Here is a 57,671-nt window from a genome sequence, read left to right as displayed (position 1 = left end):
GCCATTCGGCGGCGCTGTTCTGGTACTGCTCGATCAGCTTGACCCATTTTTTCTCGTTCGGCGCGCACAGCGACAGGGCCAGGCCCTTCTTGCTGCCGCGGCCCGTGCGGCCGATGCGGTGGATATGTACTTCCGTGTCTTTCGAGACGTCGACGTTGATCACGGCGCCCAGGTCGGAAATATCGAGCCCGCGCGCGGCGACGTCGGTGGCGACCAGCACGGAGCAGCTGCGGTTGGCGAACAGCACCAGGATTTCATCGCGCTCGCGCTGTTCCAGCTCGCCGTACAGTGCCAGCGCGGAAAAGCCTTGCTGGCGCAATTCTTCAGCCAGTTCGCGGCAATGCACCTTGGTGTTGCAGAAAGCCAGCGTGGATTCCGGCTTGAAGTGTTTCAATAGCTTGCCGACGGCGCTATTGCGTTCGTCGAAGCCGATTTCATAGAAGCGCTGTTCAATCTTGTCGTTGTCGTGCTGCGCCTCGACCGTTACTTCCAGGGGATTGACGAGGAACGATGCCGTGGCACGGCGGATGTCTTCCGGATACGTGGCTGAGAACAGCAAGGTCTGGCGGCGCGCCGGGCAGGCGCTGACGATGCCGGCGATTTCCTCGTAAAAGCCCATGTCCGTCATGCGGTCCGCTTCATCGAGCACCAGCGTTTGTACGTGATTCAGGTTGATGGTGCCGCGGCCCAGATGGTCGCGCATGCGGCCCGGCGTGCCCACCACGATATGGGCGCCGTGTTCCAACGAGGCGATTTGCGGGCGCATCGGCGCGCCGCCCGTCAGGGTCAGGATCTTGATGTTGCCGGCCGCGCGGGCCAGGCGGCGCAGTTCATTGGCCACCTGGTCGGCCAGTTCGCGCGTGGGGCACAGCACCAGGCCTTGCACGGCAAACCAGGCCGGATTGAGCTTGTGCAGGATGCCGATGCCGAAGGCGGCCGTCTTGCCGCTGCCCGTCTTGGCCTGGGCGATCAGGTCGCGGCCATCGAGTACCGCCGGCAGGCTTTGTGCCTGGATGGTGGTCATCTCGTGGTAGCCGAGCGAATCCAGATTGGCCAAAAAGGCGGGCGTCAGCGGCAGGCTGGAAAAAGAAGTGGTGGCGGAGGTGGTGTTCATAGGGGGCGGAGCCGGTAAAAAGCGGGTGGATGGGCACAGTCTACAGGCTTACGCCCTTGTGCGGTGGTGTGGAAGCCGGCGGCAAACGGCCGCCCGCGTGTTGTATTAATTATCGGGCGCCCAGATGGGCAAACCGGTGAGGTCAAGGCCGGCGTCGCGCGTCCATACGGGCAGGCCGGTGGCATCGGTCGGCTCCAGCAATTCGAGCTGCACCTGCTTCAAAGCCAACTTGCGCGCGCGCGCGCGGCGCTGTGGCTCCGGCGCCGGCGCTGGCGCCTCGTGCGCTGGCAGCGGGCCGAAACCGGGCAAGTCGATGGTGGCGTTGTCTTTTTTATCTCTCATTTGATAACCTCTGTCCTTGGCCTGCGACGGCCAAGGGGCGGGCAACATGCTGTCCGCCTATGTCCATACGCTTTAACTTCATCCACAAAACAAAAGCCCGGCTACAGGAGTCGGGCTCATTGTGAATATCACCGGCAGGAAAAGCAGACCTGTGGATTAAAGTGCGGCACGCAGTGTATCACAGGCATGCCGCATTGTGGGAGGCTTAGCGGAAGCTCAAGGCGCCAGTCAAGTCACCCGGTGGCAGCGCGCCGCGCGCCGCGAATGCGTCGTTGCGCACTTTCAGACCTTCGAGCAGCGGCAAGTCGTGCAGGCGCGTGATCAGGCGCAGGATAGACGTGGTGTCGTAGAAACTGTGGTCGACGGCGCCTTTCTTCGCGTAGGGCGAGACGACGATGGCGGGAATGCGCGTGCCCGGCCCCCAGCGATCGCCTTTTGGCGGCGCCACGTGATCCCACCAGCCGCCGTTTTCATCGAACGTGATCACCACGATCATGTCTTTCCACTGCGGCGATTCCTTCAGATGCTGGATGATGTTGGCAACGTGCTGGTCGCCCGACTCGATATCCGAGTAGCCGGCGTGCAGGTTCAGGTTCCCTTGCGGTTTGTAGAAGGTCACGGCGGGCAGCTTGCCCGCCACCGCGGCGGCCAGGAATTTGTTTGAAATCGGGCTGTCGCCCGTGCCGCCATCGCGCAGGTGCTCGGCGCGCGCGGCAGTGCCAGGCGCGAACTGCTTGAAGTAGTTCAGCGGCTGGTGGTGGAACTGGAAGTTCGGCTTGCTGCCGCCGCCCTTCTGATCGAGCGCCGCTTGCCAGCCGCCGCCATACCACGCCCAGCTGACGCCCTTGCGCGACAGCAGGTCGCCGATGGTGTCGTAGGTTTGCGGCGGCAGGGTATTCGCGTCCGCCGGGTCGGCATGCAGCGGATCGCCGTCAAAGGCGGGGCGGACATAGCTGGGCTGGTATGGCGGCGCCATGGTGTTGACGGCGTAGCCGTCCGGCGTGAGGGCGCCGTCGTTCACGTACTTCGGCTTGCCGTCCAGTGCGGAGGCGGGGCATTCGGGCGAGATCGCCAGGCGCACGCCTTGCGGGCCGTCGGACAGCACGGCGATCTTTTTCTTCGCCGCCGTATCAAACGCGTTGAAGTATTCGTTGGCGCGCCCCGTGACGAGGAACTGGTGGTTCATGTAAGAGCCGCCGAAAGCCGCCATGAAGAAGTTGTCGCACAGGGTGTACTGTTCGGCGATCTGCCACAGGTTCAGGTTTTTCGACGTTTCGCCGTAGTGGCCCATCACCAGGCCGCCGCTGTCGGCCCACGCGGCAAAGCCGTCGTTCTTGCCGCCGTTGATCTGCATCTGGTTGTTATAGAAGCGGTGTACCAGGTCGCGCGTGATGATGCTCTCGGGCAGTGGCTTGCCGGCCGCGTCGCTCAGTTTGTAGGGCGCGTTGGGCAGGCCGGAAATCTGCTCTTCCTTGATCAGGTAATCGATGCCGCCGATATTTTGCTGGTTTGGCACCAGGCCGCCCCAGATTTTCGGCAGGGTGGCCAGCGGCTTGCCGTCGCGGTCCAGCTGCTGCACCTGTTCGGCCGTGACGGCGGACAGGGGCGCGCTGGTGCCGGGGAAGTTGGCGAACAGGTTGTTGAAGCTGCGGTTTTCCAGGTAGATCACCACCACGTTCCTGACATGCGCTTTCAGTTTCGCGTCGAGCGAACCCTTGGCGATGGTTTTCTTGGCGGGCGCGGCATCGGCCAGCGCCGGCAGGCTGGCGGCCAGGCCGACTGCGGAAGCGGCCTGAAAAATGCGCCGGCGCGAGGGATTGGCGGGTTGGTCGGCCGGATCGGCTGGCAGGGCGGGGGCGAGGTCCTTCACACATTCTCCTTGGGTGTCTCTATGGGCACGGGCGTTGGCGGCAATGGCCGGCAACGCCCGTGAAGCGGGAAAATTGTATCACCGGCCCTGTGCCGATATGAAACATTCAGCCCAGCCCTGGCGCTAGAACTGATACCGCACGGTCAACGCCACCTTGCGCGCCGGGCCATACATGCCCGAGTACCACCAGTCCGATACGGACGCCGTGTACTGCTTGTCGAACAGGTTGGCCACGTTCACGGTGGCAGACAGCTTGTCGTTGACGTCGTAGCGCGCCATCAGGCTGGCCACCGAATACGCTTTCTGTTTCCAGTGCAGGGTGCTGTTGATCTGCCAGGCGTCGATGTCGGAATACACGCGGCTCTGCCAGTTCATGCCGCCGCCCACCGTCAGGCGATTCAGCTCGCCAGGCAGCCGATAAGTGGTCCACAGCTTCACCAGGTGGCGTGGGAAGGTGGTCAGGATGGCCTTGCCGGCATTGTTTTCCGTCTGGCTGTACGACCACGAGCCCGAGATGTTCCAGCTTGGGGTGAGGGCGCCCGTCGCTTCCAGGTCCACACCCTGGGTTTTGGCGCCCTTGATGGTGCGGTTGGCGGAATTTTGGGTGCCGGGCACGGTGTAGCCCGGGTCCGATTCGGCCAGGTTGCTCTGGCGGATCTGGTACAGCGCGGCAGCCGTGTTCAGACGGCCATCGAGCCAGCCGCTCTTGATGCCCGCTTCAAAGGTCTTGCCCTCGCGCGGCGCCAGCAGCTTGCCGTAGCGGTCTTGTAATGCTTGCGGCTGATAGATGGTGGAATAACTGGCGTAGGCGCTGTGCGTGCCGTCGATGTCGAACACCAGGCCGCCATACGGCGTGAAGACGCGGCTTTCCGAGGCAGGCGACGCGCTATAAAATGGCACGGAAGGCGCGTCCGAGATGTAATTCTCGCTGTAGCGCAGCACCTTCGCGCCGGCGATCAATTTCAGGCGCTCGGAGAGATTGAAGCGCGTGGCGGCATACGCGCTAGCCTGGCGGCGCGTGCTGTCGTAGGTGACGAAGGTATCGCCAAACACGGGTGTGGCCGTGCGATTCCAGCGGTACAGGTTGGCGGGCGTGCGCTGGATGCTCTTGTCGAAGCGGCCATCCGTCGTGCTTTGAAATTCGCTGTAGTCCATGCCCAGCACCAGTTCGTGCTGGCGGCCGAACGCGCTGAAGGGGCCGCGCACATTGATGTCCACGCTGTTGATCTGAAGCTGGTAATCGCGGTAATCGGCGCTCAAGCGCAGGCCATCGCCCGTGGCTTGGTTGGCGAAGCCGTCGCTCACGTTCAGGTAGACGGCGCGCTCTTCCTGCGACGACTGCACGCGGTTGGCCGAGATTTTCAGCTTCCAGTCGTTTGCCAGCGCATGTTCCACGGTGACGAATAGGTCGGTCGAATTGGTGTCGAAGCGATTCGACGTGGCCGCCGGGCTGAAAGAGCGGGGCAGGTCCGTCATGGCGCCGTTGCTGTAGAACAGGGGAAAGCCCAGGTAGGACAGGGATCCGTTCGAGCGCTTGCGCTGGTGCGTGACGCCGGCTGTCAGCCTCGTATCGGCGGACAGGTCCGCCTCGACCACGCCGTAGACCACTTTCTTGTCGCGGCTGTAGCCGTCGACGATGCTGTCGCCTTCCTCGTACACCGTCACCAGGCGGCCGCGCACCGTGCGCGCTTCGTTGAGCGGGCCTGCAACGTCGGCCAGGATGCGCCGTTCATCGTAGGAACCCAGCTCGCCCTCGACGGATGCCTGGAACTGCGGCGTCGGCTTTTTGCGCAGCATATTGATGGCGCCCGAGGCATCGCCTGCGCCCGTCATCAGGCCCGAGGCGCCGCGCAGCACTTCGATGCGGTCATACAGCGCCATGTCGGCCAGGCTTTGCGACGGGATGGCATTGAGGCCCAGGTTTTCCGAATGCGTGCTGACACCATCGAGCTGGTAATTGGTGATCGAATAGCCGCGCGAAGTAAAGCCCGTGCGCTCGCTGCCCAGCGAGAACAGGGTGATGCCCGGCGTTTGCGCCATCACTTGTGCGATGGTGCTCAAGCCCTGGTCCTGCATGCGCTGCTGCGTAATGACGCTGACCGACTGCGGCGTTTCCCGAATCGACAGGCCCAGCGGCGTGGCCGTGGCGATCGGCAGGGTGGAAACATACGCACCCGAGCCTTCCGTCGCATCCTGCCGCGCCTTGACCGACACTTCCGGCATCATCGACAGCGCTTCGCCGCCCGCCGCCGTATTGGCCGGGCGCAGCACATAGCTGCCGTTGGCGCTGCGCTCGACCTTCAGGCCCGTGTCGCGCAGCACGCCGTTCAGGGCCGCCAGCACGTCGTGGCGGCCCGTGAGGCCAGAGGAAGTCTTGCCGCGCGTCTGTTCCGGCGTAAAACTGAGGATGACCCTGGACTGGCTGGCGACCTGGCGCAGCGCCGCTGCCAGGTCGCCGGCCGGCACCTGGAAATCCTGGTTGGCCGCTGGCGCTGCGGCGCTTTCCTGCGCCAGGGCTGGCACCTGGGCGTTCAGGAGCAGGGCCGAACCGATGAAGACGAATTGGAGGGCATGCGCCATGCGCGTGCGCCGTGGGCGCGGCCGGGATCGGGAAGATAAAACTGGAGACATGGTTACCTTGTGGTGTAGTCGTCAAAAAGAACGTTGCCTACACAGGTCACGCGAGAAACCGAAACGGGTACTTTTTATTTGCGGTGGACTCAAAATAAATGCTCAGCGCTGCTGGCGCGCTTCCACCTGCACCCAGTAGCGCGTGCGCAGGCGCACGTCGACGGGCAGGGAGTCGGGCAGCGACAGCAGCACGGCGTCCAGGTCGGCCAGCGGGAAGACGCCGGACAGGCGCAGATTGGCGACAGCGTCGTCGCAGCCCAGCAAGCCGTGGCGGTAGCGGCTCAATTCATTCAGGAAGTCGCGCAGCGGCATGGCGTCGGCCAGCAGCAAGCCCTGGCGCCAGGCCCAGATGTCGGGCGAGACGGCGTGCGCGGGCAGGATTTTTTGCGCCGTCATGCCGCCGCCCTGGCCCGCCTGGATCACGCGGTTGCCGTCGCCATGGCGCGGTGTCAGCCGCACGGCGCCTTCTTCGACGGCAACCAGGGTGCTGCCGTCCGCCTGGCGCACCGAGTAGCGCGTGCCGAGCGCCTGCGCGTGGCCTTGCGCGGTGTCGACGATGAAAGGGCGGTAGGGCAGGCCCGTTTCGCGGGCGGTGGCGATGAAGACTTCGCCCTGCACCAGTTGCAACAGGCGCTGCGTGCCCGTGTAGCGGATGTTCACGGCGCTGCCGCTGTTCAAATGCAAACGGCTGCCGTCGGACAGGATCAGCTCGCGGCGTTCGCCCACGCTGGTGGACAGGTCGGCCAGCGCGGCGCGGGCAAAGTCGGGCGCGTAGGACGAGCGCGCGCCGAACCAGCCCGTGATGCCGATGGTGGAGATCCACGCCAGCAGCTGCAGGCTGTTGCGCCGCGAGATAGAACGCGAGATGGGACTTGGCAGCAGCGCCTTGCGGCTGGCTTGGGCATCGAGTTGCCGCAGGCCGCCGCTGGCGCTTTCGATGTGTTTCCACGCTCGTTCATGGTCGGGGTGCGCCTGGCGCCACGTTTGCCAGGCCGCTTTTTCCGCCGGCGTGGTTGCACCACTCATCAGAGTGGCCAGCCATTCGGCGGCCTGCATGGCGATGGCCAGGTCGATGGGCTGGCCCAGTGCATAGACGGTGGCGGCGCGCATGTCAGGCGGCGGCAAAATCGGGCACGGCAAAAAAGCACAGCAGATTGGCCTTGCTCAGGTATTTTTTGACGCAATGCGTGGTGGTGCCCAGTTCGGCGGCGATCTCGGCGTAGCTCATGCCGTCCAGGTGGGCCAGCAGGAAGGCGGCCCTGGCCTTGGTTGAAAGCTGGTCCAGCGCGCGGTCGATCAGCTGCAGCGATTCAAGCAGGATGGACATCGCTTCCGGCGAGGGCGCGCAGGCTTGCGGCTGGTGCCGCAGGGCGTCGAGGTAGGCCCGTTCGAGCTCTGCGCGCCGGCAGTGATTGGCCAGCAGGCGCTTGGCGATGGTGACCAGGAAGGGGCGTGGCTGCACGATCCCGGCACTGCTGCGCGCAAGGAAAATCTTGATGAAGGTATCTTGTGCCAGGTCGCCCGCCAGCCCCGCATCGTGCAGGCGACGCTTCAGCCAGTGCAGCAACCACGCGTGGTGCTCGGCATACAGGGCCTGGAAGTCGGACGACGGGGAAGGGGCGGACGGCATGCGTACAGGATGGCTTAATCTAAATGAGAATTGTTCTCATGATAGCGCAGCGCTGCGCGCCAGGCAATCAGGAAAACGTGGCGTTGCTGAAATGCGACTGCGCGCCTGGGCCGCGCGCGGCCGTAGCTTTGCGCTGCCGCACGGCAGATGTAAAAGTTTCCTTGGCGCAAGCTTTCATGTGAGAAAATGCGGGTTGTCGATGTGGTGCGGAGCGCAAAATGATGTGGATGGTTGGCGGTGCCCTGGTTCTTTTGGTCGCCAGATTTTTATGGTTGGCCTTTTTTCATCGGGTCAACGCGATGTCGCGCCAGGCAGAATTGATGAACTGGCTCGACATCGGCCGGGTGTCGAATGCCGATGGCGGCAAGGATATTTTGTTGGCGAGAAATGAGCGCGGCGCCCGGATCGACTGGCGCACGGGCGAGGTCTGGCTGATGAATCCCAAGGTGGAGCAGCCGTTTGCTGATTTTCTCGCCGTCGAACGCTGGCTGACTTTGCGCGACATGCCGACGGCGGGCAAGCCGGCGCATGCCGCTCCTGCGCCAGCGGAGCCGGAACCGGAGGCAGCGCCTGAGCCCGGGCCGGCGCGCGAGACCTTGCCGGCTTTCCAGCAAAAGGTCGACGATTGCCTGGCCAAGGCGGAAGGTGGTCAGGAATTGCTGGAAACGAAGCAAGCCTTCGAGGCGGGCAGCGAGCCTTACCTCGAGGCGTCGACTGAACTGAGCAAGACCGCGCTGGAGCTCGATGTCTCGCCGGCGATGGTGGCCACCTTTCATATCAGCGCGTTTGCCGCGCTGGCCGAAACGGCGGGAGCCGACAAGCTGGAAAGAGTGGCGGCCAGCCTGCATGCCGCAGCCAGGCAGATCAGGGCCAGCGTCAGCGCGTAAAAGTATGGGGCAGGCCAGGCCAGGCCAGGCCTGGAATGAAAAAACCGCTGAATCCCTTGCAGGAGGCAGCGGTTTTTATGTATTGGTTGCGGGGACAGGATTTGAACCTGTGACCTTCGGGTTATGAGCCCGACGAGCTGCCAGACTGCTCCACCCCGCAGGCGAATTATAACCGAGTTTGCTGCATTGCGAAAGAGCGGATGCAAATAGAGGGTATTTGGCTTGCAAGATGGTCATTGACATACTGCGACGCAACGGAAAAAGCCGCTGATTCCTTTGCAAGAATCAGCGGCTTTCATATATCTGGTTGCGGGGACAGGATTTGAACCTGTGACCTTCGGGTTATGAGCCCGACGAGCTGCCAGACTGCTCCACCCCGCAGGCGAATTATAGCGGGGTTTGCTGCAATGCGCAATGGCCTTGCATCAGGCCATTAATTTAGTCTGGTATCAGGCTGCGGCCAGGCGCCACAGCGACGTGATTTCCTTCGAACGGGCCGCATGCAGGCTGTCCGTGGCATCCTGCGCGCGCGGGTGCGTGGGTTTCACGTCCAGGCGGTCGATGACTTTCAAGCCCGCTTGCGCTATCCATTCGAGCAATTGCGCGCGCGGCCGCAGGTCCAGATGCTCGGCCAGGTCGGACAGGATCAGCCAGCCTTCGCCGTTTGGTTCCAGATGGTCGGCCAGGCCGGCGAGGAAACCGCGCAGCATGCGGCTGTCCGGATCGTAGACGGCGTACTCGATGGGCGAGCTGGGACGTGCGGGCAGCCACGGCGGATTGCACACGACCAGCGGCGCGCGGCCGGCGGGGAATAAGTCGGCCTGCACCACGTCGACTTTGTCGAGCAAGTCGAGGCGGGCCAGGTTTTCGCGCGCGCAGGACAGGGCGCGCGGGTCCTGGTCGGTGGCGACGATGCGTTCGATGCCGCGCTGCGCCAGCACGGCGGCCAGCACGCCCGTGCCGGTGCCGATGTCGAAGGCCAGGCTGGCGCGCGGGGGCAGCGGCGCGTCAGCCACCAGGCCCACGTATTCGCCGCGGATGGGCGCGAATACGCCGTAATGGGGGTGGATGCGCTGGCCCAGGGCCGGCAGTTCCACGCCCGTGCGGCGCCATTCGTGCGCGCCGATCAGGCCCAGCAGCTCGCGCAGCGAGGCGACGAACGGCTCTTCGCCGCGGCCATACGCTTCATTGCAAGCCAGTTTCACGTCCGGCGCGCGGCGCAGCGGGATCGTGTAGTCGGCATCGAAAGGCAGCAGCAGCATGGCCAGGGTGCGGGCGCGTTGCGACTGGGCCTGGCGGTGCAGATGGAAGGCTTGCGTGGCGGATGGTTCGGGTTGCGCCAGCTTGGAGGCCTTGGCTTTTTTGCTCGGTTTGTCGTTCTTGTGGTCGGCGCGCCGCGCCAGCGCCTGCAGCAGCTGGCGCGCGTTCTGGAAGTCGCCGCGCCACAGCATGGCCGTGCCTTCGCAGGCCAGGCGGTAAGCCTGATCTGCCGTCGTGCGGTCATCGGCGATGACGACGCGCTTGGGCGGCGGCATGCCGCTTTCCGAGCGCCAGCGGGCCGAATGCTCGGCGCCGTTTTCGCTCCAGTGGATCTGCGGATGAACGGTAGGTGAAGAAGTGTCGGACATGGGATTCAATCGATAGAAGGGGGCGCGCGGCATGGTCGCCTGCGCAGGCCGTCTTCCATTATACGTCGCTGGCCGTGCTGTCTGCGGTGTCCGTGCCATAGGCGAGTGCCAGCGCACGGGCGCGCGCCTGCTCTTCCGGCGTGGACTCCGTAGCTTTCTTGCCGGCCTCGGCGGACTCGGCGGCATGGTCAGGCTGCAGCAGCTTGAGCAAACGCAAGCTCAGGTTGCCCGCCAGATCGCCATCCTTGCCGCTGGCGCTGGCGCCGTCGGATTGCTGACTGAATATACTGCTGTGCAATTGCTGGTCGAGCAGCTTGAACAGGTCGTGCAGATTGCCGGCAAAGGCCGTGGCGGGCAACTCTTTGGCGGGCGGCGCGGCGTCATCGGATGGTGGGACTTCCTGCGCATCGTCTTGCGTTTGCGTCAATGCGCCCGCGCTGATGTTCGATTGATATTGCACTTCCACTTCGAAGTCGAAGGTTTGCCCATCGGCCGTGGTGATCTTGCCCTTGCCGATGAAATGCGCGTTTTCATCGAGACTGAAGGCGGCCGCGCGGCGGCTGCCGCCAGCGCCCGAGACGCTGGCGCTACCGCTGCTGAAGCTGGAGCCGGCCTGCAGGCCGACCGAATCGAAAGTGATGCTGGCACCGTCGCCAAACAGCTGGCGCGTCATGCTGGAAAGGAAATCCTGCGCCACGTCGATGGTGGCGTTGCCCAGCGCGTCCGTGCGCTGTTCCAGCCCCTTGGCCGACAGGTCCAGGCCATTTTTCGACAAGGCCACCACGTCTTGTGCGGTGCGCTGCATCAAGGACGAAGCGGCCAGGCCGGCCGTGCCAACGCCCGCTTTTTGCGGCGCTTGCCCTGCCAGGGGTGTGGCGGCAGGCTGGCGCGAGCCGGGGCCGAGGGGAGGAGCGAGGGCGGGAAGCTGGGACATGGTCGGTTCAAATGGGGAAGATATGCGAATTAACGGCAATATCTCCCCGTACTTTAACCATTAGTGGTGGTGCGACCAGCTACCGTCAGCCGATGCCAGGTAGGACTTGACGGCATCGGCCTGGCCCGTGGCGTGGCGCTTGAGTTCGCCGCATGCGCAAATGCCCTGGTAGGGCTGGATATGCGAGCAGGCGGAGACTTTTTGCAGGTAGACCTGCATGGATTTGTGACATTTTACGCACTTGAAGGTGAGGCTGCGGGCGGCTTTCATGGGTTTCCTTGAACTGTTGCGGGGCGTAGGCGGTGCTTGCGCGAAGGCGGCGATTTTAACGCACTCCGGCCATCGTTACACGTTGTTGCATCTGCGCCACGCGCAGGTCAACTGAATCCGCGCCATGACGTTGAACGTATATAGGAGGTCGTCTGACCGCCATTGAAGAGGTAGCACCATGGACAAGCATGACAAGGAAAAGCCTGTACAGCCCGCCAAGGAACTGGTCAGGAAGTGGTTGAAAGCGGAGCTGGAACAGCGCCGGCCGCCGCCCGACCCCGAGCAGATCCGCCGCGAACTGGGCTGGGATTTGCTCCGGCTGGGCCGCGAACCTGTGCCACGCTAGCGCACCGTCACCACGCTCTTGCCGCCGGACCCCGGCTGCACGAGGATGCGGGTGGCGATGCGTTCCGTCATTTCCTGCACATGCGAGATGACGCCCACCTTGCGGCCCATCGCTTGCAAGCCGTCGAGCGCATCCATGGCCACGCGCAGGGTTTCCGTGTCCAGGCTGCCGAAGCCCTCGTCGATGAACAGCGATTCCACGCGCACCCGGTTCGAGGACAGCGAGGCCAGGCCCAACGCCAGGGCCAGCGAGACGAGGAACGATTCGCCACCCGACAGCGAGTGCACGGAACGCAGCTCGCCGCCCATGTCCTGGTCGCGCACCATCAAGCCCAGCGATGGATTGTTTGGGTTATCGATGCGTTCCAGCTGATAGCGGCGCGCCAGGTGGGCCAGATGCGCGTTGGCATAGCCAAGCAGCACTTCCAGCGTGAATTGCTGCGCATAGTTGCGAAATTTCTTGCCGTCGGCCGAGCCGATCAATTCATTCAGGCTGGCCCAGCGCCGCTCGATGACGGCTTGCGCCTCGATTTGCGCCAGCATCGATTGCGCGCTGTGGCGCCTGGCGTCGTCCTGCGCGATAGCCAGGCGTAAGCGCGTCGCTTCCTGGTTGGCCGCCAGGCGTTCCGCGCCAAGCGCGTCGAGCGCGCCTTGCAGCGCGGCCACGTCCGTTTCCAGTGCTTCCGGTGGCTGCTCCAGGTGGTCCGCATGCTGTTGCCGGCGCTCGGCCAGCACGGAGAGCGCCGCCGTATGGCCGTCGGCGATCACTTGCAGGGCATCGCGTTCGGCGCGCATGGCTTCCGGCGCGATGGCCAGATGCGCGCGCAAGCCGGGCATGTCGGCGGGCGCATGGGCCGGATGGGCCAGCTGGAAGCGGCGCAGCCAGTCCTCCAGCGCTGCCGCCGCCGCGTTGTCTTGCTGGCGCAAGGTATCCAGGCGCAGGGCCGTTTGCGCGCACGCTTCATCGAGGCGCGCGCGCGCCTGGCTGGCCGACTGCGCCGCCGTTTGCTGCTGCGCCAGCTGATCTTTGGCACGCGCGATGGCGCCGGCCAGCGCACCTTCCACTTCGGCCACGGGCTGGCCATCCCACAGCGCCGCGCGCTGCGCTTGCAGCGCCTTCAACTGCGCATCCAGGGTGGCGTATGCCGCATGCGCTTCCAGTGCCAGCTGCTGTGTCGTGTGCGCGGCAGCATTGGCTGTGTCCAGTTGCGCGGCCAGGGTCGCCAGCGCGTGGAGGCGGCTGTCCTGCTCTGCCTGCTGCTTCAGCCATTGCCGGCTTTCCGTTTCGCGCGCCGCGCGGAAGGCGGCAGGGCCGGCGCGCCAGCCATCTTTCCAGTCTTCGGCGCCATCCGTGTCGGCAAAGGCGGCATCGAGCTGCGCCAGCAAGCCATCGAGGGCGCTGCGCGACGTCTCTGCCTTGTCCTTGCTGGCCGTCTGCTGCGCCTGCAACTGCGCCAGCCGTGTTTGCGTCTCGGCGACGGCGGCCGTCAGGCGCGCGTGTTCGGCGCCGGCCAGTTCGTGCGCCGCCTGCGCCTGCTCGCGGCGCGCGCTGGCCTGGCGCAACGCCGCCTCCTGCTGCGCCAGCGCCTGCAAGCCGGCCACATTGGCTGTCAATTGTTGCGTGAACCAGTCCGCGCGCCGGGATTCTGGCGGCAGTTGCAAGATGGCGCCATGCGGCTGCCACTGCGCCTCCAGGGTGGCGATGGCGGGCGGCAGGGCCGCCAGTTCGGCTTCTATTTGTGCCTGTTCGCGCGCATAGCCAGCCAGCGCCGCCCTGTGCGTGGCCAGCTGGTCCAGATTGCTGCGCGCCTGCGTGCGGCAAGCCAGCACTTCATCCTGCAAGCTGGCCAGCATTGCGTGCAAGGCGTTGTCGGCTTGGCCAGCGTGGCCAGCGTGGCCAGCGTGGATATACGGGTGCTCGAGCGCGCCGCAGACGGGGCAGGGCTGCGCGTCCTGCAAGGTCGCGCGCAGCTGTTCGACGCTGGCCGCGCATGCCGCTTCGGCACCCTTCAAGGATTTTTCCGCCTGCGCCAAGCTCGCTTCCAGCAGCGCCGTCCGGGCGGCTTGCGCCGCCAGCGCCGTGTTTTCCGTCTGCACTGCCTGGGCCAGTTGCGCGGCCCGGGTTTGTCCGCGCGCCAGCTCCTGTTGCTTGCGCGCCAGCTCCGTCCATGTCTTTTCCGCCGCATTCAACTGGCGCGCATGCTCTTCCAGCTGGCCGCGCTGTTGCTGCAACAGCTGTCCATCGATGGCTTGCACGGCCCCAGCCGCTGCGCGCCGCTCGGCATCGCGCGCGGCCAGCGCCGATGCGGCAGCGGCCAGCGCGGTGTGCTCTTCACGCATAGAATCGCTGGCGTGGCGCACCAGTTGCGCCGATGTGGCCACCTTGGCGTCGGCCGCATCGGCTTGCGCAGCGGCCTGGCCGGCCTGGGCGAACAACTGGTCCGACAATTGCCATGACGTGGCCAGCGCCTGCCAGTGTTGGCGCGATGCCAGCCACAGGCGGCCCGTGTCCTGTTCCGCCTGCATGGCGTGCTGGCGCTGCTGCAGTGCCTGCAGCGCGTTGCGGGCCGACTCGTTGGCCTGGTCGGCGCCTTGCGCGGCTTGCCTTGCCTGGCCATGCGCGGGCAGTTGCGCCAGGATGCCGGCATCGAGCGCCTTGGCTTGATCGAGCAGGGGCGCCGCATCGCGCTGCGCCGCCTCCCTAGCATGCAAGGCGGCTGTCGCCAGCAGCAATGCCTGCGCCAGTTGCGCTTCGGCGGTGACGGCGTACGCCGCCTGCACGCGCGACGCTTCCAGCGCGGCGCCGGTGCTGGCGATGTCGCCCGCCAGGCGCGTCACGTCGTCGATGAGGGGTCGCGCCGGTTGCAGCAATTCCCACTGCGCCAGCGCCGTGCGGCGTTCTTCCGCGGCGGCGCGCTCAAAGACCGCGCTACCCAGCGCCTCTTGCGCGGCAGTCACCTGGGTTTGCAGCTTGTGCGTCTCCTGGTGCCAGCGCTGCTGCAGTTCCAGCACGGCCTTGCGCAAGTCGAGGTGTTGCAGCGTGGTCTCGGCCGCACTGCACAGCGCCTCGGTCTCGGTGCGTTCTTGCGGCGACAAGGGGCGCTGGTCGGCCAGTTTTTCGCCCAGGCGTTCGAGCGCCTGTTTTTCCTTTTTCGCCCGCTCGAAGGCGCGCACGGAAATATCGGTATAGATGCTGCTGCCCGTCAGGGTTTCCAGCAATTCGCCCCGTTCATTGTCTTCCGTCTTGAGGAAGGTGGAGAATTCGTTTTGCGCCAGCAGCACGGCGCGCGTAAACTGGTCGAAGGACAGACCGATGCGTTTTTCGATCTCGTCCTTGACTTCCGTCTTGGTGCCGCCGATGGGTTGCAGCGCGGGCAACTGATGCAAGCTCATGGCGGTCGCTTGCAGCGCCCCTTCGGCCCGCGTGCGCGAGCGGCGCACGCTCCAGCGCGCGCGGTAGCTTGCGCCGTCGTTGCCGACGAAATCGACTTGCGCGTAACCGTCCGGCGTGCCGCGGCGCAGCAGTGTGCGCGTATCCTGGGCATTGACCGTTTCCTTGCCCACGTCGGGCAGGGCGCTGCCCCGGCCCAGCACCTTCAGCAGGCGCGGCGTGGCGTCGTACAGGGCCAGGCAGAGCGCGTCGAGCAGAGTGCTCTTGCCCGCGCCCGTAGGGCCGCTGATGGCGAACAGGCCGGAAGACGCCAGCGGCTCTTGCTGGAAGTCGACTTCAAATTCGCCGGCCAGCGAAGCCAGGTTCTTACCGCTGATTTTCAGGATTTTCATGGATTTTCCGGTACAGTCAGGCGCCGGGCAGCAGCAGTTCGGCCAGGGCCGAGAGGAGTTCGGGCGGCGCGGGCCGGCCGTATTTCTGCAGGTACAGGCGGCGCAAGATGTCGTCCGGCTGCAGCTGGCCTAATTGATCGAGCGTCATGTTCTCGGGCGCACTGCTGCGCGCGGCGCTCGATGTTTCGATCTTCGCCAGGCGCACGCGCTTGCCGTCGAGCGCCGTTTCGATGCGCGTGCGCAGGCCCGGTTCCGGCGCATCGAGGCGCACGCGCACTTCCAGGAAGGGCTGCGCTTCCGTGGGCGCATCGGGCACGTCGAGGGCGGCCAGCTGCGCCAGCACCTCGTCTATCGGTGCCGGCGTTGCCGGTACGCGCAGCAGGGGAACGGCGCGCGGCACTTCGATGGCGCGTACTTCGCGTAACTGCTCGCCGTCGATATCGAGGCACAGCACCTGGTGGCGGTAGTTCACTTCGGCGAAGGACAGGGGAATCGGGCTGCCGCAGTAGCGGATATGTTCCTGGCCGCCCACGGCCTGCGCCTTGTGCAGGTGGCCCAGCGCCGCATACGCGATGGATGCGTCGAAGATCCCCGATGGCAGCATCTCGGTGCCGCCGATGACGATGCGGCGTTCGGAATCGTTCGACATTTCGCCGCCCACCATGTGGCAATGGCCCATGGCAAGGATGGCTTGCCCGGGCTGGCGGCGCGCCAGCGCCAGGTCCGCCAGTTGGCGGTACAACAGGGCGATGCCGCCCAGGTAGGCATCCTGGGTATCGCCAGCCGGCAGCTTCGGCACGTCGCCGGGGCGCAGGAAAGGCACGGCCAGGCACCAGGCCTGCACCTGGCCATCGGCGCCCGACAAGGGCAGCAGCAAGCGTTCCAGGTCGATCTCGCCATCCTCATCGCGCAGCAAATGGCCGATGACGTGCGTGCCATGCGCGGCCAGCAAGGGGCCGGGCGCTTCGAGCCGTCCGGCCGAATCGTGGTTGCCGGCGACGACGAGCAGTTGCAGTGCGGGCAGGCGCGCGCGCGCCTGCTGCAGGAACACGTACAACTGCTTTTGCGAGGCGGCCGACGGGTTGGCGTTGTCGAACACGTCGCCCGCCACCAGCAGCACGTCGACGTGTTCGGTCACGAGCGTGTCGAGCAGCCAGTCGAGGAAGCGCTGGTGTTCGTAGCCCCTTTCAAAATTGTGCAGGGTCTGGCCCAGATGCCAGTCGGAAGTGTGCAGCAGGCGCATGGTGTGGCAAGGGTAGGGAAGACAGGCGCCAATATAGCAGGTATGGCGCCAGGCGCCAGCGGCTGGATCAAAGCACTGCGGCACCCGCGCGATAAGTGTTCCTGCCATCCTGCTTGGCCTGGTACAGCAGCACGTCGGCGCGCTGCAGCAGCACGGCGGGGGAAATATCTTCGTCGCGGTAGAAGGCCAGGCCGATGCTGGCGGAAATGCGCACGGTGATGCCATCGAGTTCGAACGGCTGCTGCATGAAGGCGACGATCTTTTCCGCCAGCAGTGCCGCGTCGTCGGGCCTGCTGATCTGTTCCATGATGATGGTGAATTCGTCGCCGCCCAGGCGGGCGATGATGTCGGTGACGCGCATGGTCTGCGTCAGACGCTGGGCGAAGGCGCGCAGCAGGGCGTCGCCGGTGCCGTGGCCATGCGTGTCGTTGACAGGCTTGAAACGGTCGATATCCATGTACATGACGGCCATCAGGTGCTGTTGCTGGCGGCTCGCGTGCATGGCGTCGCTGAGTTTTTGCTGGAAGCCGGCGCGGTTCGACAAGCCGGTCAGCGCATCGACCTGGGCCAGTTTCAGCAAGCGCTGTTTTTCGCGCTTTTGCACGGTGATATCCTGGCGCATCACGTGAAAACCCGCCACCTGAAGCTTGTCTTCGCCGAGCTGCGGAATGTAGATCACTTCCATGCAGCGCTCGATGCCGTCCTTGTCATCTTCTTCCTCGAAGCTCAGGGTTTCGCCCGCCAGCACGCGTTCGATATATGGCGCCACCGTGCGGTAGCGCGCCTCGCCCACCGTATCGCGCACGCTGCTGCCCAGCGCCTGCCGGCCCGTCAGGCCGAATTCGCGCTCATAGGCGATATTCAGGAAGCGGTAGACCTGGTCGGCGTCGATATACGCGATCATGGCCGGCAAGGTGTCGGCAATGGTGCGCAGGCGCGCTTCGCTTTCCAGCAGCGCCACTTCCGATTCGCGCAAGGTGGTGATGTCGTCCAGGCTGCCCACGTAGCCTTCGATCTGGCCGTCGATGAGGATGGGAGCGATCTTCACGGAGACCCAGACCAGCCTGCCGTCGCGTTGCAGGCAGCGCAAGGTGGACTGGAACGGCGTGTGGCTGCGCATGAGCTGTTCCAGCGCTACATGCATCAGCGGATAGTCGTCTGGGTGCACGGCGCTGGTCCAGCCGGCGCCCAGGGCGGCGGCGCGCGGCAGGCCCGTAATCGATTCGAAGGTGCGGTTGACGTAGGTGCAGCGGCGCTGGCGGTCCAGGCGCACCAGGCCGAGTGGCGAGGCATCGTTGACAGCGGCCAGCTCGGCCTGTTTCTGGCGCAGTTCCAGCTCCTGCTGGCGGCGCTGCGAGATATCTTCGGCGATGCACAGGATATGTTCGATCTGCTGGCGCTCGTCGAACACGGGCACGGAGACGGCGCGCAGGTAGCGCAGGCTGCCATCTTGCAGTCGCAACGGTTTTTCCATATGGTCGACGACGCCGCGCTCGGCCAGGATGGCGCGGTCGTCTTCGGCATCGTGCAGGCCGAAGTCGGGTGGGAAGGCCTGGCAATCGGTCTTGCCGATGACGTCGGCGGCCAGGTGGCCGGTAATATCCTCGGCCGCCTTGTTCCACACTTCCATCTGGCCGAAATTCTCCGGGCGTGCGCTTTTCACGTAGACCAGCACGGGCAAATGGTCGATCAGCGACTGCAGGAAGCTGCGGTTATCCTGCAGCGCCAGTTCGTCGTGCTTGCGCGCGCTGATGTCGCGCGAGGTGACGGCCACGCCGTCGGTGATGGGCACCACCTGGTGGCGCAGCCAGCGTGTGCCGCCCGAGGCCAGCGTCAGCTCGAATTCATCTTCCAGCGGCTGGCCCGTTTCCATCACCCGCACGAAGCGCTTGAAAAAACGCTCGCCGCGCAGCAGCGGCACCCGCGGCAGCACACGCTGGCCCAGCAGTTCGGAGCGTGGCTTGCCCAACATGTCGGCGGCCCGCTCGTTGACGTCGGCGAAAATGAAATCTTCCACCGGCTTGTCCGGCGCGGGGCGCCAAGCCTTCAGCAGCAGCACAGCGTCGAGGCTGCCCTGATGCGCTGCGCGCAGCAAGGCTTGCGTTTCCTTGGCCTGGCGGATGCTGCGGCGCAGGCGTGCGCTCTGGCGCGTCAGCAGAGTCGTAAAGCCGGCAATGAGCACGCTGGCAGCGAGCAGCGTGCCGATATACACCAGGCGGCGGTGTTCGAAGCGCGTCAGGGCGACGGCACGGCTCACGCCCACCACGGCCAGCAGCGGGTAGCGCGGCAGCTCGCGGTAGCTGTAGATGCGTGACGTCGCGTCGATGGGCGGTTCGATCAGCAGTTCTTCGGCGGCATGCTGGGGCGGTCCGGGCATGCGGAAGTCGATGCGGTCGCTGAGGATCAATTGCTCGCCGATGCGCCCGACCGTCAGGCCGCTGTCGCGTGCCACCAGCATCAGGGCGCCATGCTCATCGAGATCCAGGCGGTCGTAATCGTCGATAAAATAAGTGGGGTCGACGAGGATAATGATGGCGCCGGCGAAGCGGCCCTGTCCATCGTTCAGGCGGCGCGCCAGGCGGATGGTCCAGTGCTTGCTGTCTGCGTCGAGCATCGGCGTGTCGACCAGGGCCGTGTCGGATGAATTGGCGGCCAGCGCCCTGAAAAATGCCTGCTTGGCCAGATTTTCCGGCAAATACGCGTTGGCGCTGTCGATCACATTGCCCTGCGCGTCGGCCAGCGCGATCGGCAGTGCCAGCTTCGATGGCAGCACGCTGTCGAGCAGGCCCTGGCGGCGCGTGAATTCATTCAGGCGCAGGCCGCCGCTTGACTCCTCGTATTTGAGCTTGAACAACTGGGTGGCATGGTCGGTCTGGCGCAGGGTGAAACTGGTATGGTCGGCCAGGGTGCGCGCCAGCGACTGGCTGACGGCCACGGCATCGCGCACGGCGCTGGCGCGCTCCTGGCCCACCTGGTAAAAGACGGCCGCCCACAGCGCCAGCAGCAATATGAGCGCAAACAGGGGCACCAAGCTGAGTCGGTACAGGCGGCGGGCAAGGCGTTGCAGGGGTCTCGTTATCGCTATCACGGGCGCTTGCAGGCTATATTCATGGAAAAGGGGAGGGGCGGCGTGGCGCGCATGATAGCCGAAATCGGCTGCCTTGCGCGTAACCCTGTTGCCGCCGCTTCCATCGTCTGTTCGCGGTCTGTCGCTAGGCTTATTTTGCGTTAAATCAAGTATCTGTGGTGCCGCGCACGCTAAAAAAAGCACGCCGGCGGCGACACTGGCTGGCGGCGTGGCAGAAAAAGTACAATTGTGCCCCCATCCTCATTAAAATGAGTGCTTCTACCGCCCATATCGAAAGTTGTCATGCAGAGTAAAAAGCCCGACGCGGCAAGACTGGACAAGATCGTGGCCGAAGCGCGCCGCGCCGCCGACCAGCGCGAGAGCGGCTACCGCGAGCGCTCGCTGAAGATGTATCCGTGGGTGTGCGGCCGCTGCACGCGCGAATTTACGCGTGCCAATGTGCAGCAGCTGACGGTGCACCACCGCGACCATAACCATGACAACAATCCGCCGGACGGCAGCAACTGGGAATTGCTGTGCCTGTATTGCCACGACAATGAGCACTCGCGCTACCTGGAAGCGGACCGTGGCGCCGGCCTGCTGTCGGCCGAGGTGGCGCCCGCCACGCACAATCCGTTCGCCGCGCTGGCCGGCCTGATCAAAAAGAAGGACTGAGCGGGCCACCGGCGCCCACTCCATGCGCATCCTGCTGACCCAAGACGATCCGCGGCAAGAAGCCGGGGCGGGCTTTGAGGCGCACCGTGCCCGCATTCAAGGTGACGCGCTGGTTCAACTGGTAGCTGCTGCCTAGGTGCAACATGGTGTAACCGTGGTCGTCGCCCAGGGCGGCCTTGGCGGCGCGCGTGGCGGCCGAGGTGCCCGGATCGCGGAAGCGCTCGCTGCGGTACTCGGCGCTCAGCCAGCCGTTCCACTCGCGCGAGATTTCAGCTCGACGCCGCCCTTGACGGCCCAGCTTGGCGCTGCGTTCCACACGCCCTGCACGGTCTGGGTGCCGAGCTGGCCGGTAGGTCTGGCGGCCCGCGTCCGCGTCGTCGGCTGCGGTGTCGTGCACCTGGGTTGCGTGCAGTTGCCGGGCAAGCCGATAGCGATAAAACGTACAAGTGTCACGCGGAATGCGGTATCTTTCAGCTATGCACAGCCCAGACAAGCACATTCTTCCCGACCTCCCCCCTTTATCGCTGGCTGCCGCGCGCGCCTTGCACCTGGCTGCGCAAGGTTTGCTGCAGGCGCGCCGCAGGAAGGCTGTGAAGGCCGACGTGCTGGCCGCCGTGCGCCAGATGGGCGTGCTGCAAATCGACACCATCCATGTGGTGGCGCGCAGCCCTTATCTGGTGCTGTGGAGCCGGCTGGGCGATTATCCGCAGCCGTGGCTGGAGCAATTGCTGGCCGAGGGTGCGCTATTCGAATACTGGGCGCATGAAGCCTGCTTCGTGCCCATCGAGGATTACGGCTTGTACCGCCACCGCATGCTGGACCCGGCGGCCATGGGCTGGAAATACTCGGTAAAGTGGATGGCCGAGCAGGGCGATGCCGTGGCCGCCGTGCTGGAGCACATCCGCGCCAACGGCGCCGCGCGCTCGGCGGACTTTGAGCGCACGGATGGCCAGGCAGGAGGCTGGTGGAGCTGGAAGCCGGAAAAACGCTCGTTGGAAGTGCTGTTTACGTCGGGGGTGCTGATGATCGCCAAACGCCACAATTTTCAGCGCTATTACGATCTGGCCGAAAGAGTGCTGCCGGGCTGGCACGATGGCTTGCTGTCGCCAGAAGAGCAGGTGCGCCGGCGCCTGCTGCTGGCCAGCGTGAAGGCGCTAGGCCTGGCGCGGGCCAGCTGGATCAGCGATTATTTCCGCACCAAACAATCGCGCGCCAGCCTGGCGCACGATTTGCAGGCGCTGGTGGACGAGGGCGTGTTGCTGCGCTGCTCGGTGGTTGGCTGGGATGATGCCGTGTATGTGCATGCCGAGCATGGCGAATTGATGCGCGCGGCGGCGGCCGGCAAACTGTCGCCCACCTTGACGACGATATTGTCGCCATTCGACCCCGTCGTCTGGGACCGGCGCCGGGCCCTGGAATTGTTCGGCTTTGACTACCGGCTCGAATGCTACACGCCAGCCGAAAAACGCCGGTATGGTTACTTCACTCTGCCGATTTTGCGGCGCGGCGCGCTGGTGGGGCGCCTGGACGCCAAGGCGCACCGCGCGCAGGGGCGCTTCGAGATCAAGTCGCTGGTGCTGGAAGACGGCGTGCGCCTCAGCCCCCGTCTGGTGCAAGACGTGGCCGGCGCCGTGCAGCGCCTGGCGCTCTGGCATGCGTGCCCGGATATTGCTATTGCGCAAGCGCAGCCCGCGCTATTTGGCACGCAGCTGGCCGAAGCCCTGCAGGATGGCCGCGACGCGGTAAGGCGGGTCGCATGATGCTGCCACCAGCCCCGCCCGCGCTGCTCGACGCCGACGGCCAGCCCCGTTTTGGCCGCTACACGGGGCAATTGAATGCATTCGACTGGGCTGCGCTGGCGCCGCCGCACGCGCGCGGCGCCCTTTGGCGCTTGTTCCACCACAAGCGCTGGCATTATGTGGCCCTGTCCACGCCCACCCTGTTCTGCGGCGTGGCCATCGTTGACCTGGGCTGGACCAGCACGGCGTTCGCGTATGCCTTCGACCGCCACAAGGGCAAGATCGTGGCGAGCTTTTCGCAGGATGGCATTCCCGGCCTGTGCGCGTCGGTGGCGCCGCATGCTGCTGCCAGCAGCCGTTTCCGTTTCCTCTCGCAAGTGATCTCCATCGAGGCGCAGCCGCAGCAGCGCTACCGTCTGCAGCTCGATTGCGGTCATTTCGGCATCGATGCGGAATTCGGCCCGCCCGTGGCGCCCACCCTGCTGGCCGTGGGGCCCGTGGGCGAGGGCGGCAGCGTGCATGCGACACAAAAGTCGGGCGGCTTGCCCTTGTGGGGCACGGTGCGCTGCGGCGCCAAGGGCTACAGCCTCGATGACGGCGTGGCCAGTTTCGACTATTCGAACGGCTTGCTGGCGCGCGAGACGGAATGGCGCTGGGCTTCGGCGCACAGCCTGGACCTGGGTTTCAATCTGCAGGCCGGCTATTTTGGCGCGCATGAAAACGCGCTGTGGCTCGACGGCCAGGTGTATCCGCTGGGTCGTGCGCATTTCGACTTCAATCCCGATAACCCGCTGGCGCCATGGCATGTGTGGACGGATGATGATCTGCTGGACCTGCATTTCAAGCCCGAGGGCGCGCGGCGCGAGGATAAAAACCTGTGGGTCGCCGCCAGCCGCTACATCCAGCCCATCGGCACTTTCAGCGGCTGGGTGCGTACCAGCGCGGAAGCTCCCAAGCGCATCGTGGCACAGCTGGCGGGCGTGACGGAAAGCCACCGCTCGCGCTGGTAGGCGCGCACGGATTTTTTGCGAAACGCGCGACAAGGTCAAGTTTTTTTGGCAGCGCATCCTATACACTGGCGCAGCCACTCCGGCAATCCCGCTCCGGCAATCCATGAGGCCAGAACATGAGTATCCGTAATCTCGACAAGCTGTTCAAGCCGGCCTCGGTGGCCCTGATCGGCGCCACGGCGCGCGAGCACAAGCTGGGCGCCATCGCGCTGGCCAACCTGATGGGCGGCGGCTACCAGGGCAAAATCTGGCCTGTCAATCCCAAGTACGACCAGCTGATGGGTTTGAAATGCTACCGCAAGTTGGCGCAACTGCCGAAAGCGCCGGACCTGGCCATCATCTGCACGCCGCCCGCCACCATCACGGCCCTGATCCGCGAACTGGGCGCGCTGGGCACGCGCGCCGCCATCGTCATGACGTCCGGCCTCGACCCCGTGCGCGAGCAGTCGCTGCGCCTGGCCATGCTGAAGGCAGCCAAGCCGCATCTGCTGCGCATCCTGGGGCCCAACAGCATGGGCTTGCTGGTGCCGAAACTGGGGCTGAACGCCAGCTTCGCCCACCTGGGCGCGACCAGCGGCAAGATCGCTTTCGTGTCGCAATCGGGCGCGCTGGTGTCGGGCGTGCTCGATTGGGCCAATGCGCACGGCGTGGGCTTTTCCAAGTTCATTTCGCTCGGTGGCAGCTATGACATCGATTTCGGCGACTTGCTCGACTACCTGGCCGGCGACATCGACACGGCCGCCATCTTGCTGTACATGGAAGACATTCAGGCGGCGCGCAAATTCATGTCGGCGGCGCGGGCGGCCGCGCGCAGCAAGCCGGTCATCGTCTTGAAGGCGGGGCGCGCGCCAGAAGGCGCGGCCGTGGCGGCCTGGCATACGGGCGCGCTGGCCGGTTCCGACGCCGTGTATGACGCGGCCATCCGCCGCGCCGGCATGCTGCGCGTGTATTCGGCCGAGGAACTCTTCGACGCCGTGGAAACCCTCACGCATATCCGCGCCCAGCGCGGCGAGCGCCTGGCGATTTTATGCAATGGCGGGGGACTGGGCGTGATGGCCACCGATGCGCTGGTGGGCAGCGGCGGCAAGCTGGCCGATTTATCGCCCGATACCGTGATCGCCCTGGAAAAGGCCCTGCCACGGGGCTGGTCGCACGACAATCCTGTGGGCTTGCCCGGCGACGCGCCCGTGCAGCGCTATGTCGACGCCATCAAGCCGCTGCTCGACGAGCCGCAGGCGGACGCCTTGCTGCTCCTGCACGCGCCTACGGCCATGGTCTCGTCGATCGACATCGCCGAAGCTGTCACGCCGCTGATCAAGGCCACTTCGCGCACGGTGCTGTCTTGCCTGTTGGGCGGCACCACCGTGGCGCCCGCGCGCCAGGTCTTCAACCAGGCCGGCATTCCCACCTACGACACGCCGGAAAAAGCCGTGCATGGTTTCATGCAGATCGTGCAGTACCGGCGCAATCAGGAAACCCTGATGCAGGTGCCGGCGCAGCTGCCCATGTCGGCCACGCCGCGCCGCGCGCGCGTGCGCGAAATCGTCGCCGCCGCGCTGGCCGCCGGCCAGACGGTGCTGGGCGAATGCCGCTCGAAGGAAATCCTGGCCGCCTACGGCATCCCGGTGGCGATTACGCGCATGGCGGCCGACGTGGAAGAGGCGCTGGCCGTGGCGACGGACATCGGCTACCCGGTGGCGCTGAAAATCCATTCGCCCGACATTGCCCACAAATCCGACGTGGGCGGCGTGGCGCTCGACCTCGACACGCCCGACATCCTGCGCACGGCCGCTGCCGCCATGCTCAAGCGCGTACGCCGCATGCGCCCCGATGCGCTGATCGACGGCTTCACGGTGCAGCAGATGGCGCGCCGGCCGCAATCGCATGAATTGATCGTCGGCGTCACCACGGACGCCGCGTTTGGTCCCGTCATCCTGGTGGGGCAGGGCGGCATCGCCGTGGAAGTGACAGCCGACCATTCCATCGGCCTGCCGCCGCTGAACATGGTGCTGGCGCGCGATATGCTGGCGCGCACGCGCGTGTCGAAACTGCTGGCCGGCTACCGCAACCAGCCGCCGGCCGACATCGACGCCATCTGCTACACCTTGATCCAGGTGGCCGAACTGGTGGCCGATATCGGCGAACTGGCCGAGCTCGACATCAACCCGCTGGTGGCCGACGCCGACGGCGTGATCGCCCTCGACGCGCGCATCCGTTTGCAGCCGGGCCAGAAGAGCGACCGCCTGGCCATCCGCCCGTATCCGCAGGAGCTGGAAGAACAGGTGACGTGGATGGGCCAGTCCATCCTGCTGCGCCCCATACGCCCCGAGGACGCGCCGCAGCACATGGATCTTTTCCACGCGCTGGACCCGGACGACGTGCGCCTGCGCTTCTTCACTTCCATGCGCGAGCTGCCCGTGTCCCAGCTGGCGCGCCTGACGCAGATCGATTACGACCGTGCCATGGCCTTCATCGCCACGCACACGGGCCCGGACGGCAAGCCGGAGACCCTGGGCGTGGTGCGCGCCGTGGCCGATCCGGACAATATCCACGCCGATTTCGCCATCGCCGTGCGTTCGGCCCTGAAAGGCAAGGGCCTGGGCCATATCCTGTTTGAAAAGCTGGTCGACTACTTCCGCAGCCGCGGCACGGAAGCGCTGGTGGGCGAGGCGATGGCGCGCAACAAGGGCATGCAGCGGCTGGTGAAAAGTTTTGGCGGAGAAGTCTCGCCGTCGGAAGAGCCGGGCGTGGTCAACCTGCATATCGGGCTGCGCGCGCCCTGAAAGAAGCCGCTGCGGGTTTGTGCAAGATCAAACCCGCCCCTGTCGCTAGTCTTTACACTTTCACTTCCAGGATGAGACATTCAGCGCGTTTTTGGGAGTGAGTACATGCTTACGGCAACATATATATTGGTTTCCCTGTCGGTGGAACAGGCAAGTATCCGCATGAGTTTGTTGGCATTTCAAAAATACATGCAGATGCAACTGCGCCAGCAAAGCAGGCTGAGCCTGGCGCAATTGCAGTACACGGGCGACTGGCTGAACCGGCTGTACCAGGGGGGCTACTGGCGCAAGGTGGAGATGTATCTGATTCCCGCCATTCGCCAGGCGACGCCGCATGCCGATGGTTTGCTCAACGGTCTGCTCAATGAGCTCAACGGCTTGAACCACGCGGCGCTGGAAAGCATCAATGTGGTGCAGCAGCGCGCAGGTGCCGCCCTCGACAGCTCCGAGCAGCAGGCCGAGCAGCTGTGCGCGGCTATCGACACCTTTTGCGCGGCCTTGTTGCAGCGCCTGGAAAAAGAAGAGCGCGAACTGTTCGCGCTGGCGCGCAAGGTCATCGTGGGCGAAGCGTGGTTTGCCATCGCCTACCAGTTCCTCGCCCATGATGCGCGCGCGCAGGAAGCGCGCCGCGGCAAGGCGCAGGTGCTGCCCTTTGTTTTGCCAGTGCCTTTGCCGGCACCGGATACGCCCGACGGTGCCGCTGAAACCACGGGCATCGCCGGCACCGCCGCCACGGACGCCGTGCCTGCCGTGTCACAGCCGCAGCGCGCGCAGGCTTGAACGGATAGCGAGCGCACACCCCCGTCCGCCCGTTTGCGTCGGCTCCACGCCCTTGATTTTGCGCTGGCGCCAGCTTGGGAGATATGAGCTTGTTAAATATTTAATGTTTATCATTTAGCAACTTGTACAGACCTGTTCGATGCAATACCCGTGGCTTTGTTATGATGGTGGTTTTGATCCACGCGAAACCCGTCATGTTCGAATTTCTTTTCAAGCGTTCTGCCAGCAAGCCTTCCACACCAGACCCTGTCGTGGCAGAACAGGCTGCCGCCTCGGCGCAGAGCGCATCGCGCCGCGCCGAACAGGTTGCGCGTGCCCATGCCGTGGCGGGCGACGAAGCCGCCGCCTTTGAATTCATTGTGTCCAGCGAATTTGCCGATGCCCGTCTGATCGCGGCCGAACACGTCCATGCCTTGCCGCTGCTGGAAAAACTCCACCAGGCCATGCGTAACACGGACCGCCGCGTCGCCAAGCTGATGCAGGGCCGCATCGACCTGATCCGCCACCAAGCGGCGGAAACCCAGCGCGCCCAGGCCAGCATCGATACCGCCCAGCGCCTGTTGAACGATGACAAGCTGAGCCCGAATCAGGTAGCTGAGCTGGACCGCCAATGGCAAGTCATCAAGGCCACGCCCGAACTGGCGACCGCCTTTAGCGCCGCGCGTGCCGCGCTGGCAGCCCGCCTGGAAGCGCAAGTGGTGTTGCAGCGCGCCGTGATCGACGCCGTCGCCGCCGCGCGCGCGCTGGCGAGCAACGGCCAGTCCGCCGGAGAACTGGCGCAAGCGCTGGCCCGCCTGGATGCGGAACATGTGCAGCATGCGCAATCGCCCGAACGCGCTTCGCTGCCGAAACATCTGCAGAGCGATTTTGCGCAGGCGCGCGAGCAGGCGCAGTCCGCCTTGCAAGCCTTGCAGCAGCACCAGGCCGTGTTCGACGTGCGCCAGGCAGCGCTGGCCGAATGGCAGGCGCAGGATGCCGCCACACTCGACGCGGATACCTTGAAGCGCGCTTGGCAAGCCCTGCCGCGTCTGCCCGAATCGCCGCTGTCCGACAGCCTGCAGCAGCAATTTGCAGGCGTGCTGGCCAGCGCCCCGGCGCCGGTCGTCACTGCCGCGGCCGTGGCTACGCCAGCGCATGCCGAAGCGGCGCCGCGCAAGCCGCGCCAGGAGCTCGCTCCCGTGGCGAAAGAGGCGACCGAGCAGTTCTTCAAGGTGCTCGACGCCATGGAAGCGGCGTTGCAGGATGGCTTATTGCACGTCGCTTCCGAGCATGACAAGACTTTGCGCGATAGCAAACACGGTCGCCTGACACCTGTGCAAGCGGATCGCCTGGCCCATGTGCGCGGGCAATTCAAGCAACTGGCCGACTGGGCGCGCTGGGGCGGCAACGTGTCGCGCGAGGAACTGGTCAAGGCGGGCGAGGATTTGCGGGCACAGCAACTGCCAATGGCCGAGCTGGCCAAGAAAGTGGGCAGCCTGCGCGAGCGCTGGAAGTCGCTCGATACCTTGTCCGGCCCCGCGCCCAAGTCCCTGTGGGAGCGTTTCGATGCCGCCTGCAGCCTGGCGTATGCGCCGGCGGCCCAGCATTTCAAGCAACTGGCCGAAGAGCGCCACGGCAATGCGGCCAAGGCCCAGGAATTGATCGCGGAAACGGCAGCCCTGGCGGCCGAAGAGAGTACCGACTGGAAACATGTCGCGTCAAGCTCGCAGCGCCTGCGCCAGGCGTGGACGCGCCTGGGCACCATCGACCGCAAGGAAAAGAAACGCCTGGATACGGAATTCGGCACCGCGCTGGACGCCCTGTCGAAGCCGCTGGACACGCAGCGCCAGATCGAGACGGCGCGGCGCGAACAATTGATCGTCGAAGTAGGCTTGCTCAAGCCGTCCGAGCGCAACACCGTCGACATGCTGAAAGCCTTGCAAGACAAATGGCAGGAGCTGGCGAAAGCCTTGCCGCTGGAACGCCGCGCGGAACAGGCGCTGTGGCAGCGCTTCCGCGCCGCCTGCGACGATATCTTTGCCAAGCGTAAGGAAACGGCCCATGCGGCCGACCACGAGCGCCGCGAACACCTGCATGCGCGCGAGGCGCTGTGCGCCGCGCTGGAAACGGCCGTCGTGCCCGAGGGCGACGACAAGACCCGCAGCGCCTTTATCAATCACTTGCTGCGCGACACGCGTGCCGCCTGGAACGCCACCGGCCCCGTGCCGCGCGCCAGTGAAGCAAAGATCGAGCAGCGCTACCAGGCGGCTGTTGCTGGCGTGCAAGCGCAAGCGGACGCCATCGCCGAGCGCGCCGGTGCGGCCCAAGCCAACGCCCTGCGCGACAAGTTGCGCCTGGTGCAATCGCTGGAAGCCGCACTGGCTGATGGCGACGCCGGTGCGGATGCGGCAGCGTGGAGTGAGCGCTGGAGCGCCTTGCCGCCGCTCGACACACAGTATGAACGCAGCTTGCAGCAGCGCTTTACCGCCGCCCAGGCCGCACTGGGCGAGGGCGGCACCGCCTACGTGCAGCAATTGCAGGCCAACCAGGAGCGCTTGCGCGATGAGGTGTTGCGTCTGGAAATCGTTGCCGGCGTCGACAGTGGTGCCGAATTTGCCCGCGACCGCCTGAAAATGCAGGTGGAAGTGTTGCAATCGTCGCTCAAATCAGGCCAGAAGCCGCTCACGCAAGTATCGCAGCTGATGCAGTTGTGCGCGATAGCCGCCGCCACCGATGCGCGCACTGCCAGCCGCATCGAAACCTTGCTGCGGCGCATCGGAGGCGACGCCAAATGAGCACTTGCGTCCGCGTCCAGCAAGCTGATTTTGACCTCAGTCAAGAAATTGCACAATTGCGTGCAGGCAATCCCAAGGTAGGCGCCGTCGTTGGCTTCGTCGGCACGGTGCGCGACATGAACGAGGGGCTGGACGTGGCGGCCATGGAGCTCGAGCACTATCCGGGCATGACGGAAAAGTCCATCGAGGCCATCGTCGAGCAGGCGCGGGGCCGCTGGCCCCTGTCCGGCGCGCTGGTGATCCACCGCGTGGGGCCATTGCTGCCGCAGGAGCAGATCGTGCTGGTGGCGGTCTCGTCCGCCCATCGGGGCGAGGCCTTTGCCGCCTGCGAGTTCATCATCGATTACCTGAAGACGGAAGCGCCGTTCTGGAAGAAGGAAGATACGCCGGAAGGCGCGCGCTGGGTCGATGCGCGCGACAGCGACGAGACGGCGCTGGACAAATGGACGGCAAAAGCAAGCGCCATTTGAATCGTGTCTGCCGCGCACGCTAGCATTTGCCCAAGTGCAGCGGTTTTCTGCTTTGTGTATGCTTGAAAAGTACTGCCTCACCCCAATTTGATTAGCAACTAATTAACCGGGAGCGCTTTTCATGCGACAAGACAAACTCACTACCAAATTACAGGAAGCCCTGGCCGATGCGCAAAGCTTAGCCGTGGGCAACGACAACCCCTATATCGAACCAGTCCACCTGCTGACGGCCCTGTTGAACCAGGACGACGGCGGCGCCCGTTCGCTCTTGCAGCGGGCCGGCGTCAACGTGGGCGGCCTGTCCAAGGCCCTGGGCGCCTCGATCGAACGCTTGCCGAAAGTGTCGGGCACGGGCGGCGACGTGCAGGTCAGCCGCGAATTCGTGGCCCTGCTGAACCTGGCCGACAAGGAATCGCAAAAGGCGGGCGACCAGTTCGTGTCCAGCGAAATGGTCTTGTTGGCCATGACGGACGACAAGTCCGACTGCGGCAAGCTGGCGCGCGAAAACGGCCTGACCCGCAAGGCCCTGGAAGCGGCCATCGACGCCGTGCGCGGCGGCAACAAGGTCGATTCGCAAGAGGCCGAAGGCCAGCGCGAAGCACTGAAAAAATACACGCTGGACCTGACGGAACGGGCGCGCAAGGGTAAGCTCGACCCTGTGATCGGGCGCGACGATGAAATCCGCCGCACCATCCAGATCTTGCAGCGCCGCAGCAAGAACAACCCCGTGCTGATCGGCGAACCGGGCGTGGGCAAGACGGCTATCGTCGAAGGCTTGGCGCAGCGCATCGTCAATGGCGAAGTGCCGGAGTCCTTGAAAGGCAAGCGCGTACTGTCGCTGGACATGGCCGCCTTGCTGGCCGGCGCGAAATTCCGCGGTGAATTCGAGGAGCGCCTGAAATCCGTGCTGAAGGAACTGGCCATGGATGAAGGGCAAACCATCGTCTTCATCGACGAGATGCACACCATGGTGGGCGCGGGCAAGGCCGAAGGCGCAATGGATGCCGGCAATATGCTGAAACCGGCGCTGGCGCGCGGCGAGCTCCATTGCGTGGGCGCCACCACCCTTGACGAGTACCGCAAGTACATCGAAAAGGATGCCGCGCTGGAACGCCGCTTCCAGAAAGTCCTGGTCGACGAGCCGACCGTGGAGGCGACCATCGCCATCCTGCGCGGTTTGCAGGATAAATACGCGCTGCACCACAAGGTGGAAATCACGGACGCGGCCATCATCGCCGCTGCCGAGTTGTCGCACCGCTACATCACGGACCGCTTCCTGCCCGACAAGGCGATCGACTTGATCGATGAAGCGGCGGCGAAGATCAAGATCGAGATCGATTCGAAGCCGGAAGTGATGGACAAACTGGAACGCCGTTTGATCCAGCTGAAGATTGAGCGCGAAGCCGTCAAGAAGGAAAAAGACGAAGCGTCCTTGCGCCGCCTGGGCTTGATCGAGGAAGAGATCGTCAAGCTGCAGCGTGAATATAACGACTTCGAGGAAATCCTGAAGGCGGAAAAAGCCGTAGTGCAGGGCAGTACGCACATCAAGGAAGAGATCGAGCAAGTCAAGCTGCAGATGGAGCAGGCCACGCGCGAGAGCAACTGGCAGAAAGTATCGGAATTGCAATACGGCAAGCTGCCGCAGCTGGAAGCCCAGCTCAAGCAGGCTGACAGCGGCATACCGAAACGCGATCCCGACCAGCCGAAATTGCTGCGCACGGAAGTGGGCGCCGAGGAAATCGCCGAAGTGGTGTCGCGCGCGACGGGCATACCCGTGTCGCGCATGATGCAAGGCGAACGCGACAAGCTGCTGCACATCGAAGAGAAGCTGCATGAGCGCGTCGTGGGCCAGGATGAAGCGATCACGGCCGTGGCTGACGCCATTCGCCGCTCGCGCGCCGGCTTGAGCGATCCGAACCGTCCTTATGGTTCTTTCATGTTCCTGGGACCGACGGGCGTGGGCAAGACGGAGCTGAGCAAGGCGCTGGCGACTTTCCTGTTCGATACGGAAGAATCGATGATCCGCATCGACATGAGCGAGTTCATGGAGAAGCATTCCGTGGCCCGATTGATTGGCGCGCCGCCCGGCTATGTGGGTTACGACGAGGGCGGCTACTTGACGGAAGCCGTGCGCCGCAAGCCGTACAGCGTGATCCTGCTCGACGAAGTGGAAAAGGCGCATGCCGACGTCTTCAACGTGCTGCTGCAAGTGCTCGACGATGGACGCATGACGGATGGCCAGGGCCGCACGGTGGACTTCAAGAATACTGTCATCATCATGACCTCGAACCTGGGTTCGCATAAGATCCAGGCCATGGAAAGCGATGATCCCGGTGTCGTGAAGCTGGCCGTGATGGCCGAGGTACGCTCGCACTTCCGTCCCGAATTCGTCAACCGCATCGATGAAATCGTCGTGTTCCACGGACTCGACGAGAAAAACATCGGCGCGATCGCGAAGATCCAGCTGAAGATCCTCGAAGAACGCCTGGCGCGCATGGACATGCAGCTGAGCTTGACGGACGCGGCCTTGCAGCAAATCGCCGAAGCGGGCTACGACCCGGTGTATGGCGCCCGTCCTTTGAAACGGGCAATCCAGCAGCAGATCGAAAATCCGCTGTCGAAGCTGATCCTGGAAGGCAAGTTTGGCCCGAAAGACGAGATCCGCATCGACGCCCGGAACGGCAACCTCGTATTCACGGGCGCGCAGGTGGGGCTGGATAAGGTGTAATGTTGGCAGGTCAATCCCTGCTGGATTGGAAGCTACCCCATTGGGGTAGCTTCCCCCGTCGGGTCTGACCCCAGTTTTTCGGCATGTGCAGTGAGGAGGATTTACAACGCCTAGCAAAACCGTAGCGAGCGGCAGTGAGTTGTGGCAGAGAAGCGCAACCGTACTTTAGTACGGTGAGCATCGCAGGCCGCAAATCGCGACGCGCAGTAGGTTTTGATAGGCGTCCTTAGGCAGGGCGGTATCAGGCTGGACCTGATGCCGCCCTTCTTGCTATCATCGTCACTATTTTCTGATTCTTCTGGAGGCGGTACGATGGCAAACACATGGCAAGCAGGGCGGCGCATTGGAGTGGGATTGACCTTGGCGGCGGCCATGTTGGCCTTGCCTGCCCAGGCTCAGGCTCAGGAAGAAAAAGTACTGAATATCTATAACTGGTCGGACTATATCGGCGACGATACGATCAAGAATTTTGAGAAGGAAACGGGCATCAAGGTACGCTACGACGTTTTCGACAATAACGAAATCCTCAATGCGAAACTGGTGGCGGGCAAGTCCGGCTACGATATCGTCGTGCCGACGGCCCAGTGGGCGCGCCTGCAGATCGACGCGGGCCTGCTGCGCAAACTCGACAAGAGCAAGCTGACGAATCTGGGCAACCTGGACCCCAACCTGCAAGCCAAGCTGGCGAAGATCGACCCGAACAACGATTACCTGGTCGACTGGCTGTGGGGCTACACGACGGTCGGCATCAACGTCAACAAGGTCAAGGCTGCGCTGGGCGCCATGCCCATGCCCGACAATGCCTGGGACCTGGTCTTCGACCCGAAATATGCAGCGAAGCTGAAGTCGTGCGGCGTGTCTTTCCTCGACTCGCCGTCGGAAGTGCTGCCGGCCGCCCTGCAATATCTGGGCAAGCCCGCGTACTCGAAAACGGCCGGCGACTACCAGGAAGCGGGCAAGGTGCTGCAAGCCATCCGCCCCTACGTGACCCTGTTCAGCTCGTCAGGCTACATCAATGACATGGCCAACGGTGCCGTCTGCGTCGCGCTGGGTTGGTCGGGCGACATCAATATCGCGCGCCAGCGCGCCATCGACGCGAAAAACGGCAATGTGATCCAGGTGTTGGTGCCGAAGACGGCCGCCCTGATGTTCGACACCATGGCTATCCCCGCCGACGCGCCGCACCCGAACAATGCGCACCTGTTCATCAACTATATCCTGCGTCCGCAAGTGCATGCCAGCCTGAGCAACAAGGTCTTCTACGCGAATCCGAATCCGGCCAGCATCAAGTATGTACGCAAGGACATTGGCGAGAACAAGGCCATTTTCCTGTCGGATGCCGACAAGCAGCGCATGGCCGCGCCGGAAGCGACCACGGCCGATATCCGTCGATTGATGACGCGTATCTATACGAAGTTCAAAACGGGAGTGTAAGCCTGGAGTGTAAAAACAACGATGGCGCGAGAGACGGGCTTGGTAGCCGTCGCTGGCGCCATGCGATATTGCCGAGGTGAACACTACTCGTGGTAGCGGTCCATCAGCTTATGGTGACTGCCGCGCATTTCTTCGATCAGTTCAAAGGCGACGAAGCCGATGATGGCGGCGAAGATGGCGATGAAGAGAAAAACGAGGAAGGTTAACATGGTCTTTCAGCCGCCGTTGGACGGCTGTCCGCTGGGTTGCTCAATGTGCCAGAGCAGCGCTCCGACACGTAGTTGATGCAATTAAACTCTAGCAGATCGGCCGCGCTTTACAAGGCTGTCGAGTTGTAATTTCTACTAGTATTTGTCCCTGCGCACTTTTTTGCGCATTTCCCTTATTTCACTACCCTTATTTCACCACAAGGTCATGCGCCATCACGGCTTTCAAATAGACGCTGATCGGGTCGCCCGGTTCGCGTTGCGAGAACCTGTCCATTCTTGCGCTGGCCTTGCGCATTTCCCTGCTTGACTACCGTTATTTCACCACCAGGTCATGCGCCATCACGGCCTTTAAATAGACGCTGATCGGGTCGCCTAATTCTCGCTGCGAAAACCACCACGCGCTGGCCTTGCGCATTTCCCATTCCTGCTCCTCGCCCGTCAGCAGCAGGGCCGCCGCCTGTCCCAGCGTGGGCTGGTGGCCGACGATGAGCACGGTTTCCTTGCCGCCGGGCCAGTTGGCCGCCTTCAGGACGTCTTCCGCCTCGGCGCCAGGCGCCAGTTCCGGCATCAGCTTGAACTTGCGCCCCAGCGCTTCCGCCGTTTGCAAGGTGCGCAGGGCGGGGCTGACGAGGATGCGGCAATTTTCCGGTAGTTGCGAAGCCAGCCATTCGCCCATGCGGCGCGCCTGTTTCTGGCCTTTGACGGTCAGGGCGCGTTCGAGGTCGGGCAGGCCCGGCTCCGCTTCTGCGTGTCGCCACAAGATGAGATCCATGCTGTACTCCTGTGTGTAGAATTGCCTAATCGCCGACCTCCGCGCCCGGCGTGCCCAGTGCGTGCATCAAATACTGCTGGGCGCTGAACGGCGTTTGCTTGCCGCGCGGCTTGCGGCGCGCGTAGTGGCCTGTCGGCTCCAGTTCCCATGCATTCGTATTATCCTTCAAATACGGATTCAGGCCCTCGGCGATCACGCGCCGCTTCAACGCCCGGTCCAGCACGGGGAAGGCCACTTCTACGCGGCGGAACAGGTTGCGGCTCATCCAGTCGGCGCTGGCCAGGTAGACATCGTGTGCCAGGTCGTTGCGGAAGTAATAAATGCGACTGTGCTCAAGGAAACGGCCGATCACGGAGCGCACCTTGATGTTTTCCGACAGACCAGGCACGCCCGGCTTCAGGGTGCAGGCGCCGCGCACGATCAGGTCGATCTTCACGCCATCGGTCGAGGCCGCATACAGGGCGCGGATCACGGATTCATCGACCAGCGCGTTGACTTTAACGATGATGCGCCCGCGCCGGCCCGAGCGGGCGATCTTCGCCTCGTTGCGGATGGCCTTGATGATTTCGCTTTGCAGGCCGAACGGCGCCAGCCACAGGTGGTTCAGGTTGTGCGGTTTGGTCAGGCTGGTCAGGTGGATGAAGACTTCGTTCACTTCCACGGCCAGGTCCTGGTTCGCCGTCAGCAGGCCGAAGTCGGTGTACAGCTTGGTGGTGGTGGGGTGATAGTTGCCGGTGCCCAAGTGGGCATAGAAGCGCAGCGCGCCTTCTTCGCGGCGGATGACGAGCGCCACCTTGGCATGGGTTTTCAGGCCCACCACTCCGTACACGACTTGCGCGCCGGCCTGCTCCAGCTTGTCGGCCCAGTTGATATTGGCTTCCTCGTCAAAGCGTGCCATCAATTCCACGATGACGGTCACTTCCTTGCCCAACTTCGCCGCCGTAATGAGTGACTCCATCAAGTCCGAGTTCATGCCTGTGCGGTAGATTGTCTGCTTGATGGCGACGACGGACGGATCGTAGGCGGCGCTGCGCACGAAGTCGATCACCGTCTGGAACGACTGGTAGGGGTGGTGCAGCAGGATGTCGTGCTTGTTGAGCGCGGCAAAGATGTCGTTGCCGATGGCTTTATGCGCGAGGCCGGGGAAGAAGGGGGGGAAGCGCAGCTCGGGCTGCTTGACGTGGTCGATCATTTCCGACAGGCGCACCAGGTTCACGGGGCCGTTGACGCGGTACAGCCGGCTTTGATCGAGGCTGAACTGGTCGAGCAGGAACTGTGACAGTTCTGGCGGGCAATTGCGCGCCACTTCCAGGCGCACAGAGGTGCCGAATTGGCGCCCCACCAGTTCGCCCTTCAAGGCCTGGCGCAAGTTCTTGACTTCGTCTTCATCGACCCACAGGTCGCTGTCGCGCGTGACCCGGAACTGCGAGTAGGCAATCACCTCGCGCCCGGCGAACAAGTCCGAGATGTGTGCATGGATGACGGACGACAATAAGCAAAAGGACACGCCATCGCCGGATATCTCATCCGGCAACTTGATGACACGCGGCAAGACGCGGGGCGCCTTGACGATGGCGATCGCCGTGCCGCGCCCGAACGCATCCTTGCCGCTCAGCGAAACGATGAAATTGAGGCTTTTATTGACCACTTGCGGGAACGGGTGGGCCGGATCGAGGCCGATGGGCGTGAGCAGGGGGCGTACTTCGCGGTCGAAATATTGCTTGACCCAGGCGCGCTGAGCCTCGTTGCGGTCGCTGTCGCGCAGCAAATGCACGCCCGCTTCGCGCAGGGCTGGCAAGACGTCGCTATTTAATATCTCGTACTGGCGTTCCACCAGCGCATGGCATTCCTTGCCGATGCGCTCCAGGTTGGCCGCCAGGGCAGGGTGGCCCGCCAGCGAACCGCCGATGCTGCCGGCCGCTAGCAGGCTGGCCACGCGCACCTCGAAGAACTCATCCATGTTGCTGCTGACGATGCACAGGTAGCGCAGGCGCTCGAGCAGCGGAATGTTCGGGTCTTCCGCCTGGGCCATCACGCGCCGGTTGAAAGTCAGTTGCGACAGTTCGCGGTCCAGCAGGATGCCCGATTTGGTCACTTCCATGTGCATTTCAGGTTTCATATTCTTTTGTCTTTGCAGATAGTTAATTCTAGCCGTATTTCATCATGTATGACGCGTTGTGAGTGTAATCATGAAATATGACGTAAGCGTGACATAAGCTGTCATAAAGCGTCGCCGGTCCTGTCATTTTTCGCGCCGAAAAGGGCATTCCTCGGGGCGTAGTCAATTATTTCATGAATTTTTAGCTATGTCATAAAGCTGTCATATTCGCTTGTTAGACTGCGCAGCATTCAACCGGGACTTTGAGCCCTAACAACCCTGAGGACTTGATATGCAAATGAAGCAAATGTTCAAATTTATCGTCGTGGGTGCTTCGGCAGCGATGGCATTTTCTTCCGCTTCCGTCATGGCGGCAGATATGACAGGTGCTGGTGCTACCTTCCCGTACCCGATCTACGCCAAATGGGCCGAGACGTACAAAGCCAACACCGGCAACGGCCTGAACTACCAGTCCGTCGGTTCCGGCGCTGGCATCAAGCAAATCAAGGCCAAGACTGTTGAATTCGGCGCCTCGGACATGCCTTTGAAGGCAGAAGAGCTGGAAGAAGCGGGCCTGATGCAGTTCCCTGCCATCATGGGCGGCGTGGTCACCATCGTCAACCTGGACGGCGTGACCCCAGGCCAGTTGAAAATGACGGGTAAAGTCGTTGGCGACATCTACCTGGGCAAGATCACCAAGTGGAGCGCGCCTGAGATCGCCGCACTGAACAGTGGCGTCAAGCTGCCAGACACGGAAATCACCGTGGTGCATCGCGCCGACGGTTCGGGCACGTCCTTCCTGTTCACCGACTTCCTGTCGAAAACCAACCCGGAATTCAAATCGAAAATCGGTGCTGGCTCGGCTGTGAAATGGGCCGTGGGCGTGGGCGGCAAGGGTAACGAAGGCGTCGCCGCCAACGTACAGCGCATCAAGGGTTCGATCGGCTACGTCGAGTGGGCTTACGCCAAGAAAAACAAGATGTCGCATACCCAGCTGCAAAACAAGGACGGCAACTTCCTGCAGCCTGACGACGAAAATTTCAAGGCAGCAGCCGCTTCGGCACCTTGGACGCAAACCCCAGGCTTCGGCGTGGTCCTGACCGACCAGGCTGGCAAGAACAGCTGGCCTATCACCGGCGTGTCGTTCATCCTGATGCACAAAGTCCAGGCTGACGCAGGCAAGGCAAAAGAAGTCCTGAAATTCTTCGACTGGGCCTACAAAAACGGTGGCGCCGCTGCCGTTGAACTGGACTACGTGCCGATGCCGGCATCGGTCGTGAAACTGGTGCAAGAGTCGTGGAAAGCCAATTTGAAAGACGCATCGGGCAAAGCAATTTACTAATCCGATAGTCTGAATACTTAAGTACTGATCCTTGTCCCTCCGCCAGCAGCACGGCGGGGCAGGGAGTTAGCCAGGACCGCCCGCCAGCCCTTGCAGGCGGTCCCGGCTAAAAAAGCAAGATAAAACAAGAGTTCAAAACAGCAATACCGGCAGTACCACCCACATCTGGCACAATATGAGCGCACAATCTACCTCCTCCACGATCCCCATGCCAGGCGGCACCATGACCGATTCCATCAGTCACGCGCAAATGCTTTCCACCATGCGCAAGCAGCGCTTCCAGGATTTCATGTTCCACAAGGTGACGATGCTGTTCGCCCTGTCGGTGCTGATCGTCCTGGTCGGCATCATCATTTCGCTGATCATGGAATCGATACCGGCCTTCAAGACCTTCGGCCTGCATTTCATCGTGTCGGCCGAGTGGGACCCCGTCAATGACCAGTACGGCGCCCTGATCCCCATCATCGGTACCCTGGTGACGTCGGTGATTGCCCTGCTGATCGCCTTTCCCGTCAGCTTCGGCATCGCCCTGTTCCTCACGGAGATCTGCCCGGCATGGCTGCGCCGCCCGCTGGGCACGGCTGTCGAGTTGCTCGCCGGCGTGCCATCGATCATCTACGGTATCTGGGGCCTGTTCGTGTTTGCGCCCCTGTTTGCCGACCACGTCCAGCCCATCCTGAAAGCCACCCTGGGCAACGTGCCGGTCATCGGCCAGCTGTTCAGCGGCCCCATGATGGGTATCGGCTTGCTGACGGCCGGCCTGGTGCTGGCCATCATGATCATCCCCTTCATCGCTTCGGTGATGCGCGACGTGTTTGAAATCGTCCCCGCCGTGCTGAAGGAATCGGCCTACGGCCTGGGCTGCACGCGCTGGGAAGTGGTGCGCAAGATTGTCTTGCCTTACACTAAGACCGGCGTCGTCGGCGGCGTCATGCTTGGCCTGGGCCGCGCGCTGGGCGAAACCATGGCCGTCACCTTCGTCATCGGCAACGCGAATAAACTGTCGTGGTCGTTGTTTGCCGCCGGTAACAGCATCACCTCCTTGCTGGCGAATGAATTTGGCGAAGCGCAATCCGAGTTGCATGTGGCATCGCTGTTCTCGCTGGCCTTGATCCTGTTTGTCATCACCTTTATCGTCTTATCCGCCGCCAAGCTGATGCTGGCTGGCATGTCCCGCAAGGAAGGCACGAAATGAGCCAGCTCAGCCAAGTTAGCCCCCACGACGCTCCGGCCAAGCCGGCCATGAACCCCGTCTACCGCAAGCGCCTGTTGATGCACCGCATCGGCATCGCCCTGTCGGTGGCCGCCATGGCCCTGGGCCTGGCCGTGCTGGTATGGATACTCTTCACCCTGATTATCAAGGGTTTCGGCGCCTTGTCCGTCGACCTGTTCACGCAAACGACGCCGGCCCCCGGCAGCGAAGGCGGCGGCCTGATCAATGCCATCGTCGGCAGCGCCCTGATGGTGGGCCTGGCTACTGTCGTCAGCACCCCGATCGGCATCCTGGCCGGCATCTACCTGGCCGAATACGGCGAAGAAAACAAGCTGGCGCAAGTGACGCGCTTTGTCACCGACATCATGCTGTCGGCGCCATCGATCGTCATCGGCCTGTTCGTGTATGCGCTGTACGTGGCCCACGTCAAGCACTTCTCCGGTTACGCCGGCGCCATCGCCCTGTCGCTGATCGCCGTGCCGGTAGTGGTGCGCACGACGGACAATATGCTGCGCCTTGTACCGAACAGCCTGCTCGAAGCCGCCTTTGCCCTGGGTGCGCCGCGCTGGAAGGTCGCCACCCTGGTGCGCTTGCGCGCCGTCAAGGCCGGTGTCATCACCGGTGTTCTGCTGGCATTGGCCCGCATCGCCGGCGAAACGGCGCCGCTGCTGTTCACGGCCCTGAATAATCAGTTCCAAAGCTTTAACATGAATGCGCCGATGGCCAACTTGCCGTCCGTCATCGCATCGTTTGCGATGAGCCCGTACGACAACTGGCGCTCGCTGGCCTGGGGTGGCGCACTGCTGATCACTTTCAGCGTGCTGGCCTTAAACATCCTGTCGCGCACCGTGTTCAGCCAAAAAGTCCCTAATTAAACAGATATCGAGCGAAGCGAACCCACATGAATACGCAAATGAATCCAGCCCAAGACTTGGCACCAAAGAAAAAAACCATCGAGATTTCGGGCCTGAACTTTTTTTACGGCAAAACGCAAAGCTTGCATAACGTCAACCTGGACATCCACGAGAAGAAGGTCACTGCCTTCATCGGCCCGTCCGGTTGCGGCAAATCAACGCTGCTGCGTACCCTGAACCGCATGTATGACCTGTACCCGGGCCAGCGCGCGGAAGGCTCGATCTTGTACCGCGGCCGCAACGTGCTCGACGCCGACCAGGACGTCAACATGCTGCGCGCCAAGGTTGGCATGGTGTTCCAGAAGCCGACGCCGTTCCCCATGTCCGTCTATGACAATATCGCCTTCGGCGTGCGCCTGTATGAAGACATGTCGAAAGGCGAGATGGACGAGCGCGTGGAATGGGCCTTGAAAAAGGCCGCGCTGTGGGGCGAAGTCAAGGATAAACTCTCGAAGAGCGGTCTGTCGCTGTCGGGTGGCCAGCAGCAGCGTTTGTGCATCGCGCGCGGCGTGGCCGTGAAGCCGGACGTCTTGCTGCTCGATGAGCCGACCTCGGCGCTGGATCCGATTTCGACCTCGAAAGTGGAAGAGCTGATCAGCGAACTGAAACAGGATTACACGATTGCCATCGTGACGCACAATATGCAACAGGCGGCGCGCTGCTCCGACTACACGGCGTACATGTATCTGGGCGAGTTGGTGGAATTCGGCGAAACGGACCAGATATTCATGAATCCGGCCCGCAAGGAAACGCAGGATTACATCACGGGCCGCTTCGGCTGATCCGTCGCGCACCGCTATATACAAGACAACTGAATACGGAGAGACAGCATGATAGGCGAACATTCATCCAAGCAATACGACAACGAACTCGAAGCGATCCGCTCGAAAGTGCTCCTGATGGGCGGCATCGTTGAAACCCAGTTCCTCGACGCGATGACGTGCTTTCGCATCGGCAACCCGGAACGCGCCGACCGCGTGATGCGCGAAGACGACGTCGTCAACCAGCTGGAAGTGTCGCTGGACGATGCCTGCAGCCATTTGATCGTGCGCCGCCAGCCGGCCGCCAACGATTTGCGCACCATCATGGCCACCATCAAGGTGATTACCGACCTCGAGCGCGTAGGCGACGAGGCGACCAAAATCGCCCGCGTGGCGAAGAGTCTGCACAAGCGGGGCAACGGCGTCGTCAACCATTACGAGATGGTGCGCGGCATTGCCAACACGGCCACCGACATGCTGCACGACGCGCTCGACGCGTTTGCCCGCAACGATGGCAAGCAAGCCTTACAATTAATTGCACAAGATGCCATCATCGACCATGAGTTTCGGTCTATCATGCGCAACTTGATCACCTTTATGATGGAAGACCCGCGCACGATTTCGGCGGCGCTCGACACCCTGTGGGTGGCCAAGGCCATCGAACGGATCGGCGACCATGCGAAAAATATCGCCGAATACGTGATTTACGTGGTTGAAGGCAAGGACATCCGCCACACCAAGGTGGCTGCTCCCGCCATTTCCGAGGAGCTCCCTGAGTAAGCTTTATGGCATCTGATAAAACCACGGTACTGATTGTTGAAGATGAGCCGGCCATCGTTGAACTGGTGACCTATTCGCTGCGCGAATCCGGCTGGAATTGCTGTTCTGTACAAAACGTTGCCGATGCCTGGGAATTCATCCAGCACCGCACGCCGCACCTGATCCTGTTGGACTGGATGCTGCCGGACCAGACGGGCTTGCGCCTGCTGTCGCGCATCCGCGCCGACCGCAATTTCGCCGCCATCCCCGTCATCATGCTCACCGCCAAGAGCATGGAAGAAGACAAGCTGGCCGGCCTGAACAGCGGGGCCGACGATTACGTCACCAAGCCGTTCTCGCCGCGCGAGCTGCTGGCGCGCGCCAAAGCGCTATTGCGACGCAAGAGTCCGGAACACGCGCAGGCGCCCATGCGCGCCGGCAACGTGGCCTTGGACCCCGTCAGCTGCACCGTGATGATGGATGAACAGAAGATCGATATCGGCCATGCCGAATACAAGCTGCTGAAATTCCTGCTGGCCCATCCGGAGCGCGTGTTTTCGCGCAGCCAACTGCTCGACAAGGTGTGGGGCGACCATGTGGTGATCGAGGAACGCACGGTCGATGTCCACGTATTGCGCTTGCGCAAAGCCTTGAAAGAGGCGGAAAGCCTGATCAAGACGGTGCGCAGCGTCGGCTACATGTTGTCTGAAAAATAAAGCCTGTCTCTTATGAATCCGAAATTGCTGTTCTGGGTACCGGCCGCCTTGCGCATGGTGCTGGCGCTGCTGGGCGTAGCCGTCGTTTGGTATCTGTTTGGCGCCACGTATGCGCTGGGTATCGCCTTCGTGCTGATGGCCATGATGGTGTTCGTGCAGCTGTCGTACCTGTTCCAGCTGAGTAACTGGCTGGACAATCCGCAAAGCGCCAAGCTGCCCGACGGCTGGGGCGCCTGGACCAGCATCTTCGCGCGCCTGTACCGCATGCGCCGCGACGACGAGAAAAACCAGGCCGAGCTGACGGAATGGCTGGCGCGTTTCCGCCAGGCCATGCATTTGCTGCCCGACGGCGTCGTCATCATGGACGATGTGCTGTTCCTCGAATGGTGCAACCCGGCCGCCGAGAAACATCTGGGCCTCACGCACGAGCGTGACAAGGGCATGCGCGTCACCAACCTGATCCGCAGCCCCGAGTTCATGGATTACATCATCCTGGGCCGCTACGACCAGCCGTTGACGATCACCTTCCGCAACCGCAAGCTGATCGTGCAGATCATCCCGTTTGAAAACCGCCGCCAGATCCTGGTCACGCATGACGTGACGGAGACGGAACGCATCGAAATGATGCGCCGCGACTTCATCGCCAACGCATCGCACGAACTGCGCACGCCGCTGACGGTCATCGTGGGTTTCCTGGAAATCGCTTCTGCCGAGCTGGACCTGGATGCCGCCACGCGCGCCGCCCACCTCAAGCTGATGACGGAGCAGGGCCACCGCATGCAGCATTTGATCGAAGACATGCTGACCCTGTCGCGCCTGGAATCGGTCGACTATCCGCTGCGTCCCGAGCCGGTGGATGTCAAACAGCTCATGCAGCAAGTCTTGCGCGACGCCAAGGGTTTGTCGGCCGGCAAGCATGAAGTGAGCATGGAATGCAAGGGCCCCGATGTGCTGGGCAGCTATGACGAGCTGTACAGCGCCTTCGGCAACCTGGCCTCGAACGCCGTGCGCTATACCCCGGCCGGCGGCACCATCACCCTGCGCTGGCAGGATGGCCCGGCCGGACCGCAATTCATTGCGCAAGATACGGGCATCGGCATCAGCCCCGAGCATATCTCGCGCCTGACCGAGCGTTTCTACCGCGTCGACAAGAGCCGTTCGCGCGAAACCCAGGGTACGGGCCTGGGCCTGGCCATCGTCAAGCATGTGCTGCTGCGCCACGGTGGGACTTTGGCCATCCAGTCCGTGGCCGACAAGGGCAGCAGCTTCATCGTCAGCATGCCGAAGTCCGTCGTCACGCCGCTGCAGGGCGAACTGCTGGTCAAGTAGTCCGGGGGAGGGTAGGCCTCTCCCTGTTTCCTCGGCGACTGGTGCAATGTTGGCATAAGTCGTTACAATCAGGTCATGACTTTAATCAACACTTCTTTTCGCCACGCCGGCGCGCAGCAACTGGCCCAGTCGCTGCAGGCTGCGCGCCAGGATACCCTGTCCCTATTCGACTGTTATGTCACTGCCGGCCTGGACGTGGTGGCGGGCCTGCCCCGTCATCCGCGCTTCAATCCGCCCTTATGGCAATTGGCGCATATTGCCTGGTTCGCCGAGTGGTACATCCTGCGCGAAGCCGCTTCCAGCCATCCGGCCGACGCCATTTACAATTCCCTGCTGACGCGCGGCGACGACTTGTTCGACGCCAACATGGTCGAGCACCGCGCGCGCTGGAAGCTGGAATTGCCCAGTCCGGGCGCCGTGAAGACGTATTGCCACGAAGTGCTAGACAGGGTCTTGGATAAACTGTCGCGCGAAGCCAATGTCGACAGCGCCCTGGCGCCATACCGGCTAGCGCTGGCGCATGAGGATTTGTGCGGCGAGGAAATGCTGGCCGGCTTGCAATGGCTGGGCCTGGAAGCCCCGGAGTCCCTGGCTGCCAGTCCCGTCTTGTCGGCAGGGGCGGGGGAGATCGCTTTTCCTGGCGCTAGCATCGAACTGGGCTCGCCGCGCGGGGCCGGATTTGCCTTCGACAATGAATCTCCACCCCATAGCTGCTACGTGCCGCCGTTCCGCATGGACGCCGTACCCGTCTCCAACGCCCAGTTTGCCGATTTTGTCGCCGATGGCGGCTACCAGAACCGCCAGTTCTGGAGCGCGGCCGGCAGCGCCTGGCTGATGCAGCAGGAGCGCTCGTCGCCCCTGTACTGGCTGCGCGAAGCGACGCAGTGGCGCACCATGCGTTTCGGCCAGCGCACGACCTTGCCGCTGAATGAAGCCGTGCGCCACATCAATCTGTATGAAGCGCAAGCGTACTGCGCCTGGGCGGGGCGGCGTCTGGCGACCGAAGCGGAATGGGAGTATGCTGCGCTGTCCGGCCATCCGCGCTTTCACTGGGGCCAGGTGTGGGAGTGGACGGCGACGCCGTTCGAGCCGTATGCGGGCTTTGTGCCGGATGCCTGGCGCGAGTATTCAGCGCCGTATTTCATGCAGCACCAGGTGCTGCGCGGCGCCGCCTTCGCCACGCCGCCGCGCCTGCATTCGGCCCGCATGCGCACTTTCCATGCGCCCGAGCGCGGCGACATCTTTGCCGGCCTGCGCACCTGCGCCTGGTAAGTCCGAGACAGCCAGCAGCTACCCATTTCAGGAATTCTTTTGAGTACAGATAACGCCCCGCAGTTCATTCCCAAACGCATCACGCCCACGCCGGAGCAGGTGGCCATCCAGACGGCGCAAAAGAAAGTGGTGCTGATCGACGCCAATGCCGGCGCGGCCAAGACGACGACCCTGGCCCTGCGCCTGGCCGAGGCGCTGCACCGGGGCCGCGCGCCCGAGCGCATGCTGGCCCTCGTGTTTACCGAGGCGGCGCGCGTGGCCCTGCGCCAGCGTCTGCTGGAAGTGGGGGTGCCGCTGGGCGTCGTCAAGCGCCTCGTCATCGACACCTTTGACGCTTTTGCCGCCAAGGTGCTGCTGCAGCTGGAAAACATGCAGGTGGCGTTCATGCGCAGCGATGAAGAGTTGCGTCCCGTGGCCTGGGAAGCACTGGAGGTGGTCTCCGAGAAGTACGCTGACCGTTATCCGTTGGAAATCAATACGACGAACGGGGCGATAGCCGAATTTCTGAAACTGCAATTGCGCACCAAGGCGCGCCTGGATTTTCAAAATCCTGATTTCGAGAGCAATTCGCTGGACGATAACCTGGAAATGCTGGGCATGTCGCGCACGCATTATCTGTGGCTGCGCGAATACGAGGGTTTGCGCGGCGCCGACACGGGCGATATCCAGTTCCGCGCGCCATTCGACGCCACCTACGACCTGGTGCGCATGCTCGATGGCGACGAGCCGCTGCGCCAGCAATTGCCGGCCTTCCAGATCATCGTGGCCGATGAATTGCACGATTTGAATGAGGCGTCGTTCCGCCTGCTGACCATGCTGATACGCCGCGGCAACGCGTTTTTCTGCGGCGCCGGCGACAAGGATCAAGTCATCTATACGTGGTCGGGCGCCGACCATCGCTTCCTGCGCCAGCGCTTCGAGCAGGAATTCCCCACCTTGCAGCGCTTGCCGTTGACGGCATCCTACCGCTACGGCCCGCAACTGGCGCAAGCCGTGGGCGTGCTGAAAAACAAGGCCAGCGTGTCGGCCCTGTCGCGTGCCACCCACATCGAAGTGCTCGAGTATGACCATGCGCAGCCGCAAGCGTGCAGCGCCCAGCTGATCGCCGCGCTTGAACACGCGCATGCGGGCACGACGGCCATTCTGCTGCGCGACCGCGACCAGGCCATCCGCGTGGAAACGGCGCTATTCCAGAGCGGCATCGCGTATGGCCTGGTGGACATGAACAGCTATCTGCTGAGCCTGGAAGTGCTGATGCTGCGCGGCATGGTGGCCATCGCCCGCAAGGATTTGCATGCGATCAAGAGCGGCCCGCGCCGCGGCGAGATCCTCGAAGCGCTGGTGGCGTTTGCGGAAATCCCGTTTACGCGCGGTGAGCTCCAGCAAGCCAAGGCCGACGTGGCCAATTACCCGGACTTGCTGGAAGGCTTTTTGACGAACCAGCTGGCCAAGTCGCACAACCGGGACAAGGCGGCGCTGACCTTGGCCGCCGTCGATTACCTGCGCGCGCTGCCCGCCGACGCTTTGGCGGGCGATGCCTTGCAGCATATCTTTGGCCTGATGCAGCTGGAACAGACGGCGCGCCGCATCTATGTCGACCCGGCCCAGGCGCGGGTCGTGGCCCGTTCCCTGCACGGCTTCATTGCCGTGTGCAGCGAAGCGGGCGTGGCGCTCGGTGGCTTTGCCGGCTGGCTGGGCGAGATGGAAGAAGCTGTGACGGTCTCGACCGGCAAGGCCAGGCTGGTGATCGCTTGCATCGACCAGATCAAGGGCCTCGAGTACAACCACGTGATTTTGCCCTACCTGGCCGTCGACGAATTCCCGCGCAGCAAGACTGACCCGCTGGAAGAAGAAAACCGCTTCTATGTGGCCGCCACGCGCGCGCGCGACAGGCTGACCTTGCTGACGCCGCAAGACCCCGCCTATCGGAGCCGCTACATCGCCGCCTTGCAGCTCAAACAGAAGATTGTTGCGCCCAAGGCATAGATCTTTTGCCGTGTGGCTGCTTTTTGCGCAAGATGAAAGCGGGCATACTGGGCTGGTGTGATTGATAGCAATCTAACCAGACAGGGAGTGACGGCATGAAAGTATTCTTGACAGGCGCGGCAGGTTTCATCGGCAGTTCCATCGCGGCGGGCCTCGTGCGCGCCGGCCATCAGGTGACGGGTCTGGTGCGCAAACCGGAACAGGTGGCCGAGCTGGCCAAGGTCGGCGTGTTGGGCGTGCAGGGCGATTTGAACGACCGCGCATTGCTCATCGAGCAGGCGAAGGCGGCCGACGCGGTCATCAATGCGGCCAGCAGCGACCACCGGGGCGCCGTGGAAGCCATCCTGGAAGCGCTGGCCGGCACCAACAAAGTGTTCCTGCATACCAGCGGCTCGTCCATCGTGGGCGACGCCTCGGGCGGCGAGGGCACGGAACAGATTTATGACGAAGACAAGTTGCCGGCGCCCACGGCCGACAAGGCCGCCAGGGTCGCCATCGATGAGCTGGTGCTGGCCAGCGCCGCGCAAGGAGTCCGTGCCAGCGTACTGTGCAACACCTTGATCTACGGCCATGGCGCTTTGCCGCGCGACAGCGTGCAATTGCCCCGTTTGCTCAAGCAGGCGCGCAAAAGCGGCATCGTGCGCCACGTGGGGCCGGGCCGCAACATCTGGTCCAACGTGCATATCGACGATGTCGTCAGCCTGTATTTGCTGGCACTGGAAAACTCGCCCGCCGGCACCTTTTATTTTGTCGAGTCAGGCGAAGCGGCCTTCCGCGACATGACGGTTGCCATCGCCAAGGCACTGGACCTGGGTCCCGCGCAGGATTGGCCGCTGCCCGAAGCGATTGCCGAATGGGGCTACGAGATGGCTTCCTACGGCCTCGGCTCCAACAGCCGGGTGCGCGGCGCGCGGGCGCGCAAGCTGGGCTGGCAGCCGCAGGGTCCATCCGTGCTGGCATGGATCGAGAACGACATGCTCAAGCCACCACACGCCATCGCCGTTTGATGCAGCTCAGCAAAGCCGCATCTGTGTGCGCTAGCGAACGGTGCAATGTGACGATCAGGAGTATGATGACTTTGCTTGGTTGAGACGCACTGCCGTGAAGTTGGCGGCATGTTCGATCTTCCAGCAGGTCAGCCGGTCGCCTCAAGGATCGGCACCAGATTTCCGCTGCCGGCGCGTTGGCTCATTGGCGCCATGCGGCTGTGCACTGCAACTCCAGGTCGCGGTGCGTACTGCGAACCCCTTCAAGGCCGGCCCTAGCCGGTCTTTTTTTGCCTGTCGTTTCTGCCGTTGCGCCATTCACCGCTGCCTGCCCGCCATTCGCCGAAGCGGTGTTTTCGCGCGCCCGAAATCCGCGTATCTTTACGATCAACCAACTCAAAGGGGTGACCGTGAAACCTGAACCAGCTTATTGCCGCCGTACCCAGCTGCTGTGGGGCGTGCTGCTGATCGCCATCGGCGCCGTCATCCTGCTGGACCGGCTCGATGTGATCTATCTCCACGATTACTATGCACTATGGCATTATTGGCCGCTGATACTGGTCGTCTTTGGCCTCAACAAGTTGCTCACGCCCATGTCCGCGAAGCAGGTACTGAGCGGCCTGTGGCTGATCTTTTTTGCCGCCTGGTGGTATGTGTCGTACGAAGAACTGTGGAACTTGAATTTCTACAATAGTTGGCCGGCCTTGCTGATCGCCTGGGGCGTGGGCCTTGTGCTGGAACCGCTGCTAAACAAACATTTTATTGCCTATCGGGAGTCCGAGCATGAAAAATAAATCGCCGCTGCACTCGCCATCGCAGATCGTGCTGGGCGTCATCGTCATCGGCCTGGGGCTGTTGTTCCTGCTCGATAATCTCGGCTTCATCAATGTGCGCTACACCTTCCGCTTCTGGCCCACCATCCTCATCATTTTCGGCTTGCTGAAAATATCGCAAAGCCATACACGCTCCGGCTACGTGCTGGGCGGCGTGATGGTCTTGCTGGGCCTGAGCTGGACCCTGAAAGCCATGGGCTTGTTGTATATCAACTGGAGCATGCTGTGGCCGCTGCTCATCATTGCCGTCGGCGTGGCCGTGGTGTCGAAATCCCTGCCAGGCGGGCAGCGGCGGCAGCGCCGCCGGCACTTTGCCGCACCGCCGGATGGTAGTGCGGCGCCTGACTCATTCGGCCAGGCCAGGAATGGCGCCGTGTCGTTGGACAAGGCGGCCACCGATGCGACGGCAGCACCCGGCGCCGGCGGGCAGGCAGACGATGACAGCATCATCGAAGTGACGGCCATCCTGGGCGGCTATGTGCGGCGCGTGTCGTCGCAGCGCTTCAGGGGCGGCGATATCAATGTCATCATGGCCGGCTGCGAAATCGACTTGCGCCAGGCGTCGATCGAAGGCGAAGCCGTGCTCAACGTGTTTGCCCTGTGCGGCGGCGTCACCATCAAGATTCCGCCCGACTGGAGCGTGGTGCTGCAGGGCACGCCCATCTTGGGCGGCTTTGAAGAAAAAACCATCGTGCCGCCGAACCAGAACAAGCGTTTGTACGTGACGGGCTACGCCATCATGGGCGGCCTGGAAATCCGCAACTAGGCGCCATGTCCGGGCCTTTGTCGAAGCGGCGCGGCGCCGTGGTGGTGTTCCTGGTATGCATCGCGCTGGGCCTGGCCCTGGCCTGCATCCTGGCCAGGGTGGCCCACGCGCCCTGGCTTAATGCGATCCTGCTGGTGGTGCCCGCCACGCTCGTGTATGCAATCGGTTCGGGATTTTCTGCATTTTATCTGTGCCGCGCCTATCCCTTGCACGCCCGCCATCCGCTCGCCATCGCCGGCGTGATGGGTGTGGCGGCCCTGTTTGCGGGCTTGTTGTGGGCGACCCTGCTGCAATTTTTGAACAGCGTCAGCCTGTTGCTGGAGCTGCGCTGGCTGGGCGTGAACCTGACGCAGTCGCTGCTGGCCCTGTTCTTCGGCCTGGGCGTGCTGCTGTATTGCCTGGCTGCCGCCGTGCATTATCTGTTGCTGGAATTCGTGCGCGCCAGGATGGCCGAACAGCGCGGCCTGGAAGCGCAGCTGATGGCGCAGGAAGCGCAATTGCGCATGCTGCGCACGCAGATCGATCCGCATTTCCTGTTCAATAGCTTGAACTCCATCAGCGCCCTGACGTCCATCGATGCGGCGGGCGCGCGCCAGATGACGGTGCAGCTGGCCAGTTTCTTTCGCCAGAGCCTGAGCCTGGAAGCGCACAAGCACATCACCGTGGAGCAGGAACTGGTGCTGATCCGCCACTTTCTCGCCATCGAGCAGGTGCGTTTCGGCGCGCGCCTGCAAGTGGCGGTAGCCATCGACGACGCCGCGCTGGCGTGTTTGCTGCCGCCCATGCTGATACAGCCGCTGGTGGAAAATGCCGTCAAGCACGGTATCTGCGGCTTGACAGAGGGGGGGCTGATCGCCATCGAGGCCAGGCGCGCAGGCAGCCTGTTGCAGATTGCCGTGCGCAATCCGGTGGATGCGGATCAAAGGTCGGAGCGCGGCAATGGCGTGGGCCTGGAAAATGTGCGTCAGCGCCTGGCCGGCGCCTATGGGCACGAAGCCAGCGTGCACTGGGGCCGGCGCGACGGCCATTTCGAGGTGATGATTTCCATGCCGGCGCAGACCGGCGACACGGAGGAAGCATGATGCAGGCAAGAATGCGGGTGGCCATCGTCGATGATGAATTGCTGGCACGCAGCGTGCTGCGCGAATACCTGGCGCGCCATGATGATATCGATATCGTCGCCGAGTGCGCCAACGGTTTCGAGGCCGTCAAGGCCATCGCGGACCTGGCGCCGGAACTGGTCTTCCTCGATATCCAGATGCCGCGCCTGGACGGTTTTGAAGTGGCGGAGCTGATCGGCGCGAAGACGCGTTTGATCTTTGTCACGGCCTACGACGAGTATGCCTTGAAAGCGTTTGAATGCCATGCCCTGGATTATCTGCTGAAGCCGTTCAGCGAACAGCGTTTCGACCAGGCGCTAGCCCACGCGCGCGCCAACCGCAGCACACCCGAGACTGTGCTAACGGTGGCGCGCGAGGCGGCCACGCGCACCGCGCACCTGGACCGCGTGCTGATACGCGATGGCGCCAAGGTCCACGTGATCGCCAGTGCCAGGATCGATTACATCGAGGCGCAGGACGATTACATCAGCATCCGTTCCGAGGGCAAGTCCTACCTGAAAAGCCAGACGCTGGCGGAGTTGGAAGCCCAGCTCGATCCTGCCAAGTTCCTGCGCGTGCACCGGTCGTATCTGCTCAATATCGACGGCATCCGCCGCATCGAGGCAGCCACCAAAGACAGTCACGTGGCCATCTTGCGCGATGACACGAGGATACCCGTCAGCAAGGCGGGTTACCAGAAGCTGAAATTACTGGTTGGCTAGCTGGCCAGCTGCACATCCCACCAGGTGGGCAATAGCTGGCGGATCTCCGGCCGGGAAAAACGGTCGTCGATCAGGTACACGACGCCTTTGTCCGACTGCGTGCGTATCACACGGCCGGCGGCCTGCACTACCTTTTGCATGCCCGGATACAAATACGTGTAGTCGTAGCCGGCGCCGAAGATGTCGCCCATGCGCTGGCGGATCTGCTCGTTGACGGGATTGATCTGCGGCAAACCGAGGGTGGCGATGAAGGCGCCGATCAGGCGCGCGCCCGGCAAGTCGATGCCTTCGCCAAACGCCCCACCCAGCACGGCAAAGCCGATGCCGCGCGTGTCCAGGCCGAAGCGGCCCAGAAATTGCGCACGGGCAGTATCGTCCATGCGGCGTGGCTGCTGCCAGATGGGTACGTCGGGATAATGCTGGGCAAACAGGGTGGCCGTCTTTTCCATGTAGTCAAAACTGCTGAAAAAGGCCAGGTAGTTACCCGGCGTTTCTGCGTACTGGCGCGCCATCAGTTGGGCGATGGGCAGCAGCGAGGCGGCGCGGTGCTGGTAGCGCGTGGAAATGGTATCGGCCACGCGCACGGATAGCTGCTCCGCCTGGAATGGCGATTCCACGTCGACCCAGGCCGTGTCGGCCGGCATGCCCAGTGTATCGCTGTAGTAATTCCACGGACTCAGGGTGGCGGAAAACAGGGCCGTGCTGTGGCTGGCCGCGAAGCGTTCCTTGAGGAAGGGCGCGGGCACGATGTTGCGGATGCACACGGTGGAGCCGGTTTCTGTTTTGCTGACGTCGAATAGCGAATGCTCGCCAAAGCTCTCTGCCAGGCGGTTGATCAGCAGCACGTCGAAATAAAAGCGCTGCAAATCCTCGTCCAGCGCCGCCGCGTGCTCGGCCAGGTAATCGCCGATAGCCGTCGCCACCCCTTGCAGGGCGCCAAAGAATTTGTCCGGCAAGGCTGGATGCACGTGATAGTCGCCATCCTGTTCCTTGAGCAAGGCCGTCCACTGGCGCGAGAGGCGGTCCAGCGGCTTTTTCAGCCCCTCGGGCGCAAACTTGCGCAGCATTTTCAGCTTGATCTGCTCCAGCTCGGCCGAATACATGCTGCGCGCGCGCGACACCATATTGTGCGCTTCGTCGACCAGCACGTTGACTTTCCAGTCGTGGGCCAGGGTCATGCCGTACAGCATGGCGCTGAGGTCGAAGTAATAATTGTAGTCGCCGATGACGACATCGCTCCAGCGCGCCAGCTCCATGCCCAGGTAGTACGGGCAGATACCCTGCTGCAAGGCGATGGCACGCACGGCTTCCTTATCCAAAATCAAGCCGCTGGTCAGCGCCACCTCGCGCGCCAGCGGCAAGCGGTCGTAAAAACCCTTGGCCAGCGGACACGATTCACCGTGACAGGCTTTGTCGGGATGTTCGCAGGCGCTGCTCTTGGCGCTCAGTTCCAGCACGCGCAAGGGCAGCAGGGGGGCGCTGTCTTTCAGGATGGCGCAGGCGTCGAGCGCCATCTGGCGGCCCGGCACCTTGGCGGCCAGGAAAAACAGTTTATCCAGGCCATGCGCGGCCGTGGCTTTCAACATGGGAAACAAGCTGCCCACCGTCTTGCCGATGCCTGTGGGCGCCTGCGCCAGCAAGCCGCAACCGCGGCTGCTGGCCTTGTACATGGCCTCTGCTAATTGGCGCTGGCCCGGGCGGAAGTCGGCATGGGGAAAGGCCATGGCCGTCAGCTGCGCGTCGCGGCTGGCCCGGTGCGCCATTTCCTGCTCGGCCCAGTCGAGGAACAGCGCGCAATGCTGTTCGAAAAAAATGCGCAGCGCCTCGGCCGTGCATTCCTCATGCATGAGCGTTTCCTTCTGGCTGGCAATATCGAAATACACGAGTGCCACGCGCAGCATGGGCAAGTTCAGTTGCTGGCACAGCAGATGGCCGTAGATGCGCGCCTGCGCCCAGTGCAGCTGGCGGTGGTTGGCGGGCATGGCGTCCAGTTCGCCCCGGTACGTCTTGATTTCTTCCAACTGGCGGCGTGCCGGGTCGTAGCCATCGGCGCGGCCCCGCACATGCAGAGGGCCGAAGTCGCCGCTTAAGCTGATTTCGCGCTGGTAATCGTCGTCGCGCCGGCTAGTGACGGTAGCGTGGCCGGCCATGCCTTCCTGCGCCGTGGGCGAGGGGGTAAAGCGCAAGTCCAGGTCGCCCACCTTGGCGGTGAATTCGCACAGGGCGCGCACGGCGATCGTGTAACTTTTGCGGTTCATGCGAGCACCTGCCATTGCAGGTAGCACACGCTGACGGGCATGGCGTGCTCGGCGCAATACGCGATCCAGCGCAGCTGGTTGTCTTGCAGGCGGTCACCCGGACCCTTGACTTCGATCATGCGGTAGCGCTGTTCTGCCGGCCAGAACTGGATCAGGTCGGGCAAGCCGCTACGGTTGCTTTTGATGTCGAGCAAGATGCGCTCGAACGCCTTTTTCAGGTGGGCAGCCGGGATGCAAGCCAGGGCCAGGTCCAGCAAGCCGCCGTTCAGTACCTCCCAGCTGACGAAAGGCGAGACGATGCCGTGCTTGGCGGCTTGCGTGGCGCGGATGGCGGCTTGATAGCTGCCGTCGTCCAGTTGCGCCAGGCAGCTGGCAAAGTCCAGGCTGCGGCGCTGGTAAAAATCGGCGCTGTGCAAGTCGGCCGGGCCACGGTGGAATGGGTGGAAGAAGGCGCCCGGCATGGCCTTGAAGATGGCAGGCCAGCACAGCAGGCCGAACAGCGAGTTGATCAGGGTGTTTTCCACGTAATACACGGGCGCGTCGTCCTGCATCAGGTGTTGCTGCACCACCCCTTCCACATAGCACGCTTGCGCCGGATACGGCAACAGCAAGTCGATGCGCTCCACGGCGGCGACCGCGCTGGCCGCCTGTTTTGCGTGGCCCAGCTTGCGCCGCAAACGGGGCGCCATGCGCAGCAGCAATTGCTGTTCCGCTTCGCTTTCCGGCGCGGCCAGGGCGATCATCAGGCGTTCGTAGGCCGCTTGCGGCTGTTCATCTTTTTCCAGCACGCGGATGGCGCGGCCCCGGGCGCCCGGATAGCGGCAATCGGCGTAGGCGCGGTAGGCGGCCGGCCAGTCCTGGCATTTCTCCAGGTGCTGGGCGATCTGGAAGCGGAGTTTTTCTCGCCGGCTGGCCAGCCAGGTATTGTCCTGGGATAAGGGTAGCGCCGCCAGTTCTAGCAGCACTTCGTCGGCCGGCGCGCTGTCGTTGTAGCGTTCGCGGCACTGGTGCAGCACTTCATAGTGCTCGATATCCTGGCGCGTGCGAAAGCCGCGCGATAGCGGCGAGAATTCCACTTTTTCATACTGGTACACACCGAGGTCGGACAGCACGAATTCCGACCAGTCCTGGTGATAGTTGCCAAAGTAAATCAGGCGCAGCCGGTCGCACAGGGGCTGCAGACCGATGCGGTACAGCACGTCGGTACCGGCCGGATGCCATGCGGAGAATGGTTTCTCGTCCGCATGCAGTTCGCGCAAGGCGTCCAGCTGCTCGGCCTTGCGCGCCGCCTTCAGGGGCGCGGCGAGGCTGAAGGCTTGGACGATTTCCCCTTTCAGCAGTTGCTCGAACAGTGTATCGAGCGAGATGGCAGGATCGGCTACCACCCAGCCCGTGGCCAGCAAGGGCAGGGCGGCCGCGCGCGTGTCGCCGATTTCCGGGTAATTGAGCTTGCTGGCGCGAAACAGGCAGCCCTTGCGCATGACGAGGCGCACGAACAGCGCGCGCGACGGCTGCGGCAGCGCGCCGAATGCGGCAATGAACTGTGTTTCTTCAGCACTCAGCAGATCGGCGTAACGTACGCTGATCCAGCTCAGCACATCCTGGAAATTATCCAGATAGTACAGGGTATTTTCCAGGACTCTCAGCATGGTGGGGCAATAGGGCAATAGGGCGGGCAAGATGCAAGATGATCGATTTTACTGTGTTTATATACAGTTTAAACCTTCAGCCGCCGCTTGCCCAGCGAATTATGTTCAGCCAGCCGTGCTGTAGGCAAAACTGCTGTCGAACTTTTCGTAGGGAATCATTGCCTCGCGCAGGCTGGCCAGTTCGATATCTGTCAGCAAGCCCCGATGCGCCTCTTTTCTTCCTTTGGGCAGCACGCCCTCGTAATCGATGATGTCCCTGTTCAGCAACGCGGACAGGACCTGCGCCTGTTCCGGCGTCAGGTAGCGCGCATGCGTGCCCAGGGTTTTTGCCAGTTGGTCCTTGAAGTCCTCGTCGCCGACCTCGTTATACGTATCCTGCTCCGCCATGCTGGTCAACAACATGTGAAACAGGAAGTCTTGCAGGTTTTTCGCCAGGTATTGGGCTTCGTTCTGGTCGTGCCACAGCAGCACGATGGGCATCTCGCCGTCCTGCAGGCTTGATGTAAAAAAACAGTAGTGGTCACCGGCGCCTGTTTGCGCAAATGGGATGAACTGGAAGGCGGGATCGATTTTCCGATAGTCGTCCGCGTCCAGCAGCGTATCCACGGCGTCGGCAACGGCCTCGATATTGAGCAATTCGAAATCGTCCGCGTGCAGCAGCAGGGTCGGCCGGTCCGTCAATGTGGGATAGACCAGCTTGTACCAATCGGGGCCATATTCACCCATGTCGAGCATGCCGTCGCGCTCCAACTGACGATACAGTGCAGGATAGGTGAAGTCATATTGGTGTTCAATTTCTGACAGTGTCATGTTTGCCCTGTTAAACGTGAGTCATAGACAAATGATAGCCGAGGCGATGGCGCGCACGGTTAGCGTCATGGCGGCAACGCCTGGCATAATTAATAAACATTTTAGTTTACTAATTTGACATGGTCAGGTAGTCTTGCCAGACAATATCCATTGAGTCCGCATGAAAAACATCCTGTTAATTTCCGCCGCTTGCCTGCTGGCGCTGCTGTCGACCATCGGCGCCTCCCTGCCATATCCGATCCTGCCGCCCCTGTTTGCGGCCGAGGCGCCGAACGCCTTCAATAATTTCCTGGGCTTGCCGTCGAAACTGCTGTTCGGCCTGGCGCTGACCATCAATCCGCTGGGCTTGCTGATCGGCTCGGCCGTGCTGGGGCCGCTGTCGGACCGCTATGGCCGCCGTCCCTTGCTGATGCGCACGGCCGTGGGTGCGGCCATCGGCCACGCCATCACGGCCTGGGCGCTGGTGATCCAGTCCTATCCGTTGTTCATCGTGGCCCGTTTCATCACGGGTTTGCTGGAAGGTAACGGCGCCGTGGCGCGCGCCATGCTGGCCGACCAGTTGACGGGACCGCTGCGCCTGCGCGCCATGTCGTGGCTGAATGGCGCCTTTTACCTGGGCTGGCTGGTGGGGCCCATGTTGGCGGGCGCGACCCTGCATTGGGGCGTGACGGTGCCGTTCTGGATCGCCGCCGCCGCCCTGATGCTCGTCGCTGTGCTGGTGGCCGCCGGTTTGCCGCGCGAAACACCCTCGCTATTGACGACGTCGTGGTGGCAAGTGGCACGCGACCGGCATTCGCTGAACCTGCTGCGCCATGAGGAGTTGCGCACCCTGTTCATCGTGCAACTGGCGCTGACCTGTGGCGTGGCCAGTTTTTACGAGTTTTATCCGCTGTGGTTGGTCGAGACGGCCAGTTACCGTGCGCAGGAAATTGCCTGGGTGAATGTGGGACTGTGCGGCACGATGACGGTCACGTCCCTGCTGGCGGGTGGGCCCAGCCGGCATGCGCCGCTGTTGCGGGCCAGCTGGTATGCCTGTGGC

Annotated in this window: 45 protein-coding genes and 2 tRNA genes (2 of these 47 cut by a window edge); 26 read left to right on the top strand and 21 right to left on the bottom strand. The window is 63.2% G+C overall.

Annotated elements, in window-relative coordinates; genetic code table 11:
- From dbpA to ACQ4W7_RS21425, 6 genes are all read right to left on the bottom strand, one after another.
- Nucleotides 1-1,114, bottom strand: the 5' portion of a protein-coding gene (gene dbpA / locus ACQ4W7_RS21450) for an ATP-dependent RNA helicase DbpA (protein WP_426072293.1). 311 nt of this gene lie to the left of the window's left edge; only the first 1,114 of its 1,425 coding nucleotides appear in the window; its start codon is at nucleotides 1,112-1,114; its stop codon lies beyond the left edge, outside the window.
- A 105-nt stretch (nucleotides 1,115-1,219) separates the two neighbouring features.
- Entirely contained in the window at nucleotides 1,220-1,456 is a 237-nt protein-coding gene (locus tag ACQ4W7_RS21445; protein WP_426072292.1) for a hypothetical protein, read from the bottom strand.
- Nucleotides 1,457-1,661: 205 nt separating this feature from the next.
- Nucleotides 1,662-3,326 (bottom strand): acid phosphatase, encoded by a 1,665-nt coding sequence (locus ACQ4W7_RS21440; RefSeq protein ID WP_436533087.1) that lies wholly within the window; start codon nucleotides 3,324-3,326, stop codon nucleotides 1,662-1,664.
- Nucleotides 3,327-3,449: 123 nt separating this feature from the next.
- Nucleotides 3,450-5,906 carry a TonB-dependent siderophore receptor gene (locus ACQ4W7_RS21435; RefSeq protein WP_436533085.1) on the bottom strand — a complete coding sequence of 819 codons (2,457 nt, stop codon included), beginning with the start codon at nucleotides 5,904-5,906 and terminating at the stop codon, nucleotides 3,450-3,452.
- Between the two features lie 153 nt (nucleotides 5,907-6,059).
- Complete coding sequence (locus ACQ4W7_RS21430; RefSeq protein ID WP_436533083.1) at nucleotides 6,060-7,067, bottom strand: FecR domain-containing protein; 1,008 nt, start codon at nucleotides 7,065-7,067, stop codon at nucleotides 6,060-6,062.
- A gap of 1 nt (nucleotide 7,068) precedes the next feature.
- Complete coding sequence (locus tag ACQ4W7_RS21425) at nucleotides 7,069-7,587, bottom strand: sigma-70 family RNA polymerase sigma factor (RefSeq protein WP_436533081.1); 519 nt, start codon at nucleotides 7,585-7,587, stop codon at nucleotides 7,069-7,071.
- A gap of 320 nt (nucleotides 7,588-7,907) precedes the next feature.
- Between ACQ4W7_RS21425 and ACQ4W7_RS21420 the strand changes: the two genes are divergently transcribed.
- Nucleotides 7,908-8,474, top strand: a complete 567-nt coding sequence (locus tag ACQ4W7_RS21420) for a hypothetical protein (RefSeq protein WP_436533079.1) — start codon at nucleotides 7,908-7,910, stop codon at nucleotides 8,472-8,474.
- A gap of 83 nt (nucleotides 8,475-8,557) precedes the next feature.
- Here ACQ4W7_RS21420 and ACQ4W7_RS21415 read toward each other — a convergent pair.
- The 5 genes from ACQ4W7_RS21415 to ACQ4W7_RS21395 form a co-directional block, all read right to left on the bottom strand.
- Nucleotides 8,558-8,634: transfer RNA gene (locus ACQ4W7_RS21415), tRNA-Met, on the bottom strand.
- A gap of 144 nt (nucleotides 8,635-8,778) precedes the next feature.
- Nucleotides 8,779-8,855 (bottom strand) — tRNA-Met (locus tag ACQ4W7_RS21410).
- 68 nt (nucleotides 8,856-8,923) lie between these two features.
- Nucleotides 8,924-10,102, bottom strand: coding sequence for a methyltransferase (locus tag ACQ4W7_RS21405; protein ID WP_436533077.1), 1,179 nt, complete (start codon nucleotides 10,100-10,102; stop codon nucleotides 8,924-8,926).
- A 58-nt stretch (nucleotides 10,103-10,160) separates the two neighbouring features.
- Nucleotides 10,161-11,036 (bottom strand): hypothetical protein, encoded by an 876-nt coding sequence (locus ACQ4W7_RS21400; protein WP_436533075.1) that lies wholly within the window; start codon nucleotides 11,034-11,036, stop codon nucleotides 10,161-10,163.
- 60 nt (nucleotides 11,037-11,096) lie between these two features.
- Nucleotides 11,097-11,306, bottom strand: coding sequence for a hypothetical protein (locus ACQ4W7_RS21395; protein ID WP_436533073.1), 210 nt, complete (start codon nucleotides 11,304-11,306; stop codon nucleotides 11,097-11,099).
- 178 nt (nucleotides 11,307-11,484) lie between these two features.
- Between ACQ4W7_RS21395 and ACQ4W7_RS21390 the strand changes: the two genes are divergently transcribed.
- On the top strand, nucleotides 11,485-11,652 hold the full coding sequence (locus ACQ4W7_RS21390; protein WP_436533071.1) for a hypothetical protein: 168 nt from the start codon (nucleotides 11,485-11,487) through the stop codon (nucleotides 11,650-11,652).
- On the opposite strand, the gene ACQ4W7_RS21385 is transcribed toward ACQ4W7_RS21390, so the two are convergent.
- The 3 genes from ACQ4W7_RS21385 to ACQ4W7_RS21375 all read right to left on the bottom strand — a co-directional run bounded on the left by ACQ4W7_RS21385 (nucleotide 11,649) and on the right by ACQ4W7_RS21375 (nucleotide 19,765).
- Nucleotides 11,649-15,434, bottom strand: a complete 3,786-nt coding sequence (locus tag ACQ4W7_RS21385; RefSeq protein WP_436533069.1) for an AAA family ATPase — start codon at nucleotides 15,432-15,434, stop codon at nucleotides 11,649-11,651. The genes ACQ4W7_RS21390 and ACQ4W7_RS21385 overlap by 4 nt on opposite strands.
- 16 nt (nucleotides 15,435-15,450) lie before the next feature.
- A complete protein-coding gene (locus ACQ4W7_RS21380; RefSeq protein WP_436533067.1) occupies nucleotides 15,451-16,677 on the bottom strand; it encodes an exonuclease SbcCD subunit D C-terminal domain-containing protein in 1,227 nt (408 codons plus the stop codon).
- 67 nt (nucleotides 16,678-16,744) lie between these two features.
- On the bottom strand, nucleotides 16,745-19,765 hold the full coding sequence (locus ACQ4W7_RS21375; RefSeq protein WP_436533065.1) for a PAS domain-containing protein: 3,021 nt from the start codon (nucleotides 19,763-19,765) through the stop codon (nucleotides 16,745-16,747).
- A 282-nt stretch (nucleotides 19,766-20,047) separates the two neighbouring features.
- On the opposite strand from ACQ4W7_RS21375, the gene ACQ4W7_RS21370 reads away from it, so the two are divergent.
- Nucleotides 20,048-20,419 carry a YajD family HNH nuclease gene (locus ACQ4W7_RS21370; protein WP_010396763.1) on the top strand — a complete coding sequence of 124 codons (372 nt, stop codon included), beginning with the start codon at nucleotides 20,048-20,050 and terminating at the stop codon, nucleotides 20,417-20,419.
- Here ACQ4W7_RS21370 and ACQ4W7_RS21365 read toward each other — a convergent pair.
- Nucleotides 20,403-20,816, bottom strand: coding sequence for a hypothetical protein (locus ACQ4W7_RS21365; protein WP_426072280.1), 414 nt, complete (start codon nucleotides 20,814-20,816; stop codon nucleotides 20,403-20,405). The two genes, ACQ4W7_RS21370 and ACQ4W7_RS21365, sit on opposite strands and share 17 nt — an antisense overlap.
- Before the next feature lie 79 nt (nucleotides 20,817-20,895).
- On the opposite strand from ACQ4W7_RS21365, the gene ACQ4W7_RS21360 reads away from it, so the two are divergent.
- The 8 genes from ACQ4W7_RS21360 to ACQ4W7_RS21325 all read left to right on the top strand — a co-directional run bounded on the left by ACQ4W7_RS21360 (nucleotide 20,896) and on the right by ACQ4W7_RS21325 (nucleotide 34,137).
- Nucleotides 20,896-22,179: a winged helix-turn-helix domain-containing protein gene (locus ACQ4W7_RS21360; protein WP_436533062.1), complete on the top strand. Its 1,284-nt coding sequence runs from the start codon at nucleotides 20,896-20,898 to the stop codon at nucleotides 22,177-22,179.
- Nucleotides 22,176-23,168 (top strand): DUF2804 domain-containing protein, encoded by a 993-nt coding sequence (locus ACQ4W7_RS21355; protein ID WP_436533060.1) that lies wholly within the window; start codon nucleotides 22,176-22,178, stop codon nucleotides 23,166-23,168. The genes ACQ4W7_RS21360 and ACQ4W7_RS21355 overlap by 4 nt, the downstream gene beginning before the upstream one ends.
- A gap of 116 nt (nucleotides 23,169-23,284) precedes the next feature.
- Complete coding sequence (locus tag ACQ4W7_RS21350; protein ID WP_436533058.1) at nucleotides 23,285-25,951, top strand: bifunctional acetate--CoA ligase family protein/GNAT family N-acetyltransferase; 2,667 nt, start codon at nucleotides 23,285-23,287, stop codon at nucleotides 25,949-25,951.
- A gap of 162 nt (nucleotides 25,952-26,113) precedes the next feature.
- Nucleotides 26,114-26,731, top strand: a complete 618-nt coding sequence (locus tag ACQ4W7_RS21345; RefSeq protein WP_426072276.1) for a hypothetical protein — start codon at nucleotides 26,114-26,116, stop codon at nucleotides 26,729-26,731.
- Nucleotides 26,732-26,925: 194 nt separating this feature from the next.
- Nucleotides 26,926-29,505 carry a DUF349 domain-containing protein gene (locus ACQ4W7_RS21340; protein ID WP_436533056.1) on the top strand — a complete coding sequence of 860 codons (2,580 nt, stop codon included), beginning with the start codon at nucleotides 26,926-26,928 and terminating at the stop codon, nucleotides 29,503-29,505.
- Nucleotides 29,502-29,975 (top strand): molybdopterin synthase catalytic subunit MoaE, encoded by a 474-nt coding sequence (gene moaE, locus ACQ4W7_RS21335; protein WP_436533054.1) that lies wholly within the window; start codon nucleotides 29,502-29,504, stop codon nucleotides 29,973-29,975. Before ACQ4W7_RS21340 ends, moaE begins: the two co-directional genes overlap by 4 nt.
- A gap of 121 nt (nucleotides 29,976-30,096) precedes the next feature.
- Complete coding sequence (clpB, locus tag ACQ4W7_RS21330; protein WP_426072273.1) at nucleotides 30,097-32,703, top strand: ATP-dependent chaperone ClpB; 2,607 nt, start codon at nucleotides 30,097-30,099, stop codon at nucleotides 32,701-32,703.
- Between the two features lie 312 nt (nucleotides 32,704-33,015).
- Nucleotides 33,016-34,137: a polyamine ABC transporter substrate-binding protein gene (locus ACQ4W7_RS21325; RefSeq protein WP_436533051.1), complete on the top strand. Its 1,122-nt coding sequence runs from the start codon at nucleotides 33,016-33,018 to the stop codon at nucleotides 34,135-34,137.
- Between the two features lie 83 nt (nucleotides 34,138-34,220).
- On the opposite strand, the gene ACQ4W7_RS21320 is transcribed toward ACQ4W7_RS21325, so the two are convergent.
- The 3 genes from ACQ4W7_RS21320 to ppk1 all read right to left on the bottom strand — a co-directional run bounded on the left by ACQ4W7_RS21320 (nucleotide 34,221) and on the right by ppk1 (nucleotide 37,237).
- The gene (locus ACQ4W7_RS21320; RefSeq protein WP_254926692.1) at nucleotides 34,221-34,346 is read right to left on the bottom strand and encodes a hypothetical protein; all 126 of its coding nucleotides are present in this window, start codon (nucleotides 34,344-34,346) and stop codon (nucleotides 34,221-34,223) included.
- Between the two features lie 313 nt (nucleotides 34,347-34,659).
- The gene (sixA, locus tag ACQ4W7_RS21315) at nucleotides 34,660-35,118 is read right to left on the bottom strand and encodes a phosphohistidine phosphatase SixA (protein ID WP_426072271.1); all 459 of its coding nucleotides are present in this window, start codon (nucleotides 35,116-35,118) and stop codon (nucleotides 34,660-34,662) included.
- Nucleotides 35,119-35,143: 25 nt separating this feature from the next.
- Complete coding sequence (gene ppk1 / locus ACQ4W7_RS21310) at nucleotides 35,144-37,237, bottom strand: polyphosphate kinase 1 (protein WP_426072270.1); 2,094 nt, start codon at nucleotides 37,235-37,237, stop codon at nucleotides 35,144-35,146.
- A gap of 271 nt (nucleotides 37,238-37,508) precedes the next feature.
- Between ppk1 and pstS the strand changes: the two genes are divergently transcribed.
- From pstS to ACQ4W7_RS21240, 14 genes are all read left to right on the top strand, one after another.
- Nucleotides 37,509-38,558, top strand: a complete 1,050-nt coding sequence (gene pstS / locus ACQ4W7_RS21305; protein WP_426072269.1) for a phosphate ABC transporter substrate-binding protein PstS — start codon at nucleotides 37,509-37,511, stop codon at nucleotides 38,556-38,558.
- A 223-nt stretch (nucleotides 38,559-38,781) separates the two neighbouring features.
- Nucleotides 38,782-39,753: a phosphate ABC transporter permease subunit PstC gene (gene pstC, locus ACQ4W7_RS21300; RefSeq protein ID WP_225240714.1), complete on the top strand. Its 972-nt coding sequence runs from the start codon at nucleotides 38,782-38,784 to the stop codon at nucleotides 39,751-39,753.
- Nucleotides 39,750-40,646 carry a phosphate ABC transporter permease PstA gene (gene pstA, locus ACQ4W7_RS21295; RefSeq protein ID WP_426072268.1) on the top strand — a complete coding sequence of 299 codons (897 nt, stop codon included), beginning with the start codon at nucleotides 39,750-39,752 and terminating at the stop codon, nucleotides 40,644-40,646. The genes pstC and pstA overlap by 4 nt, the downstream gene beginning before the upstream one ends.
- Before the next feature lie 38 nt (nucleotides 40,647-40,684).
- Nucleotides 40,685-41,467 carry a phosphate ABC transporter ATP-binding protein PstB gene (pstB, locus tag ACQ4W7_RS21290; RefSeq protein WP_426072267.1) on the top strand — a complete coding sequence of 261 codons (783 nt, stop codon included), beginning with the start codon at nucleotides 40,685-40,687 and terminating at the stop codon, nucleotides 41,465-41,467.
- A gap of 48 nt (nucleotides 41,468-41,515) precedes the next feature.
- On the top strand, nucleotides 41,516-42,226 hold the full coding sequence (phoU, locus tag ACQ4W7_RS21285; protein WP_426072266.1) for a phosphate signaling complex protein PhoU: 711 nt from the start codon (nucleotides 41,516-41,518) through the stop codon (nucleotides 42,224-42,226).
- Between the two features lie 5 nt (nucleotides 42,227-42,231).
- On the top strand, nucleotides 42,232-42,921 hold the full coding sequence (locus tag ACQ4W7_RS21280; protein WP_034755074.1) for a response regulator: 690 nt from the start codon (nucleotides 42,232-42,234) through the stop codon (nucleotides 42,919-42,921).
- A gap of 12 nt (nucleotides 42,922-42,933) precedes the next feature.
- Nucleotides 42,934-44,250 carry a phosphate regulon sensor histidine kinase PhoR gene (gene phoR / locus ACQ4W7_RS21275; RefSeq protein ID WP_436533048.1) on the top strand — a complete coding sequence of 439 codons (1,317 nt, stop codon included), beginning with the start codon at nucleotides 42,934-42,936 and terminating at the stop codon, nucleotides 44,248-44,250.
- A gap of 75 nt (nucleotides 44,251-44,325) precedes the next feature.
- A complete protein-coding gene (gene senA, locus ACQ4W7_RS21270; protein ID WP_436533046.1) occupies nucleotides 44,326-45,522 on the top strand; it encodes a selenoneine synthase SenA in 1,197 nt (398 codons plus the stop codon).
- A gap of 39 nt (nucleotides 45,523-45,561) precedes the next feature.
- Entirely contained in the window at nucleotides 45,562-47,508 is a 1,947-nt protein-coding gene (locus ACQ4W7_RS21265) for a UvrD-helicase domain-containing protein (RefSeq protein ID WP_436533044.1), read from the top strand.
- A gap of 95 nt (nucleotides 47,509-47,603) precedes the next feature.
- Complete coding sequence (locus ACQ4W7_RS21260; RefSeq protein ID WP_436533042.1) at nucleotides 47,604-48,515, top strand: NAD-dependent epimerase/dehydratase family protein; 912 nt, start codon at nucleotides 47,604-47,606, stop codon at nucleotides 48,513-48,515.
- Between the two features lie 389 nt (nucleotides 48,516-48,904).
- A complete protein-coding gene (locus ACQ4W7_RS21255) occupies nucleotides 48,905-49,288 on the top strand; it encodes a LiaF transmembrane domain-containing protein (protein WP_436533040.1) in 384 nt (127 codons plus the stop codon).
- A complete protein-coding gene (locus ACQ4W7_RS21250) occupies nucleotides 49,278-50,093 on the top strand; it encodes a LiaI-LiaF-like domain-containing protein (protein WP_436533038.1) in 816 nt (271 codons plus the stop codon). The genes ACQ4W7_RS21255 and ACQ4W7_RS21250 overlap by 11 nt, the downstream gene beginning before the upstream one ends.
- Nucleotides 50,094-50,098: 5 nt before the next feature.
- Complete coding sequence (locus ACQ4W7_RS21245) at nucleotides 50,099-51,175, top strand: sensor histidine kinase (RefSeq protein ID WP_426072259.1); 1,077 nt, start codon at nucleotides 50,099-50,101, stop codon at nucleotides 51,173-51,175.
- An 11-nt stretch (nucleotides 51,176-51,186) separates the two neighbouring features.
- Complete coding sequence (locus ACQ4W7_RS21240; RefSeq protein ID WP_436533116.1) at nucleotides 51,187-51,915, top strand: LytR/AlgR family response regulator transcription factor; 729 nt, start codon at nucleotides 51,187-51,189, stop codon at nucleotides 51,913-51,915.
- Here the strand turns inward: ACQ4W7_RS21240 and ACQ4W7_RS21235 are convergent.
- The 3 genes from ACQ4W7_RS21235 to ACQ4W7_RS21225 all read right to left on the bottom strand — a co-directional run bounded on the left by ACQ4W7_RS21235 (nucleotide 51,912) and on the right by ACQ4W7_RS21225 (nucleotide 56,632).
- Nucleotides 51,912-54,173 (bottom strand): ATP-dependent DNA helicase, encoded by a 2,262-nt coding sequence (locus ACQ4W7_RS21235; RefSeq protein ID WP_436533036.1) that lies wholly within the window; start codon nucleotides 54,171-54,173, stop codon nucleotides 51,912-51,914. The genes ACQ4W7_RS21240 and ACQ4W7_RS21235 overlap by 4 nt on opposite strands.
- Nucleotides 54,170-55,822 carry a VRR-NUC domain-containing protein gene (locus tag ACQ4W7_RS21230; RefSeq protein WP_436533034.1) on the bottom strand — a complete coding sequence of 551 codons (1,653 nt, stop codon included), beginning with the start codon at nucleotides 55,820-55,822 and terminating at the stop codon, nucleotides 54,170-54,172. Before ACQ4W7_RS21230 ends, ACQ4W7_RS21235 begins: the two co-directional genes overlap by 4 nt.
- Before the next feature lie 105 nt (nucleotides 55,823-55,927).
- Entirely contained in the window at nucleotides 55,928-56,632 is a 705-nt protein-coding gene (locus tag ACQ4W7_RS21225) for an SMI1/KNR4 family protein (protein ID WP_436533032.1), read from the bottom strand.
- 160 nt (nucleotides 56,633-56,792) lie between these two features.
- Between ACQ4W7_RS21225 and ACQ4W7_RS21220 the strand changes: the two genes are divergently transcribed.
- Nucleotides 56,793-57,671, top strand: partial view of an MFS transporter gene (locus tag ACQ4W7_RS21220; RefSeq protein WP_436533030.1) — the 5' portion only. Its footprint extends 339 nt past the window's final position; only the first 879 of its 1,218 coding nucleotides appear in the window; it begins with the start codon at nucleotides 56,793-56,795; its stop codon lies off the right edge, out of view.

Source organism: Janthinobacterium algoris (assembly GCF_051380935.1).
GTDB lineage: Bacteria > Pseudomonadota > Gammaproteobacteria > Burkholderiales > Burkholderiaceae_D > Janthinobacterium.
The sequence above is the reverse complement of the archived record's forward strand: the minus strand, read 5'-3'. Positions and strand labels throughout refer to the sequence as shown.

Coding starts and splice junctions, on each gene's coding strand:
- ACQ4W7_RS21445 (WP_426072292.1), bottom strand. CDS start 1,456: ATGAGAGATAAAAAAGACAACGCCACCATCGACTTGCCCGGTTTCGGC.
- ACQ4W7_RS21435 (WP_436533085.1), bottom strand. CDS start 5,906: ATGGCGCATGCCCTCCAATTCGTCTTCATCGGTTCGGCCCTGCTCCTG.
- ACQ4W7_RS21430 (WP_436533083.1), bottom strand. CDS start 7,067: ATGCGCGCCGCCACCGTCTATGCACTGGGCCAGCCCATCGACCTGGCC.
- ACQ4W7_RS21425 (WP_436533081.1), bottom strand. CDS start 7,587: ATGCCGTCCGCCCCTTCCCCGTCGTCCGACTTCCAGGCCCTGTATGCC.
- ACQ4W7_RS21420 (WP_436533079.1), top strand. CDS start 7,908: ATGAACTGGCTCGACATCGGCCGGGTGTCGAATGCCGATGGCGGCAAG.
- ACQ4W7_RS21405 (WP_436533077.1), bottom strand. CDS start 10,102: ATGTCCGACACTTCTTCACCTACCGTTCATCCGCAGATCCACTGGAGC.
- ACQ4W7_RS21400 (WP_436533075.1), bottom strand. CDS start 11,036: ATGTCCCAGCTTCCCGCCCTCGCTCCTCCCCTCGGCCCCGGCTCGCGC.
- ACQ4W7_RS21395 (WP_436533073.1), bottom strand. CDS start 11,306: ATGAAAGCCGCCCGCAGCCTCACCTTCAAGTGCGTAAAATGTCACAAA.
- ACQ4W7_RS21390 (WP_436533071.1), top strand. CDS start 11,485: ATGGACAAGCATGACAAGGAAAAGCCTGTACAGCCCGCCAAGGAACTG.
- ACQ4W7_RS21385 (WP_436533069.1), bottom strand. CDS start 15,434: ATGAAAATCCTGAAAATCAGCGGTAAGAACCTGGCTTCGCTGGCCGGC.
- ACQ4W7_RS21380 (WP_436533067.1), bottom strand. CDS start 16,677: ATGCGCCTGCTGCACACTTCCGACTGGCATCTGGGCCAGACCCTGCAC.
- ACQ4W7_RS21370 (WP_010396763.1), top strand. CDS start 20,048: ATGCAGAGTAAAAAGCCCGACGCGGCAAGACTGGACAAGATCGTGGCC.
- ACQ4W7_RS21360 (WP_436533062.1), top strand. CDS start 20,896: ATGCACAGCCCAGACAAGCACATTCTTCCCGACCTCCCCCCTTTATCG.
- ACQ4W7_RS21355 (WP_436533060.1), top strand. CDS start 22,176: ATGATGCTGCCACCAGCCCCGCCCGCGCTGCTCGACGCCGACGGCCAG.
- ACQ4W7_RS21350 (WP_436533058.1), top strand. CDS start 23,285: ATGAGTATCCGTAATCTCGACAAGCTGTTCAAGCCGGCCTCGGTGGCC.
- ACQ4W7_RS21345 (WP_426072276.1), top strand. CDS start 26,114: ATGAGTTTGTTGGCATTTCAAAAATACATGCAGATGCAACTGCGCCAG.
- ACQ4W7_RS21340 (WP_436533056.1), top strand. CDS start 26,926: ATGTTCGAATTTCTTTTCAAGCGTTCTGCCAGCAAGCCTTCCACACCA.
- moaE (WP_436533054.1), top strand. CDS start 29,502: ATGAGCACTTGCGTCCGCGTCCAGCAAGCTGATTTTGACCTCAGTCAA.
- clpB (WP_426072273.1), top strand. CDS start 30,097: ATGCGACAAGACAAACTCACTACCAAATTACAGGAAGCCCTGGCCGAT.
- ACQ4W7_RS21325 (WP_436533051.1), top strand. CDS start 33,016: ATGGCAAACACATGGCAAGCAGGGCGGCGCATTGGAGTGGGATTGACC.
- ACQ4W7_RS21320 (WP_254926692.1), bottom strand. CDS start 34,346: ATGTTAACCTTCCTCGTTTTTCTCTTCATCGCCATCTTCGCCGCCATC.
- sixA (WP_426072271.1), bottom strand. CDS start 35,118: ATGGATCTCATCTTGTGGCGACACGCAGAAGCGGAGCCGGGCCTGCCC.
- ppk1 (WP_426072270.1), bottom strand. CDS start 37,237: ATGAAACCTGAAATGCACATGGAAGTGACCAAATCGGGCATCCTGCTG.
- pstS (WP_426072269.1), top strand. CDS start 37,509: ATGCAAATGAAGCAAATGTTCAAATTTATCGTCGTGGGTGCTTCGGCA.
- pstC (WP_225240714.1), top strand. CDS start 38,782: ATGACCGATTCCATCAGTCACGCGCAAATGCTTTCCACCATGCGCAAG.
- pstA (WP_426072268.1), top strand. CDS start 39,750: ATGAGCCAGCTCAGCCAAGTTAGCCCCCACGACGCTCCGGCCAAGCCG.
- pstB (WP_426072267.1), top strand. CDS start 40,685: ATGAATCCAGCCCAAGACTTGGCACCAAAGAAAAAAACCATCGAGATT.
- phoU (WP_426072266.1), top strand. CDS start 41,516: ATGATAGGCGAACATTCATCCAAGCAATACGACAACGAACTCGAAGCG.
- ACQ4W7_RS21280 (WP_034755074.1), top strand. CDS start 42,232: ATGGCATCTGATAAAACCACGGTACTGATTGTTGAAGATGAGCCGGCC.
- phoR (WP_436533048.1), top strand. CDS start 42,934: ATGAATCCGAAATTGCTGTTCTGGGTACCGGCCGCCTTGCGCATGGTG.
- senA (WP_436533046.1), top strand. CDS start 44,326: ATGACTTTAATCAACACTTCTTTTCGCCACGCCGGCGCGCAGCAACTG.
- ACQ4W7_RS21260 (WP_436533042.1), top strand. CDS start 47,604: ATGAAAGTATTCTTGACAGGCGCGGCAGGTTTCATCGGCAGTTCCATC.
- ACQ4W7_RS21250 (WP_436533038.1), top strand. CDS start 49,278: ATGAAAAATAAATCGCCGCTGCACTCGCCATCGCAGATCGTGCTGGGC.
- ACQ4W7_RS21245 (WP_426072259.1), top strand. CDS start 50,099: ATGTCCGGGCCTTTGTCGAAGCGGCGCGGCGCCGTGGTGGTGTTCCTG.
- ACQ4W7_RS21240 (WP_436533116.1), top strand. CDS start 51,187: ATGCGGGTGGCCATCGTCGATGATGAATTGCTGGCACGCAGCGTGCTG.
- ACQ4W7_RS21235 (WP_436533036.1), bottom strand. CDS start 54,173: ATGAACCGCAAAAGTTACACGATCGCCGTGCGCGCCCTGTGCGAATTC.
- ACQ4W7_RS21230 (WP_436533034.1), bottom strand. CDS start 55,822: ATGCTGAGAGTCCTGGAAAATACCCTGTACTATCTGGATAATTTCCAG.
- ACQ4W7_RS21225 (WP_436533032.1), bottom strand. CDS start 56,632: ATGACACTGTCAGAAATTGAACACCAATATGACTTCACCTATCCTGCA.